Below are 56,031 nucleotides of genomic sequence, written 5' to 3'. Positions count from 1 at the left end.
TGATCAGGACCAGCAGCCGGGGGTCGTCGGCCAGGGCGCGCGCCATGACGACCTTCTGCTGGTTGCCGCCGGACAGGGCGGAGACGGGCAGCTCCGGTCCGGGGGTCTTGATGGCCAGGTTCTCGATCATGCCCTCGGCCAGCCGGTCGCGCCGTCCGCGGCTGAGGAAGCCGTTCTTGCCGAGCCGCCTGGGCACGGACAGGGTCGCGTTGTCGGCGATCGACATGTCCGGCACGAAGCCCTGGTGGTGCCGGTCCTGCGGCACGAACCCGGCGCCGGCCGCGAGCGCGGCGGGCACACTGCCCGGCCGGGGCCGGCGCCCGGCGATCTCCAGCTCCCCGGTCGCCGCGGCCCGCAGTCCTACGACGGTCTCGGCCACCTCCGTACGCCCGCTGGCGGCGGCGCCCGCCAAGCCGACGATCTCCCCGGCTCCCACCCGGAAAGTGACGTCGGTGTAGGTGTCGTCGCTGCCCAGGCCCTGCACGGTCAGCGCGGGCACGGTGCTCTCGTCCAGGCTGCCGGTGCGCTCCTGGCGCCGGTCCGACGCGGCCTCACCGGTCATGGCGGCGACCAGCTCGGTGCGGGGCAGTTCCGCGACCGGCGCGGTCACGATGTGCGCCGCGTCGCGGAACACCGTCACCACGTCGCAGATCTCGTAGACCTCCTGTAGGTGATGACTGATGAACAGGAAGGTCACGCCCTGGCGTTGCAGGTCGCGGATGCGGTCGAAGAGCCGGTTGATCGCCGCCGCGTCGAGCTGCGCGGTGGGCTCGTCGAGGATGATGAACCGGGCCCCGAAGGACAGTGCCCGGGCGATCTCGACGAACTGCCGCTGCTCGACGCTGAGGTCGCCGGCCGGTGACTGCGGGTCGACGTCCACCGACCAGGCCGACAGCAGCTCCTGGGCCCGGCGGCGTACGCCGGTCCAGCTGATGAGCCGGTGGGGGCCGTGGTGGTGCCGGTTCAGGAAGAGGTTCTCGGCGACGGTCAGCGTGGGGATGATCGTCGACTTCTGGTAGACGCAGGCGACGCGCCGGCGCCAGGCGTCGCGGTCACTGAGCCGCGGTGCGGGGTCGCCGCCGAAGGTGACCGTCCCCTCGTCGGGGGCGTGCAGGCCCGTCAGGACGGACACGAGGGTCGACTTGCCGGCTCCGTTGCGGCCGACGAGTGCGTGGGTCTCGCCGGGCCGGATGGTGATCCGGGCGCCGTTCAGGGCCACCGTCGGGCCGAATCGTTTGACTATGCCCGTCGCCTCGACGACGGGCGGGGCCGCGGGGGCCCGCCCGTCGTCCGCCGGGGCGGGCGCGGGGGTGACAGTACGCTCCCCGTCACTCATCTCAACCGCCTTGTTCTGGATAGCCGTTGGGTCCCTGACCGGGCAGGTCAGCCGAGGTGGTTGCCCCACAGCGACGTGTCGTCGCTCTTGACGCTGGGAACGCCGCCGTAGGTCCCGCCGTCGGCGGTGACCAGGGGAGCGGAGAGCTGGTCCTCCAGCAGACCGTCACGGACCTGGATGATCGTGCTGTCGTGGTCCGTCTTGCCCGGCTTGAACGTCTTCCCGTCGATCGCGGCCTTGAGGTAGTACAGGGCGTACTTGGCGTACAGGTCGGCGGGCTGGGAGACGGTGGCGTCGATCTTGCCCGCGGCGATGTCCTTGAGCTCCTCGGGGATGCCGTCGTTGGACACGATGAAGACGTGCTTCTTGTCCTTCGGATCCACCAGCAGGCCCTTCTGCTTGAGCACCTGCAGCGTGCCGGACAGGCCGAAGCTGGACTCCATGTAGACGCCCTTGATGTCCGGGTTGGCGGTGAGGTCCGTCTGCAGTTTCTGCGCGGCGACCGCGCCGTCCCAGTTCGTGGCCTCGCCGAACACCTTGATGCCGGGGTAGTTCTTCTTCATGCAGTCGTTGAATGCCTCGGTGCGGTCACGGCCGTTGATCGAGTCGAGGCCGCCCTCCAGCATGACGACCTTGCCCTTGCCGCCGAGCTTCGTGCCGAGGAGCTGGCAGGCCTTCTCGCCGTAGGCGCGGTTGTCGGCCCGCACCACCATGAACACCTTGCCGGTGTCGGGGCGGGTGTCGACGGTGACGACGGGGATCTTCTTCGCCTCCAGCTGGGCCAGGGTCGGCGCGATGGCGGCGGTGTCCTGCGGCGCCATCGCGATGCCCTTGACGCCCTGGCTGATGAACGTCTGCGCGTTGGCGGTGAGCTTGGCGACGTCGTTCTGGGAGTTCGTGGTCTTCAGGGACAGGCCGAGCTGCTTCGCGAAGTCGGGCGTGTACTTGATGTAGGAGTTCCAGAAGTCGGTGTCGGACCGTGGATAGTCGACGCCCACGAGCGGCTTGTCGCTCGACGAGGCGGAGGTGCCGGAGCCGCTGCTGCACGCGCTGAGCAGCGTCAGCGCACAGACGACGGACGCGGTGGAGCCGAGTGCGGTTCTGAGTCTCATGGGTACTTCCTCGCGCTGGTCCCGTAGGCGGAGTTGTTACGCCGATGCGACGGTTGGGTGTCGCAACTGGAGAGATGGGATGTTTATAGGGTGGTCGCGAGGGGGTTGTCTAGAGGTCGGAAGAAGACCCTGGAGAATTCCGTCAGAACGCGCGACTGGAGGCCTGTGTCATGGGATGTCGATGGCAGATCCATCCCATCAATGTTGTGAACCTGTGATGGGATGTCTCTTGCGCCCGGATCGCTCGATGGCCGCGCCGGTGCGTGGCTGCGACCCCGTCAGAGGGAGTCCATGGGCCCGGGACTCGGCCGGCACATGTGAGGGCCTTCGATCACGACGGTGAACCGCTGCCATGCGGACCGCTCCCGCTCGTGCCCGCACGGCCGGGGCCGTGAGCGGACTCGGCCAACGAGAGTGCACGACGCGCGGCTCATGGTTCAAGCGCCCCGCCGACCGGCCGAGTCCGCGACGAGGGCGGAACGCTCCGGCGAATGCCAGGGGTCCCGGGCCCGCGGCCCGGCCGCCGCCGTGACCGGTCCGTACGGGCTCGGCCGCGCCCGGGCCGGCCCCGCACCGGACGGCAACCCACCAGGACTGACGAGCAGTTCGCCTGGAGCGGCGGGATTCAGAGCCAGCCGCGGCGAGCGGCCTGCCAGGCGAGCTGCATCCGCGTGTCGGCGCCGGCGAGCGTCATCATGTGCTGGATGTGGCGCTGCACGGTGCGCCTGCTCAGCCCCATCTGACTCGCGATGGCCTTGTCGGCGACACCCGCCACGAGCAGCGAGAGCAGCCGGCGGTCGGTCTCGGTCAGCGGGTCGGCATCGACGACCCCGTCGCTGCCCTCCACTCCGCCGGACGCGCTGACGTTCAGCGGGACCGCGGTCTCCCAGTAGCGCTCGAAGAGCGAGATGAGCGCCTCCAGCAGGCTGCTGCCCCGCACCAGCGCGGCCGTCGCCACATGGGGACTGCCCTGGGGCCCACCGGGGACCAGCGGGCAGATGGCGATGGCGCGGTCGGCCACGGCCAGGCGCAGCGGCAGGTGCGGGACCGACCGGGCCACCTCACCGGCGCGCACACCTTCCACGACGTTGTCGACGGCGCCCTCGTCGTCGAAGAAGGCCTGCTCGTACAACACGCGGTAGCGCACCCCGCGGGCGAGGGCGTCGTACTCGGCGCGGTTGCTGCCCGAGGGCATCGCCACATACTGCGCCTTGCAGAACCAGAGCATCTCGTGGCGCGCGTTGTCCTGCATCTGCCGCAGGTGCTGGCGCAGCGCCTCCGCTCCGGTGATGACCTCGATCAGCTGGCCGGGGTCGTGCCTGCGGCGCGTACTGCGGTAGCTGTCGAGGAGGTCGGTGACGGCGGTACGGGCCTTGTCGAGCGCGTCGGCGTTGCGCTGCAACCGCGGCAGCAGCGCCACGTCGGGCGGTACGGCGGCGTAGTGCAGCGGATCGCGGTCGGTGGGGCTGGCGAGGCCCTTGCCGCGCAGGGCCGCGAGGACGGCCTCGGCGGAGTCGAGCGGGAGCCCGGTCCGGTCGGCGACCTCCTGGGCCGACGCGGTGGCGGTCCCGACCAGGAGCCGGTAGACCGTCTCCTCGGTCGCCGTGAGACCTGCCGCCTCCAGCATGCCGTGCCCCTCCCTCGCCGAGGCCGGCTCCGAGAAGCGGAACGGCCCGTTGAAGTTTGCACCGCGAGCCACCACCGGGCAAGCAAACGGCGGGTGCCCGGGCTTCCGCCCGGGCACCCGCCGTCGTTCAGCCGTTCCGCGGGGCCGCCGTCACCGCCCCGAGGAGGGGCCGCGGTGCAGGTAGGCGCGGTCGACCGTCTGCCGCACGGTGTTGCCCGCGGCGTCCACCGCGGTCACCCGCAGGCTGACGTACGCGTCCCCGTGCACCCCCGACGGCCGTTCGACCGCGGCGGTGAACCGCGTGCCGCCGTGCCGCGCGGTGCGGGCGGTGTGCGCGGTGTGCCAGGTACGGCCGTCGTCGTACGACGCCTCGACCTTGACCGTAACCCCGCGGGGGGCGGCCAGGCCGTCCGGCATCCGTACGTTCAGACCCAGCGTGTGCGACCGGCGCGGACCCACCGCGTTGCGGAGGTCCACCGGCGCGCTGTAGTCGACCTGGAGCAGCGGCAGCAGCGTGGCCGTCGCCGCGGTGTCCGAGGTGAACGTCCAGGACGTCCTGGTGCCGGTGCCGAACTGCCAGTCGGCGGAGGTACGGGCGGTGGTGAGGTCGAGCCGGTAGCCGGCCTTGCCCGCGGGCACCTCGAATCCGCCCCAGGCCCCGGTGCCGGACTGCGCCACGAGCCGGCCGTTGCGGTACACCTCGGCGTGGGCCACGTCGCTCGGGTCGCCCACCGCGGACACCGCGGCACCCGAGCCAACACCTCCACCCAGCGAGCTGGCCTCCGCGAACGACCAGTGGCCGGACTGGGAGTCGGTGAATTCCGGGATGTACAGGGACAAGGTGTCGCCGTTGCGCACCGAGCCGGGCCAGCCCGTCACACCGTGCGGGATCGACGGGCGCACCGGCCCCGCGAACCACTTCTCCGCGGCGTGCTGTCCGGGCCGGTAGGTGCGGGCGGCGTCCTGCATGCCGACGCCCAGCTCGAGGTCGCGGTCCATGACGGTGTCGTGGTGCACGGTGTGGCTCCACAACGTGTCACCGGCCGTCACGTACTCGGTGCGCTGCTGTCCCACCGGCACGTCACGGGTGTACTGGTTCCAGGCGAACTCCTGGTAGGGGCGCCAGCCGAAACGCTGCTCGCTCCCCCAGGCCGAGGCGCCGGTGCGGGTGTAGGCGGCCTTCACCACCGCGCTGTTGCGTTCGCTGACCGTGTACACCAGCTTCTCGGGAACACGCTGCTGGGACACCTGCATCACGTCGTACAGGTAGGGGCTCTTCACCGTGCCGGAGAAGTCCACCGTGGTGGTGTGCTCACCGGCGCGCTTCAGCAGGTCGGTGCCCTCCGTCGCGCCGGCGCGCATGATCGGGAGCGCGAGGCGGTCGCCCTCCGGCTGCCAGCGCGTCCAGGGGAAGAAGCCCTCGGGCATGACGAGCATCAGCGCCTTGGCCCCGGCGTCCGCGGCGGCCTTCGCCAGCTCGGCGTCGTTGCCGAAGTCGTAGCGGACGACAGCGAGCTTCCCGCGCACATGGGCGGCCTTGAGGTCCGCGGCGGTGCCCGCTCCGGCGTCCACCGCGGTCAGCCGGACGCCCTTGTCGTCGAAGACCGGAGAGGTCGGCAGGTAGTACGGGACGAAGGGCGCCGAGGTGCCGGACACCTTCGCCCGCAACTGCGGGGCCGTCATCTGCCAGCGCGAGGCGAACTCGAAGGTGCCGTCGGTGACCTGCGCGGTCGGGCTGACGTAGATGCGCTTGGCGACGTCGAAGAACATCACGCCCTGGATCAGGCCGTGGCCCTCGATGCGCCGGTACGTCTGGTAGCTGAGGATCCCCCGCTGCTCGGCGGGCTCGGGCGTGCGGATCCGCACCTGGGTGACCTTGGAGGCGTCCAGCGTCACCGTGGTGTCCTTGGAGACCTTCACCTGCGGGTTGATCACCTCGACCAGTTCCTGGCCGTCCGAGGCGTTGTCCAAAGTGCTGAAGTCGACCTGGTAGGTGCCCTCCTCGACGACGGCGACCGCGGGGTCGGCGCTGGTGTACGAGACGAAGCCGTCCTGGCCCCAGATCGTCGGCAGCCAGCCCGGCAGCACCTTGCCCGCGCGGTCGCGGGCGATCACGGTGAGCCTGTGCTGCGGCGCGTGCACGACCAGGGAGAGCGTGGTGTGGGCGAGGACGGTGCCGTCCGCGCCGGTCGCGGTGGCGTAGCCGTAGTAGGCGCCGCGCTTGGCGTCCTTCGGGTCGGTGCTCAGCGGCACGTCGGCGGAGGCGCCGGGGGCGAGGTGGACGGTGTTCGCGCCGGGCGTGACGACACCGGCCGTCAGGGCCACGCCGTCGGAGTTGGCCAGGGCCACGCTCAGCTTCAGGTCCACTGCCTTGTCACCGGTGTTGCTGTAGTGCAGGGTCGCCGACTGCTGCTTGTCGCCGCCCAGCTGGACGGCGGGCAGCAGCACGCTGCCGGTGGCCGTGACCGCGCCCATGGCCGCGGCGACGTCGATCCGGCCGCCGCCCTGCTCGGTCACCTTCGTGCCCGGCACGGTGTGGGCGGTGCTGATCAGCGCGTCCTTCAACTGCTGGCCGGTCCAGCCGGGGTGCTGCTGGGCGATCAGCGCGACGGCACCCGCCACGTGCGGGGTCGCCATCGAGGTGCCGGACGCCGCCGTGTAGTTCGCGTCGACCGGGTCGCCCATCGTGGTGCCGGACGCGCGCGCGGCGACGATGCCGACGCCGGGGGCGGTCACGTCGGGCTTGACGGCCTTGTCGCCGAGGCGCGGACCGCGGCTGGAGAAGGAGGCGAGGGAGTCGTCGCGGTCCACAGCGCCCACCGTCAGCGCGGCGTCGGCCGCACCGGGCGAACCGATCGTGGAGTCCCCGTTCTCGCCCGCGTTGCCCGCCGCGACGACGAAGAGGGTGTCGCCAGAAGCGGACAGCGTGTCGAGGGCCTGGCTCATCGGGTCGGTGCCGTCGGTCGGCTCGTCGGAGCCGAGGCTCATGTTGACGACCTTGGCGTGCTCGGCGGCCGCCCACTCCATGCCGTCGATGACCTGCGACTCCGAGCCGTAGCCGTCGTCGCCGAGCACCTTGCCGATCAGCAGCTCCGCCTTCGGCGCCACACCCTTGCGGGAACCGGAGGACGCCGCGCCCGTACCGCCGACGATCGACGCCACGTGCGTGCCGTGCCCGAAGTGGTCCACGGTGTTCCCGCTGCCCGAGAAGTCCTTCGACTCCGCGATCCGGCCCACCAGATCGGGGTGGGCGGCGTCCACACCGGTGTCCAGCACGGCCACCTTCACGCCCTGGCCCTCGTACCCGGCCTTCCACGCCGCAGGCGCGTTGATCTGCGCCGTGCTGCGGTCCAGCACCGGTGCGACCCGGCCGTCCAGCCACACCCGCGGGGTCGCGGCGGCGCGGGCGGTGCCCTCGGCGTCGCCCGGGTTCAAGGCCTTCCAGAAGGCGCCGAGGTCGTCGTCCGCGACGCGCAGCGACCGCGCGCCGATACTGGCGAGGGTCCGCACCGGGGCCGATGCCTCGTTGAACGCGGCGACCCGGTCCGCGACGGCGGCCGCGGCCTTCTCGCTCTTCGCGGTCGTCCGGGCCACGCCGCCGCGCGGGGAGGCGGAGACGATCAGCGGCAGCGCGGAGGTGCCGGCCTCGTCGTAGCCCTGGGCGATCAGGGTGGAGACGTCGAACAGACGCCGGTCCAGCGTCCCGGCGGAGACCAGGTCCGCGGCGTCCGACGGCAGCACCGTCAGGTCGCCGCCGTCCTCCTGGTACGTGCGGAAGACGATGCCCGCACGGCCGGGTCCCGGCTCGACCGAGGCGGCGCGGCGGCCGTCTGCCCCCGGCGATACCGTCACGCGGTCGCCGGTCACCAGGCGTACGGTCACGGGCGGCGCGCCCTGGCCGTCGGCGGGTCGCGCCGCGGTGTCCTGGGGCGTCCGGGCGGAGGCGGCCGGTACGCCTCCGGCGGCCAGCAGCAATCCTGTCGATATCGCCGCCGTCAGGCGGATCCATGCCATCAGCCAAGCACCTCTCGTACAGCTGGGAGTCACGCGATGTCCGACAGAATCTGCTGTGGCGGTGAGCATGTCACTGGCCTCCGGTGTCACACCTGCGACATGTCTCAACGGCGCCACGGGGTGCGGCCGTGGCCCCCGCAAGGTGTCAGCGCGGCATTCCGCCGTGGGAGCGGGCGCTCAGGCCGCCGCGCCGACTCCGCCCGCAGCGCACGGACACCGTGATGGGTACGGGACTTGACCGCCCCGCGCCGAACGCCCGGCTGTGCGGCGACGTCCTCGCCCGCCTGACCCATGACGTGGACGCGGACCACCGCTTCGCGGTGCGCGGGGGGCGAGCGCGCGCAGGGCGCCGACCAGGACGGAGCGGTCTTCGACGGCGCCGGTGGTGGACGAACCCCACCAGCGGGTGATGACCGTAGGTTTTCTTCCATGTCGCAGCGGCGTCTTCATTGTCCGAGTACGCGATCACCAGCACCCCGTCGAGGTCGACAGTCACCGACCCGACCGCATCAGGCGCTTTCCGGTCGGCCAACCGCCAGACGTTTTCGCGCACTTCGGCCCGTGCGGCGAGGATGGCCTGCAGGGCTTTCTCGCCAGAGCCGGCGAGGGCGTCGACCAGACGCGAGACCGTCGGGTCGGAGGCGACCGCGCCGAACACGGCCGGCTCGGCCCGCAGCATGCCGACATCGGCCAGGCAGTCCCCGCCCAACGCGATCGCCAGTGCGACGTCCAGGATGTTCTACATCCCCTCCGGCAGCTACTGGGCGGTGACCTTCTTCAGCACCGGCTCGCTCAGCATGGTGCTCGCACTGCTGCATACGCTCTCCCCGGAGCTGCTCGCCCTACGCATCCAGGAGACCGTTCTGGGGGCCGGGTGCGGGATTCTGGCAGCCGCGCCGGTCGTCCCCACGAGTGTCCACACGGTCGCCGAAATGCGTCTGACGGAGTTGCTTGCCATTCTCGACCACCTCGCGCACTGCGCGCCGAAGGCCGGTGCCCCGAAGCCCGCACCCGATGCACCTGATCTCGATCAGGCGCTGGAAGCCTTCCGCAAGGCCTGCCGCCCTCTGGTGCACCCGCTCAATCCCCGACGCGCCGACCGCGCCCGGGTCCGCCGCGTACTCGAACGCGTGGAAGCCAGCTCCTTCCACGCGCGAAGCCTCGTCACCAAGACCGGACGTGCACGAGACGCAGCAGCGTGGCCCGCGCCTCAGCACTCGTCAACAACTCGGCAGGACCGAACGAACCAAGCCATCTTGCCCTCGCGGCCCTGTACTCCCTGCCCATGCACCGCCCGACCTGACAGCTGATAGCAGCCACAACCCGTGCACGTAGCCCTACCTGTCCGGGCATTCGCGTACGGGTTCCCCCGCGCCGCCGCTCAGGATTTTGTGAACCTGTGCGCTTCCTCGCGAGCGGCCCAGAAAATCCGCAGGCAGGAACAGGGCCACGAATACGCCGCCGCGCAGGCACTCCGGCCCGCACCGCTTCTGCGGACGGTTGCCGCGTGTTGCCGCTCAGCCGTGACGCTACCCGGGCGACAGGGGCGCGAAGATGGCTGTCGCCCGGAAACACCCGTCGGTTCGAAGCCTGACATGTGCGGTCTCTTCGATTTCGAGTGACCGCGATCTGCTGCGAGGAGCGCTATTTCTCAGTGCCGCACTTGCAGCGCCGAGGTGGGCTCGCACCGGCCGGGAAGCCGGTGGAGCGCCCGGGGCGGTTGTTCTCCGGTGGGCCGTGATGGTGTTCCGGCTCGGTTGGCCGAGCCGACTCATGTCAGCGGCGCCGCTGGTCGGCCCGCAGCTCGAAGTCTCCGTAGCTGTTGTCGACCGGGTTGACCGTGACGCCCGGGGCGCCGATCTCGTCGATGGCGTCGAGGATGTCGGAGGGGAGGGTGATGTCGGCGGCGGGCAGGAACGCCTCCAGCTGTTCCATGGTGCGCGGTCCGATGATCGCGGAGGTGACGCCGGGGTGGTTGATGACGAAGGCGACGGCGAGTTCGATCAGGGGGAGGCCGGCCTTGTCCGCCAGGGCGGCGAGCTGTTCTACGGCGTCGAGCTTGCGCTGGTTGGCGGGGGTGCTCATATCGAAGCGGGCCTGGGGGCGGGCGGCCGAGGCCGGTCCCTCGGTGGCGTTCTTGCGGTAGCGGCCGGAGAGCCAGCCGCCGGCGAGTGGGCTGTAGGTGAGGGTGCCCATGCCGTGCCGGCGCACGGTGGGCAGCACGTCCTCCTCGATGCCGCGCACGAGGATCGAGTACGGCGGCTGCTCGGTGACGAAGCGCTCCAGATGCCGCTCACGCGAGGTCCACTGAGCCTCGACGATCTGCGAGCCGGAGTAGGACGAGGAGCCGAGGTAGCGGACCTTGCCCTGGCGGACCAGGTCGGTGAGGGCGCCGAGGGTCTCGGCGACGTCCGTGTCGGGGCTGGGGCGGTGGACCTGGTAGAGGTCGATGTGGTCGGTGCCGAGCCGCCGCAGGGAGTTCTCGACCGCGCGGATGATCCAGCGGCGCGAACCGCCCCGCTGGTTGGGGTCGTCCTGGTCCATCGGCATGAAGAACTTGGTGGCCAGGAAGACGTCCTCGCGACGGCCCTTCAGCGCCTTGCCGACGATCTCCTCCGAGACGCCGGCGGAGTAGACGTCCGCGGTGTCGACGAAATTGATACCCGCGTCGAGAGCGCGGTGGATAATCCGGATCGAGTCGGCCTCGTCCTCGTTGCCCCAAGGTCCGAACATCATCGCACCCAGGCACAGCGGGCTGACCTGGACGCCGGTACGGCCCAGCGGTCGGTACTGCATGGAGTGGTTCTCCCTCGTTCGTGCGGGGGTCAGTCGTTGCCGGAGGGCACGACCGTGCCGGTGGCCGTCCAGCTCGCGAGCAGGTCCAGGGCCTGCTGCTCCGGGGAGTCCGGCTCGGGTGTGTAGAAGTTGAGGCGCAGGCCGGGGTCGGAGGGCAGTTCCATCGCCTCGTAGGGCAGGGCGAGGTCGCCGACGAGCGGGTGGTGAAGGTTTTTCGCGCCGGATCGGTGGAACTTCACGTCGTGCTGTGCCCACCTGCGGGCGAAGTCGCTGCTGCGGGTGGTCAGTTCGCCGATCAGGTCGGTGAGGGCCTTGTCGTGCGGCGCGCGGCCCGTCTCGGTGCGCAGGAAGGCGACGGCATCGTCGGCGCCCTTGTCCCAGTCGACCCAGAAGTCCTGGCTGGCGGGGTCGAGGAACAGAAAGCGGGCGCTGTTGACCGGTCCGCGCTGCGCGAACAGCGGTGAGTCGAACAGAGGCGCGTACAGCGCTCGTCCCAGGGCGTTGGCGGCCATGATGTCGAAGCGGGCGTTGCGGACGAACGCCGGCACGCCGGTCATCGAGTCGAGCAGCCGCAGAATCGTCGGCCGGACGCGCGAGGAGGTCACCGCCGGCCGGCGGCCGGACGGGCTGGCGGCCCGGGCCAGATCGTAGAGGTGGGTGCGTTCGGCCTCGTTGAGCTGCAGGGCGTGTGCGAGGGCTTCGAGGACCGAGTCCGATGCGCCGGCGAGGTTGCCGCGCTCCAGGCGGACGTAGTAGTCCACGCTCATGCCTGCCAGCAGGGCGACCTCTTCGCGCCGCAGCCCCGCGACGCGGCGGTTTCCGCCGTAGACCGGCAGCCCGGCCTGCTCGGGGGTGATCCTGGCCCGCCGGGTGCTGAGGAACTCCCGCACCTCGGCGGCCACGTCCTTCTTGGTGTGGTCGGTCATGCTCATTTCCTGGTGTCTTCGGCTGTCGCGCCCTCGGTGGACAGCTCCCGGCGTGAGCCGTCACGGAGGAAGCTCATCTCGAGCGTCGCCCGAACGCCGGCTGGCACATCGGTCCGGGAACGGGGGCCCGGCTCGGGCGGGGCCGGTCGCGTCGACCGCCGGACCGGACCTGACGTCGAGTACGGGGCACGGCGGACTCCTCTCGAGATACCTGCGCGGTGTGCCGGCTCATCCACGGTAGGTCGGCCTGGAGGGGCCTGCGAGGTACTGCCAGTACCTGGAAGAGCAGTGACTCCCACTGCCCCTCGAGGTGCCGTTACCTGGGAGAAGCCAGCAACTGGTGGCCCCGGAATCGGGCCGCACTCCCGATCGACACGAGGAAGACCGTGCACATAGCAGCCACCCACGACACCGGCGATGCCCCCGCCGGGCCAGTCGCCGACTCGGGCCGCCCGGGGGTGCCGAGCGGCGACAGGACCACCGCACCGCGCCGACAGGCACACCTGGAGCGTCGGTCCTCCCACGGCCCGGCGCACTCGACACTGATCCTCGCGATCATCTGCGTCAGTTACTTCATGGTCATCCTGGACAACTCGATCGTGTTCACCGGGCTGCCGCAGATCCGCTCCGACATGGGCTTCTCCGAGACGGGCCTGTCGTGGATCACCAACGCCTACGTACTGGTCTTCGGCGGGTTGCTGCTCCTGGGAGCGCGCGCCGGTGATCTCTTCGGCCACCGCAAGGTCTTCCTGTACTCGCTGGTGGTTTTCTCGCTGGCCTCGCTGCTGGTGGGCGCCGTCCAGAGCGCCTGGTGGCTGATCGCGGCCCGGGCGCTGCAGGGCGTCGGCGCCGCCGTTCTGGCTCCATCCGCGCTCTCCCTGCTCACGCGCAGCTTCGCGGAGGGCGAGGCCCGCAACCGGGCGATGGCCGCCTACAGCGCTGTCGCCGGTCTCGGCGCGGCGTTCGGGCTGGTCGTGGGAGGTTTGGTCGCGGACCTCATCTCGTGGCGGGCGGGGTTCTTCCTGAACGTGCCCATCGGCATCGTGATGATGGTGCTGGCGGTGCGCTTCCTGCCCGAGACCGAGCGTCGCGGCGGCCGGTTCGACGTGGCCGGGGCGCTGCTGGCAACCGTGGGCTCGACCGCGCTGGTCTGGGGCATCGTGAACGCCGCCGACCACGGCTGGACGGCACCGGCCACGCTGCTCCCCCTCGCGGCGGGCGTAGCGATGCTGGTGGTGTTCGTCTCGGTGGAGCGGCGGGCCGCGCAGCCGATCGTGCCGCTGCGGCTGTTCGCGAGCCGCGAGCGGTCCGGTGCCTACGTCACCCGGATGCTCTACATGGGCGCGATGATGGGCTTCTTCTTCTTCACCGCGCAGTTCGTGCAGAGCGTCTACGGCTGGACGCCTTTGCAGGCGGGCCTGGCCTTCCTGCCGATGACGCTGGTCAACTTCGTCTTCGCGGTCCGCGTGCCCCGGCTGCTGGAGCGGTTCGGCAGGCCCCGGGTCCTGGCCGCGGGGGTCGCGCTGACGACCGTGGGCATGGCCTGGCTGAGCCGCCTGGACCTGTACACCCCCTACCTGACCGGTGTGGCCCTGCCGATGGTGATCATCGGCGCCGGCCAGGGCCTGGCACTGGCCCCGATGACCTCAAGCGGCGTCGACGGCGTCGCACGTGAGGACGCGGGGGCCGGCTCGGGCCTGGTCAACACCGTGCACCAGATCGGCAGCGCACTGGCCCTGAGCATTCTGACGGCCGTGGCCGCCACCGTCTCCACCGGTCACGCGGCCGCCGACATCGCGGCCCGCTCCGGCACCGCGCTGACGGGCTCCGCCGTCCTGCTCGCGCTGGCCGTCGCCGCCGTCCTCACCCTGATCGTGCCCGCACGGGCGTCCCGCAAGTAAAGGACTACGTGATGCAGACCCTCACTCTCAACAACGGCGTCCAGATGCCCGCTCTCGGCCTCGGCGTCTTCCAGACCCCGCCCCAGGAGACGATCGCCGCGGTCACGGCCGCGCTGGAGCTCGGCTACCGGCACATCGACACCGCCGCCGCCTACGGCAACGAGCGGGAAGTCGGCCAGGCCCTGCAGACCTCCGGCGTCCCGCGCGAGGAGATCTTCGTCGAGACCAAGATCTGGATCAGCGACTACGGCTATGACGAGACCCTGCACGGCTTCGACAAAAGCGCTGCCAAGCTGGGCGTCGACCAGATCGACCTGCTCATCCTGCACCAGGCCCTGCCGTCGGACTTCGACAAGACCCTCGCGGCCTACCGCGCCCTGGAAAAGCTCCTGGCCGACGGGAAGGTCCGCGCGATCGGCGTCAGCAACTTCATGGTCGACCACCTCACCACACTCCTGGACACCACTTCCGTCGTTCCGGCCGTCAACCAGCTTGAGATCCACCCCTACTTCCAGCAGCGCGCCGTCCTCGACTTCGACACCGCCCACGGCATCCTCAACCAGGCGTGGTCCCCCATCGGCGGCATCACCTTCTACCCCGGCTACGGCGACCACCGCACAAGCGTCCTCGAAGACCCGGCCGTCACCCAGATCGCCGAGGCCCACGGCAAGAGCCCCGCCCAGGTGCTGCTGCGCTGGGGCATCCAGCAGGGCCGCTCCGTCATCCCCAAGTCCACCAAGCGCCACCGCATCGCCGAGAACATCGACGTCTTCGACTTCGACCTCACCGCCGACGAGCTGGCCGCCCTGGACGCGCTGGAGACCGGCCGGCGCGGCGGGCCCGAGCCGGAGAACGTCACCCTCGCCGCCTACGGCCGCGCCATCCCCGAAGCCTGACCTTCACCCCGTACGATCTGCAAAGGGAACCACAGTGCCCACCACCGTCCACGCCTTCGGGGCCCCCGAGGCCGGTAAGCCCCTCGCCCCCGTCACCATCGAGCGCCGCGACGTCGGCCCCCACGACGTCCGGATCGACATCCTGTACTGCGGGATCTGCCACTCCGACATGAACTTCGTCGATGGCTCCTTCGACCCGCTCCCGGTCAGCCCGCTCGTCCCCGGCCACGAGATCGTCGGCCGCGTCACCGAAACCGGCTCCGACGTCAGCCGGTACCAGGCCGGCGACCTGGTCGGCATCGGCTGCATGGTCAACTCCTGCCGAGAGTGCGACAACTGCCGGGCGGGCCAGGAGCAGTACTGTCTGAAGGGCCACACCCTCGTCTTCGGCAGCCCCGACCCCGCCGAGCCCGGCGCCCACACCCAGGGCGGCTACTCCGAGGCGATCGTCGCCCCCGACGACTTCGTGGTCCGCGTGCCCGAGGCCCTCGACCCTGCCGCCGCCGCGCCGCTGCTGTGCGCGGGCATCACCGTCTACGCCCCGCTCAAGCGGTTCGGCGCCGGATCGGGCACCAAGGTCGCGGTCGTCGGCCTCGGCGGGCTGGGCCACCTCGGCGTGAAGATGGCCAAGGCTATGGGCGCCGACGTGACCGTGCTGTCCCAGTCGGAAAGTAAGCGCGAAGCCGCCGCGACCCTCGGCGCCGACCACTACGCCGTGACCGGCGACGGGACTGCGTTCACCGAGCTGGCCAACACCTTCGACATCATCCTCAACACCGTCAGCGCCCCGGTGTCCCTGCCCGACTACCTCGGCATGCTGCGCCTGCACGGCACGATGGTGAACGTCGGCGTGACGACGGAGCCGATGCCCGTGGACGTCTTCACGCTCTGCCAGAACGGCCGCTCCTTCGTGGGGTCGCTGTTCGGTGGGATCGCCGAGACCCAGGAGATGCTCGACTTCGCCGCCGAGCACCAGGTCACGGCCGACATCGAGCTGATTGGCTCGCAGGACATCAACACCGCATACGAGCGCATCCACGCCTCCGACGTCCGGTACCGGTTCGTGGTCGACGGCTCGACCTTCACCGGCCTGAGGGCGTGACATGCCTGATACGTCTCGGCGCATGACGGCGGCAGGGTGGCCGAGGCTTCTCGGCCGGCGTCCAACAGATGCTTGCAGTCCCCGTCCATGGAAGGTGAGAACCATGACCACCTGGAACGACTCCGACCTGACCAGCATCGGCGCGGCGGAAGAACTGGACCTGGAATCCGAACGCGGCGACGGTACTCTCCGCGCCCCGGTGACCATGTGGGTCGTACGCGCCGGTGACCGGCTCTACGTCCGCTCCGTCAAAGGCGTCGACGGCCCCTGGTACCGCGGCACCCGCTCCCGTCACCGAGGACGTGTGGCGGCCGGCGGCGTCCGGGCCGACGTCACCTTTCACGACGCCGACCCCGGCGAGTACGCCGCCGTGGACGCGGCCTACCGGGCTAAGTACGGCCGCTACACCAGCATCGTCGAGCACGTCCTGACCGACCGGGCCCGCGCCGCCACCCTGTGTCTTGATCCGCGCTGACCCAGCCGACAGTCCGCGCGTGCTGGCAGCCGGCCGTCACTCCAGCTCACAGAGTTACTGAAAGCCACGAAAGGCAAGTTTTTCCATGCGTGCCACCTTCATGTACGGGCCCGGAGACGTTCGGGTCGAGAACGTCCCCGACCCGAAGATCGTCGATTCCACGGACGCGGTCGTCCGCATCACCTTGGCCTGCGTGTGCGGCTCCGACCTGCACCCCTACCATTCGATGGACAAGACCGACGAGGGCACCCCGATGGGGCACGAGTTCCTCGGCGTTGTCGAGGAGACCGGTTCCGAGGTCCGCGGCCTCCAGCGCGGCGACTTCGTCGTTTCCCCGTTCGCCTTCGCCGACAACACCTGTGCGATCTGCCGGGACGGCTTTCACACCGCCTGCCCGCACGGCGGCTGGTACGGCGCCAGCGGTGTCGGAGGCGCTCAGGCCGAGGCCGTCCGGGTGCCGCAGGCCGACGGCACGCTGGTGAAGATCCCCACTGACGTCGACGCCGCGCTGCTGCCCTCGCTGCTCGCCCTGAGCGACGTCTACCTCACCGGCTACCACGCCGCCCACATGGGCCGCGTCGAGCCGGGCAAGACCGTCACCGTGATCGGCGACGGCGCCGTAGGACTGTCCGCGGTGCTCGCCTCCCGCCGTATGGGTGCGGAGAAGATCATCCTCATGGGGCGGCACACCTCCCGCACCGACCTCGGCCGCGAGTGGGGCGCCACGGACGTCGTCGCCGAGCGCGGCGAGGAGGGCATCGCCAAGGTGATGGAGCTGACCGGCGGCGAGGGCTCCCACGTCGTGCTGGAGGCCGTCGGGCTGATGCCGGCCTACGGGCAGGCGTACGGCATCGTCCGCCCCGGCGGGATCATCTCCCGCGTCGGCGTCCCGCAGTACGAAGAGGCACCGGTCGGGTTCGGGTCACTGTTCGGGAAGAACGCCCAGCTGGCCGGCGGCCCTGCCCCGGTGCGCGCCTATCTGGAGCCCGCTATCGCCGATGTGCTGGCCGGCCGCATCGACCCGGGCAAGGTGTTCGACGCCGAGGTCGCGCTGGACCAGGTCGCCGACGCCTACAAGGCCATGGACGAGCGTAGCCGCCTGAAGGTACTGGTGCGCCCGTGACCACCCGCAAGCCCAACGCAGCGGCCACGGCCGCGCACGAGCGGCTCTTTCCCGGCCACGTCTCCACCCTGGCGGTCACCGATCCGGAGCTGATCGAGTACTTCGACAACTTCGCCTTCGACGCAGTCCTCCAGCACACCGGCGAGGTCGACGAACGCACCCGGCTGATGACGCAGCTTGCCGCGATGATCGCCGTCGGCGCGGTGGCCGAGTACCGGGTGATGCTCGGTGCCGCACTCACCGTCGGCGTCACCCCGGTGGAGGCGAAGGAGATCGTCTACCAGGCGGTTCCGTAGGCCGGAATGGCCCGTGTCTTCGACTTCCTGCACGTCACCAACGACGTCCTGAGGGAACGCGGCATCGCCCTGCCGCTGGAGGGCCAGTCCACCACCAGCCCGGAGACGCGGATGGATCAGGGCCTGGCGGTGCAGAAGCAGATCGTCGGCGACGCGGCCGTGGACGCGATGTACGCGAACGCCCCCGTAGACGAGCAGCACATCCAGCGCTTCCTGAGCGGCAACTGTTTCGGCGATCACTACACCCGCACCGGCATCGACGTGCCCGTCCGCGAGATGCTCGCCGCGCTCGGCGGCGCGGACGCCCAAGTCAGGGGACACGTCTCCGGCGCCCTCAGTGCGTGTTTCTGAACCCGCGTCGCAGTTGATCAGCGATGGGTTAGCGTCAGGTCCGCCGGGTCGTGATCGCGGCGGTGGTTGTTCCGGGGAGGGGACGAGTGGTGCAGACGGTGTTTGATGAGTCCGAGCGACGGGCGTGGGCGGGGCAGGCCGATGCCTATGCTGCGAGTTTTGCCAAACTCTGTGCGTATCCGGTGTCTGGGCTCCTCGACGCTGCCGGGGTCAGGGAGGGTGTTCGGGTCCTCGATGTCGGGACGGGCACTGGCAGCGCCGCCGCAGTTGCATGTGAGCGGGGAGCGAAGGTGACGGCGGTGGATGCCGAACCCGGCATGGTCGCCCGGGCCGCGCTGGCGGCTCCGGAAGCTGACGTGCGGCTTGCCGCTCTGCCTCGCCTGCCGTTCGCCGACGACGAGTTCGATGCCGTGGTCGGCAACTTCGTTCTCAACCATGTCGGACGACCTCGGGAAGCCCTGAGGGAGTTGCGCCGGGTGACGCGGCCGGGCGGGCGGATAGCCGTCACCATCTGGGCGGCTCCCGCGGCCGCCGGGCAGGCCCTGCTGGGCAGGGCTGTCCAGGCGGCAGGCGTCACCCGTCCAGCTCACCTGCCCGCTCTTGCTCCCGAAGACGACTTCCTCCGTACTGAACAGGGGTTCGCCGCGTTGCTCGGTGAGGCGGGTCTGACGGACGTCGTCTGCGACACCTTGACCTGGGACCACCAGACGACGCTTGAGGAGTGGTGGAGCGGACCGGCCGCCGGAGTGGCGACGATCGGCCAGATCGTGACGAGTCAGGACCCGGTGGTCATTGCCGAGATCAAAAACCACTTCGAGTCGTTGTGCGCGGAGTTTGCCGGTCCGGGCGGTGTACTCGTGTTGCCTCACGCAGCCCTGATGGCGCATGGCCAGGTTTGACGTTGCCCTGCCCAAGGGGATGGGCTGAGGCTTCCTTCGTCCAGCTGACCTTCGCCGGTCAGCCGCCGGCAGCGGGCTGTTTCCTCGGCCGGCTGGGCGTCGCGCCTTTCCGCGCGAGGCGCCTGGTCATGAGGGTGATGGCCGCCCAGGTGCTCAAGGTTTCGGAGTGTTGGATGAGCCGTTCGTAGTCCCTCGCGTGGCGGCGGGCGTGCATCATCCAGGCGAGCGACCTCTCGACGATCCAGCGACGGGGCAGCACGACGAAGCCGGAGGCGTCCTTGGGGCGGCTGACCGGCTTGATCGTGAGGTTGAGGTGCTGTTTCGCCCAGTCGACGAGCTTCCCGGCGTAAGCCGAGCCGGCCCACACGATCGTGATCTCGGGGTGCATCAGGCGCAGACGGAACAGCACCTCCTTCGCCGCTGCGGCGTCATGCAGGCCGGCGGGGGTGACCATGACCATGAGGGGCAGGCCGCGGGTGTCGACGACCAGGTGGCGCTTTCGGCCGTTGATTTTCTTGCCCGCGTCGTAGCCGCGGGTGGCCTTGGAGACCGTCTCAGCGGCTTTCACACTCTGGGAGTCGATCACGATGGCCACCGCTCGGGGCCTTTGCCCATGTCGCGGCGGATCCGCCCCGCCAACTGGTCACGGATCTGGCCGACGATTCCGGCCGCCGCCCAGCGGGCCATGAACCCCCAGACCGTGCGCCAGGGCGGGAAATCCGCAGGTAGGGCCCGCCACTTGCAGCCGGTGTCCACGACGTAGCGGATCGCGTCGACGATCTCGCGGCGGGGATGCTTTTCCGGCCGGCCGCCCTTGCTGGTCTCGCAGGCCGGGGTGGGCAGCAGCCCTTCGAGCAGGGCCCATTCCGCGTTTGTGGTGTCCGAGGGGTAGCGGCGTCGGCGCATGACGAGTGCCTTCGAACGAGCACGGCGGGCCGCCCGCAGGGCGGTCCCGCCGCAGGGTCAGGAGCTGTTGATTGGGAGGAAGGTCGGGGCTGCTTGGAGAGGTTCTTTGTGGGGGTTGGGGTGGTGTGCGGGGGGTGTTCGGGCTGTCGTGCTGTTCGCCGGGCAGTGCGGTCTATCTGGTTTCGTTGGTCGTGGGGTCGTACTGGCCGGGGTCCGCTGTCGCGTGGTGTATGCCTCGTTGGACTTGGCGGTGAAGTTCCTTGGGCGGATCAGTGTGGACACGGGTATGGTGCGGGCGGTCGGCACGGTGGTCGGCGGGAGTCGTCAAGGTGTCCGGTGCGTGGGAGGTGATCGGCACTGGCGTCTGTCGGTGTGGGACGTGCTCGCCGTGGTTCATGTCCTGGGGCAGTCGTTCACGGGGTGCGGTCGGCGTGGCGGAGGACGGGGCGCAGGGTTTCGATGACGGCGGGGTCGTCGACGGTGGAGGGGGTGGGTTCGTCGTGGCCGTCGGCGATGCCGCGCATGGTCTTGCGCAGGATTTTGCCTGAGCGGGTTTTTGGCAGGGCGGCCACGACCGTGACGTCGTTGAGGGGGGCGACGGGGCCGATGCGTGTCCGTACGAGCTGGACGAGTTCGGCCTCGGCCTGGCCCGGTTCTCGGTTGCTGCCTGTCTTGAGGACGACGAAGCCGCGCGGGATCTGTGCCTTGAGTGCGTCGGCGACGCCGATGACGGCGCATTCGGCGACGTCGGGGTGGGCGGCCAGGGCCTCTTCCATGGTGTCGGTGGACAGCCGGTGTCCGGCGACGTTGATGACGTCGTCGGTGCGGCCCATGACGAAGACGTAGCCGTCGTCGTCGGTGTGGCCGTTGTCGCCGGTGAGGTGGTAGCCGTCGTGGGCGGAGAGGTGGGTGGCGACGTAGCGGTCGTCGTCGTTCCAGAGGGTGGGGAGCGTGCCGGGCGGCAGGGGGAGCTTCACCATGATCGCGCCGTCGACGCCCGCGGGTACCGGCTCGCCCGAGGTGTCGAGGACGCGGATGTGCCAGCCCGGCAGCGGGCGGGTGGGGGACCCGGGCTTGGGGGGAGCGGCTTCGATGCCGACCGGGTTGGCGACGATGGGCCGGCCGGTCTCGGTCTGCCACCAGTGGTCGATCACCGGGATGCCCAGGAGGGTGCTCGCCCAGTGGTGGGTCTCGGGGGCGAGGCGCTCGCCGGCGAGGAACAGGTGGCGCAGGCCGCTCAGGTCGTGATCCGCAGTGAGCGTTCCCTTCGGGTCCTCCTTGCGGGTGGCCGGGAATGCGGTGGGCGCCGTGAACATGGTCTTGACCCGGTGGTCGGCGGCGACGCGCCAGAACTGGCCCGCGTCGGGGGTGCCGACCGGCTTGCCCTCGTAGAGGACCGTGGTGGCTCCGGCCGGCAGGGGCCCGTAGACGATGTAGGAGTGCCCGACGATCCAGCCGGCGTCGGTGCCGGTGAACATGGTCTCGCCGGGGCCCGCGTCGTAGACGGCGCCCATCGACCACTGGAGCGCGACCGTGTAGCCGCCGCAGTCACGCACGACTCCCTTGGGTTTTCCGGTCGTTCCGGACGTGTAGAGGATGTAGAGGGGATCGGTGGCGGCGACGGGAAGGCAGTCGGCCGGCGTTGCGGCCGCGACCGCGTCGGCCCAGTCGAGACCGTCGGGCCCCGACTCGGCCCGCTCCTGCGGGCGTTGCAGGAGCACGCACGTGTCGGGCTTGTGGGCCGCGAGTTCGATCGCCTGGTCGAGAAGGGGCTTGTACGCGATGACCCGCTTGCCCTCGATGCCGCAGGAGGCGGAGACCACGGCCTTGGGGGCCGCGTCGTCGATGCGCAGGGCGGGTTCGCGCGGGGCGAACCCGCCGAAGACGACCGAGTGCACTGCGCCGATGCGTGCACAGGCCAGCATCGCGACGGCGGCTTCGGGGACCATCGGCATGTAGATGACGACGCGGTCGCCGTGTCCCACGCCGAGCCCCGCCAGTGCTCCGGCGAAGGCCGCCACCTCGTCTCTCAACTGCGTGTAGGTGTAGGTGCGCCGGGTGCCGGTCACGGGGGAGTCGTAGACGAGTGCGGGCTGTTCACCCCGGCCGGCCTCGACGTGCCGGTCGAGTGCGTTGAAACAGACGTTGAGCCGTCCGTCGGGAAACCAGCGGTAGAAGGGCGCGCCCGAGGAGTCCAGGGCGCGGTGCGGAGTGGCATCCCAGTCGATGCCTTCCGCCGCCTTCAGCCAGAAGCTCTCCGGGTCCTCGGTACTGGCGCGGAAGACATCCTCGTACGTTCCCATCGCGCACTCCTTTGTGGCATCGGGACGGTGGTGTGGTTGCGTGCGGGACGGTGTCGGACACACGTACCGCATGGCGCCCGGTGTGGTCGAGCAGGATGCCGGTGACCGGTGGGCCGGTCACCGGCATCGCGGTGGTGCGGCGGCCTGGCGGGCAGGCCTGACGTCGGGCGCGGCTTTCGCTCACGCGCCGAGGTGCTTGCGCAGCCACTGGCCCATCTGCCCGATGGCCTGGTCCGCCTCGGGTACGCGGCCCGCGCCCAGGACGAACGAGTGCTGCCCTTCGGGCATCGCGTGGGTCTCGGTGGTGACTTTGAAGTCCGCGAGGCGGCGGCCGAGCTGCGCACCGTCGTCGGCGAGGGTCTCGTACTCGCCGTAGTAGACGAGCGTGGGCGGCAGGCCGGTCAGGTCGGCGTTCACGAGGCTGATCTCGGGGGATGTGAAGTCCGCGGCGGGGTCCTGCAGCCAGGCGCCCCTGAAGAGCTCCAGTGTGCCCCGGCTGAGCATCTTGTCGTTCGTCTCGTTGGCGTCCACTGCCGGGTTCTGGAGCGTGAGGTCGGTCCAGGGGGAGACGCTGACGATCGCGCCGGGCGTGGTCTCGCCGTTGGCGAGCAGGCGCAGCGGCAGCATCACCGCCAGGGTGCCGCCGATCGAGTGGCCGGTGCTGCCGATGTTCTGCGGCTGGTAGCCCTGCGCGAGCAGCCAGCGGTAGGCGGTCTCGGCGTCGTCGAGCTGAGCCGGATAGGGGTGTTCGGGTGCCAGGCGGAAGTCCACGACCAGGGAGCGGGCGCCGGCCGCCTTCGCGATGTGTCCCGCGGCCTTGCGGTCGGAGTGCATGGAGGCGGTGACGGATTTGCCGAAGTGGAAGTGGAGCAGCGCGCGGTCGGGGTCGGCACCCTCCGGGATGGCCCACAGGGCGGGGACGCCGTTCGCGTCGGCTTCGGCGTAGGTGACGCCTTCCGGCTCGCTCGACGCCTTGTGGTTGGAGTCGACGATGTCGCGGATGACGGCCAGGTCGAGGCCGGGTGTCGACGGCTTCGCGCTCACGCTCGCGAGGAACTCCGCGAACAGGTGTGCCTGGGGGCTTGCTCCCATGGTGGTGCTCCTTCTCGGGCGCGTGCCGTGCCCAGTTCCCCTGCGGCAGCCGGGCCGATGTGCCGGTCATGACGCCACTGGCTGGGTATAGAAAAGTAAACTCAGATCTGGGGTCGGCCTCATGGAGGCGAGGAGGCCCTTCAGGGCATCGGAGAGGGGCCCCCTCTCGACCGGGGGGACGTCCTGCGGCGCAATCGCCCCGGGCCCTGGAGGCCGGGGGTGAGACGTGGTCCGCTCTGATCCCGTGCGAGGTCGTGCAGTCGGTGAGGTGCTCGGTCACAGGGCGGCTGCTGGAGGGAACGCCGATGACGGGAGCGGGATCGAGACCGGGACGGGCGCAGGGCGAGCAGCCGTGTCGCGGTGATGAGTCCGACCTGGAGCCTGGGGTACCGGCGGCGAACGCGTCCCAGGGCGGGGGGCGAAGGCGGTGCCGCAGCCCCGCTGTGGCCGCCGGTAAGCCCGTCGGGCCGCTCCGCGCCTTGTGCAAGGATCTTGAGGTGCCTGGTGCCTGCCCCTCAGGCCCGCGGCGCCGGCAGCGGGTCAAGGAACGTGATGGCCGTGACAGCCGGGTCCGCGGGGACGAGATGACGAGCCGTGCCTGATACCGCTGCGGCCGGGATTCTCGCCGACATCCACCGGGGCGTCGGCCGCATCCTGCTGAACCGGCCCGGGGCGCTCAGCGCCCTGACCGCAGACATGGTCTCCGCCGTCGACCGTGCGCTCGCCTCATGGGAGCACGCACCGCTGTCCGCCGTGGTGCTCGCCAGTACCGGCACGAAGGCGTTCTGCGCCGGTGGGGACATCCGCACGATCCGCGAGCACAGCCTCGCCGGCGATGCCGAGGCCGGTGAGCGGTTCTTCGCCTCCGAGTACCGGCTCAGTGCCCGGATCGCCGCGTATTCCGTGCCGGTCGTGTCGCTCATCGACGGCCGGTGCGTGGGCGGCGGTCTGGGGCTGTCGGTCCACGGTGGCTTCCGTGTCGTCACCGAACGCGCGGTGCTGGCGATGCCCGAGACCGGGACCGGGTTCTTCCCGGACGTCGGGGCCGGCTGCTTCCTGCCGGGGCTGCCCGGCGCGATCGGCATGTACCCGGGGCTGACCGGGCAGAGGACCGACGCGGCCGACGCCCTGTACGCGGGGCTGGCCACGCATTTCGTTCCCGCGGACCTGCTGGACACGGCGGGGGACGCCCTGGCCGACAGCCCCGATGGGCCGGTGGACGTCGTCCTGAACCGTCTCGCCGGCCGTTCCCCGGTGGCGCAGAGCAGGCTGGCGGAGGTTCGCGGGGACGTGGACCGGGCTTTCGGCGCGTCGGCCCTCGGCGGGATCGGCAAACGCCTGCGTCGCCTCGACACCCCTTGGGCGGCAGCCGCGTTGGGCGCCCTGGAGTCCGCCTCGCCGCAGAGCCTGGAGATCACCCACGCCCTGCCGGCTTGAGGCGGACAGCGCACGTTGCGCGAGTGCCTGGAGGCCGAACTCGCCTCACGTGCACGGCCATCCGCACGCCGGACTTCCTGGAGGGCGTCCGGGCCGCCCTGGTCGACAAGGACCGCACTCCCATCTGGCAACGTGCGTCGCCGGGCGGACGGACGCTGCCGTCCTGAACACGTCCGCCGTGAGCAGGACATCGCCTTGCGCGAGGGGAGGGGCAGACGGGCCGCGCGTCTGCGAAACGGGAACGTATGGCCTCGCGGACTGTTGCGGCAGATGTTCGACCGGGCCGGGAGCCATGCGGCAGCCATACTGTCCATGACGGCCGGTCTGCCGCTGATGGGAGCGGTCTGGCCGCGTCCGTACAGAGCCGGATCTCATCGACCACGGCGGCAGCGTGCCACCGTTGTCGCGGTTGCGCGCGTTCTGGACCGGGTGGTGGCGAGGAACGATCTGCCGGGATGTGGGGCGGCAGGGCACACTTCGCGCGGGCATCCGAAGCCGCGCGCCGCGCTGTGCCGCGGGCATACGGCGTGCCGAATGACCCGGACCCCTGCAACTGCAGCTCTCCGCGACATGGTTGCGATGTGGACCGCCAACGGGGTCGTCCTGTGATGACGGTGCCGGAACGGAGGGGCTGTTGCCGGCCGCGTCTCAGTCGTTGTCGGGAACCATGGAGACCACGATCTTGCCGGCCTTGGTGCGGCCCTGCTCGGCATATGCCATCGCCTCGAGCGTCTGGTCGAAGGGGAAGGTGCTGTCGATGACCGGGCGGAGCTTCCCGCTGTCGTAGAGGGCGCCGAGTTTGCGCAGCTGGGAGCCGTTGGCCTCCATGAAGAAGAACTCGTAGCGCACGCCCAGCGCCTTGGCCCGCTTGCGGATCTTGCGGCTGAGGGTGTTCATGACCAGGCCCAGGAAGGAGGGGGCGCCGAGCTGCTTGGCGAAGGCGGCGTCGGGTGGGCCGACGACACTGATGGCCAGGCCGCCGGGCTTCAGCACGGTCAGCGACTTCTCGAGGTTCGCCCCGCCCACGGAGTCCAGCACCAGGTCGTAGCCGGAGAGCACCTTGGAGAAGTCCTCCTTGGTGTAGTCGACGACGAGGTCGGCGCCGAGGTTCTCGACCAGCTCCCCGGTCTCGGTGTTCGCGGTGGTCGCCACCGTGGCGCCGAGGTGCTTGGCGAGCTGGATGACCGTCGACCCGAGGCCGCCGGCTCCGGCGTGGACGAGCACTTTCTGCCCCGGCTTCACGTGGGCGCGCTCGACGAGGATCTGCCAGGCGGTCAGGGCCACCAGCGGCACCGCGGCTGCCTCCTCCGGGGAGAGAGAGGCCGGCTTGGGGGCGACATCGTCCGCGTCGATCGCGATGAACTCCGCGAAGCCCCCCACCCGCAGGTCGCGCGGACGGGCGTAGACCTCGTCGCCGACCTCGAAGCCGCGTACGGCGGAACCGACCCTCGTCACCACGCCCGCCACGTCGTGGCCGAGCACGAACGGAAGCTTGTACTTCAGCAGCTGCTTGAACTCCCCGTTGCGGACCATCTTGTCCAGCGGGTTGATGCCGGCGGCGCTCACTCTGACCAGGACGTCGCGGTCTCCGACGGTGGGCTCGGGTACCTCTGCGGCGCGTACGCCGTCCTTGCCGTACTTCTCGACGACGAACGCCTTCATGCCGGCGGCCTTCCTGTGCGGGTGTCCGGGTGGTCGATGCGATTCATCCGGCAGGTCCCCCTGCGCGCCCGTTTCCCGTGCGGCCGGGTTGATGTGCCGACCGTGACGCTACTTGCTGAGTATGGAAAAGTAAACTCAGGTGAGGTTAGAATCAGCCCATGGATGCAACGACCGAAGCTCTGCAGGACGCCGGCGTGGACCCCCGGCTCGACCGGGACGCGTCGAACTGCTCGATCGCCCGGACCCTTGAGGTCGTGGGCGAGAAGTGGACGATCCTGATCCTGCGCGAGGTCTATTACGGCTCGTCCCGTTTCAGCGAGTTCGAACGCGTCCTCGGCTGTCCCCGCAACCTCCTCGCGGCGCGGCTTCGGATGCTCGTCGAGGAAGGGATCCTGGCCACCGAGGCCTACAAGGAGCCGGGCTCGCGGAGCCGGCCGAAGTACGTGATCACCCCCAAGGGTGTGGATCTGGTCCCGGCCGTGATGGGGCTCCTGCAGTGGGGCGACCGCTACCGCGCCGACCCGGAGGGCCCGGCCATGCTGTCCAGGCACCGTGGATGCGGCGCGCACGTCGACGCCCAGATCCGCTGCGACCGGGGCCACGCCGTACAGCCGGAGGACATCGAGAGCATCCCCGGCCCCGCCTTCCGCCTCAGGCCCGCCGAGTGAACTGAGCGCGGTGGTGCCAGGAGCTCGTGATGGGCTCAGTCTGCCGGGGTGTCCTCACTGCGTCTGGCCCGGGCCTGGTGGAGGCGGACCTTCGTGCGGTTGCCGCAGCGGGACATGGAGCACCAGCGGCGGTTGCGGGCGGGGGAGCGGTCCACGAAGCGCAGGGCGCATTCGTCCGCGCCGCAGACACGTACCCGCCGGATCTCGGCGGACAGGAGCAGATCGACGGCGTCCTGGGCGATCAGCGCCAGCGCGGCTGAGGCGTCGGCGGCGATGCTCGCGGTTCCGGCGCTCTCCAGGCGCCCGTCCGTGACGGCGATCTGCAAGGCGGGTCGAGGAGCCTTTGCTGCTGATCGGTTGAGCACGGTGATGTCGCCGGACAAGGGCAGCCGGTTGTCGGCGACCGCGAGTACGGCCCGGTCGACCGTCTCGCGCAGTCGTCGGCCCGACGCCAGGACGGCGGCATCGCCGGGGTCCGGGATGCCCGGTGTGAGCAGGCCGGCCTGCCGAAGCCAGAGGACCAGGTCGTCCGGGTTCCGGAGAGTCTCCTCCGGCGCGGTCCGCCACCGGTAGCGGAGGGTGTTGGTGAAGTCCAGGCAGACCCGCCCGCCGTCCCAGATCCACATGCCGTCCGTTGCCACTCCTCCATTCTGCACGTTAGCTTAACCGTCTAAGACGGTTAGCCGTGCCGGGAGGCGCATTGATGGGACAGCCGGCAGTGACGACCGGAGTGACGCAGGTGGACGGGGTCCGCCTGCACTGCGTCCGAGCGGGATCCGGCCCCCTGCTCGTGCTGCTCCACGGCTGGCCGCAGACCTCCGACTGCTGGCGGCCGGTGCTGGCGGATCTCGCGGCCGACCACACGGTCGTGGCGCCCGACCTGCGCGGCTACGGCCTGAGTGACAAACCCGCGGCCGGTTACGACAAGCGGCGGATGGCTGCCGACATCGCCGGTCTCGTCGAGGCGCTCGGCTTCGAGAAGGCCGCGGTCGTGGGGCACGACCGCGGCGCCCGTGTGGCGCACCGTTGGGCGCTGGATCGCCCCGAGCAGGTGGAGCGGCTGGCCGTACTCGACATCGTGCCCACCCGGGAGATGTTCCGCCGCTTGGATGCCTCCCTCGCCTCCGGGTACTGGCACTGGCTGTTCCAGATGCAACCCGACCTGCCGGAGCGCCTCGTGGGACGCGACATCCGCGGATATCTCGAGTACTTCTTCGAGCGCTGGACCTACAACCGCCACGGCCTGACACCCGAAGCGGTCGACGCCTACGTCCGGGCGTTCTCCCGTCCGGGTGCCCTGCGCGCGAGTTTCGACGACTACCGCGCCATGGAGCAGGACGTCGCCCTCGACGACATCGACGCCGCCGAGGGCCGGCGCCTCACCATGCCGGTACTGGCGCTGTGGGGTTCCGTGGGGCTGCCCTCCCGCCTGCCGACGCTGGAAATCTGGCGCGAGTACGCGGACGACGTCACCGGTGCCGAGATCCCCGAGTGCGGCCATTTCATCCCGGAGGAGCAGCCGACAGCGCTGCTGGCGCATCTGCGGCCTTTCCTGGCTGACGGAAGGGCTGTTTAGCCCGGGCCTTTCAGGAAGCCTGCCCGCGGTTCATGATCGGAAATGAGGAAGGTGTGCTATCTGGGATGATCTGGGCTGTCGAAGGCCCTGATCGTTCGCCATGGAAGGAGCACCTGCCGAGTGAGGGCTACCGGGTCGCGTCCGAAGACCATCGTGAGTGCTGACGGGCGTGGCGTGGTCGGTCACGCCGGTGCCCGGCTGCTCGCCGACGCCGCCGAAGGGACCGGCCTGACCGCAGCGTGTGGTGATGCCCTGGCCGGGTTGCGGCAGCGCCGCGGTGTGCATGACCCCGGCCGGGTCGCCATATTCGTTAAGGAATGGCGGTGGTGGGCGACGCCCCGGGACGAGCGGGTCCGCGGGGGCGAGGCCTTGGCCGCCAGGCCCCGGCTGTTGGACGCGTACCGCCGGTTCCCCGCCCTCGATCCGCAACTATCGCAGCACCTGATGCCCACCGGCTGGCCCCGTGAACAGGCCCGGCGCTTGTTCGAGCACGGCTACGACGGGCTGGGTGAGCACGGCTACGACGGGCTGGGTGAGCGCGCCGAAGAGCGGGTTCGCGAGATCCTCACCGCGGCGGGGCTCGACGTGCCCGCCGGCCTCGGGCACCACACCGTCGCGCAGCTGAGCACAGTCTCATGGCAGGCCGAATGACCCGCACGGGCGGGAGACGGCTACCCCGGAGGCGGTGTCCGCGGTGGGGAAGACGTGCCGGGTGGGCACGATGTCCAGGACGGCGGCGCGCCTGACCCGGGCGGGGTGATCGAGGCACATCCGGTGCAGGACGCGGGCACCGCGGTCGTGTCCGACCGCGGCGAAGGTGTGGAAGCCGAGGCTCGCTGTCACCGCGACATGGTCCGCGGCCATGGCACGTTTGCTGTGCTCGGTATGGTCGGCGCCGGCGACCGGTTTCGCGGAGCCGCCGTAGCCCGCAGCTCCGTCAGCACGACGGTGTGGCGCTGCGCCAGGATGGGGGCGATCTGATGCCACATCACTGAGTCTGCGGACAGCCGTGCAGCAGCAGGCCCGGTGGCCCGGTGCCGGCCGTCCGGCCGGTGATCCAGATCGCGTCGATGTCCACCTCGATCGGTGCGAACCCTGCGAGCAGCTGTGCCATGTCGCCCACTCCCGCCTCGGTCGGGTGCGCAGCGGACGCGGCGTACCCCACGCTCCGCGATTTCACTGCTCTCACGCTGCGGTCGACGTCACGGTTTGCCCCTGTGTGCGACGCCATGACCGACCTGGCACCAGCCCGGGGCGGTGGTGGTGCCCACCGCCAGGCTCCGGCGCCGGGCGAAACGCGGACGCCCCTGCTCCGGTCGGCGCTCTGTCGCAGGTCTTCAGCGCCGAGCAGGGTGAGGGCGCTCTGGATGCCCTGTTCCAGGACGGCATCCGCGGGTTGCTGGTCCATAAGGGCACGGGAGAGTTGCAGCGTCCTGGCCATCAGTGCGTAGATGCTGAACGCCTGCTCGCGCGCCGGCCGCGGGTCGTGCGGCACCACTCGGGCGGCGTCGTCGATGGCGGTGAGCACCTTGTCGGTGTACGCGCGTCTGGTCGCGTCCGCGCAGCGGGCGATCTCGTCGAGCAGGGCGGCCGACGGGCAGCCGTGTTCAGGGCTGTCGCGGTGCCGTACCGAGAGATGAGGCACGCAGGATCTGCTCGACCACGGGATGGTCGGGCGGCGCCGCCCTCAGCGTCTCGCCCTGCTCGCGGAGCTGGCCGGCGACCGCGGAAGCGACCAGGTCGTCCTTGGAGCCGAAAGGGGGGTAGAACGCACCGTTGGTCAGTCCCGCATCCGCCATGAGCGCGGCGATCCCGAACCGTCGATGCCGTCGGCCTTGAACCGGCGGCCGGCTGCCTCGATGATCCGCCGCCGCGGTCGCCTGCTTGCGGTCTCGTCCGTATCGCACCTGCACATTCCTGCACTCGTCCGACCGGCGGCTGGCCGCCGCCTCCGAGCACATTGAACGTGCGATCATAATTTAATTTCTCCCAGCCCGTTGCCCCGCACGCCCTCCCGGCCTATGGTCGTACGATCGTAATGCAAATGCCCGGGGGGCCGACGATGACAGCGACACGGCCGGTGGCCCTCGTGACGGGTGCGTCCCCGGGGTCCCGCCCTGACAGGCCGTAGCCGGCACCTCACCGAGAGGGTCGCTGCCCAGCTCAAGGTGATTCTTCGCTGGGGAAATCAAGCACCGATGGACCTCTCCTTGATCCGGCGTCCCGTTCTGGTCGCGAACGGCGAGGACGACCGCATGCTTCCGACACGGGCATCGTTCGACTTCGCGCATCGCCTGCCGGACGCCTCACTTCGGGTCTGCCCCGATGCCGGCCATGGCGGCGTCTTCCCGCACCACGAGCAGTTCGTGCCGCATGTTCTGGAGCTTCTTCGATGAGCTCCCCCACCGGAGGTATCGGAAAGATGAGTCTGAAGAAGATGGTTCTTGGTTCCGCGGGCCTCGGGATCGCCGTGATCGGGTTGATCTATCTCTTGGCTCCCCACCTCCTGCTCGACATCTACGGGGTCGGCATCCAGTCGCCGTCGGAGGCGAACATTTTCAGGAGCGGTTCCGGGTCACTGTTCGTAGCCGTGGCGATCCTGTTCTGCCTGGGAGCCTCCGATCCGCGTTACACCAGGACTTCGCTCATCACGCTGTTCACCTTCATGAGCGGCCTGGCTGTGGGGCGCGTGGTCGGCATCGTGGCGGATGGGTGGCCCCATCCGCTGCTGATTGCCGTTCTTGTCGTCGAGGCTTCCTACGCCGGCGCTGCGGCCTATGTGTTGCGGGTGGAGGACTCCTCCCCGCAGCTGAGGGAGACCGCCTGACAGCCAACGCCCCCGTGCGGCAGGGCGCACTGCAACAGCTGGCCGGGCATAGATCACCGCTGCGTGGCGCTGAAGCTGCCGTCGGGAAGCCGCCGTTCGAGATGGTGGGCGATACGGTCGCCTCCACCGTTTCCCTGCTGCGGGAGGTGGCGGATGCCGCCGCCGGCGTGTTGATGAACAGATCGTTCGATCGGGAGTGCGTCCGCCCCTCGCGGGGGCGGGCCGTCCCAGCGGAAAGGAAGCCGTCCATGGACGAGCAGGGTGAGCGCTTCGACGTCGTCGTACTCGGCGCGGGCCCCGGCGGGTACGTAGCCGCCATCCGGGCCGCCCAACTGGGCAAGAGCGTCGCGGTCGTCGAGGAGAAGTACTGGGGCGGCGTCTGCCTGAACGTGGGCTGTATCCCCACCAAGGCCCTGCTGCGCAACGCCGAGCTCGCGCACATCTTCACGCGCGAGGCGAAGACCTTCGGCATCGAGGTCGAGGGTGAGGTCTCCTTCGACTACGGGGAGGCCTTCCGCCGCAGCCGGAAGGTCGCGGACGGCCGGGTCAGGGGCGTCCACTACCTGATGAAGAAGAACAAGATCACGGAGATCAGCGGTCGCGGCACGTTCCTCGACCCGCACACGCTCCACGTGGCCGACCACGACGGCAACACCCGCACCATCGGCTTCGATCACTGCATCATCGCCGCCGGGGCGAGCCCCAAACTGCTGCCCGGCACCCGCCGCACGTCGCGCGTGGTGACGTTCGAGGAGCAGATCCTCGCCGAGGACCTGCCGCAGTCGATCGTGATCGCCGGTGCCGGCGCGATCGGCGTCGAGTTCGCGTATGTCCTGCACAACTACGGTGTGCAGGTCACGATCGTGGAGTTCCTGGACCGGATCGCCCCGCTGGAGGACGTCGAGGTCTCCGCTGAACTCGCCAAGCAGTACCGGAAGTTGGGGATCCAGGTGCTGACCTCGACGCGTGTCGAGTCGATCGACGAGTCGGGCGCGCAGGTCCGGGTCACGGTCACCGGCAAGGACGGCGCGCAGCAGGTCCTGGAGGCGGACAAGGTGTTGCAGGCGATCGGCTTCGCGCCGAACGTCACCGGCTACGGCCTGGAGAACACCGGCGTGCGGGTCACCGAGCGCGGCGCGATCGATGTCGACGGCCGTTGCCGCACCTCGGTTCCGCACATCTACGCCATCGGCGACGTCACCGCGAAGCTGATGCTCGCGCATGCCGCCGAGGCGATGGGAGTGGTCGCCGCCGAGACGATCGCGGACGCGGAGACCATGGAGCTCGACTACGTGATGATCCCGCGGTCCACCTTCTGCCAGCCGCAGATCGCCAGCTTCGGCTACACCGAGGCGCAGGCGCGGGAGAAGGGCTTCGACGTCCAGGTCGCCAAGTTCCCGTTCACCGCGAACGCCAAGGCCCATGGCCTGGGCGGCGCGAGCGGGTTCGTGAAGCTGATCAGCGACGCCAAGTACGGCGAGCTCCTCGGCGGTCACCTCATCGGACCCGACGTCACCGAACTCCTGCCCGAGCTGACCCTGGCCCAGCAGTGGGACCTCACGGTCCACGAAGTCGCCCGCAACGTCCATGCCCACCCCACCCTCGGTGAAGCGGTCAAGGAAGCCGTCCACGGCCTGGCCGGCCACATGATCAACATGTAGGGGGATGCTCGCCGCAGCGGCAACAGGGCCCGTTGGGGCTCGGACGGCTTCGCGCCCTCGAGCTTCCGAGGGCCCTGATCCTTTGGTGCGGGGCGATCCGGGGCGGGGGTTCTCGGAGGCATTTGAGAAGCTCAGCGCCGAGATGTCCTTGGTTCAGGCGTCTACAAGAACGCGGGCCGTCAGTGTCGCCCCCGGCGTGACCACAAGCAGGTCGGTATCCGCGGCTTGCCCGGTTGGTGCGCTCTTGCAGCCGTTGCGGCACTCACGCGCCTCGATGCCTGGTGGCCGATGCCGCGGCCTGGCTCAGAACAGCAGTACGGGCGCCCCCGTACACCGCCCGCTTCGAAGAGCTGGTGCGCCTCTGCCGCCTGTTCGGGTGGAAACGCCGCCGCGACGCGGAGCGTGAGGGTGCCGGACTCGGCCTGGTCACGCAGTTCCGTCAGGGCTGCCGTGTCCCGGACGCGGCCGTTCACGAACAGGCCGTTCACGAAGAAGGGGAGCCAGCGCACACCACGGTCCGCGGCCCCGGTGAACCCCCTGCACGGTCACGATGCCTCCGCCGTCGCACACGCCTGCGGCCACCGCTGCGCTCATCACCCCGGCGTCGATGATCCCGTCCGCCCCCGCGGGGCGCAGTTCACGGACCCCTTCGGCGAATTGGTCCCCGCGCGGGAACACCTGATCGGGACCCAGGCCGGTGGCGAGGTCACGGTCCTTCTTTGCCGCGTCGGCGATCACCGTCAGCCCGGCGGCCTTGGCCAACTGCACCGCGTAACCGCCGACCGCACCGGCCGCGCCGGGCACCGCGACCGTCGCCCCGGGCGACAGTTCAAGAGCCTCCGGCGTCATCCGCGCGGTCAGCGCGTTCATCAGCAGGGTCGACGCCGCCGTCGGGTCGGCCCCCTTCGGCGCGCGGACCACCGAGTCCGCTTGTGCCACCACGTACTCGGCCTGCGCGCCCCGCGCCAGTTTCGGCTCCAGCAGGGCGATCACCTCGGCGCCGACCGCCAGTTCCGCGCGTACTCCCTCATCGACCTCATCGATCACTCCGGCCGCGTCCTCACCGACGGCCTCGTGCCGGTCACGATCGGGCCCGGCCGACTCCGCGAGGAACTCATCGCGACGATGACCCGCGCCACTTGGAGCCAGGCCGCTTCTCGAGTCGACCTGCTCTCGGCCTTGCACGACACGGCTCGCCAGGAGCCGGAACTGTGCGGCCTCGTTAGGCAGCGCTATGTCGGCTCCCTGCACCAGGCCGTCGAGGGCGTGCTGGCGCACGCGGTGGAGCGCGGCGATCTGCCCCCGCGCCAGGCCGATCCGTCAGTCCACGAAACCCGGACCCGCCGGCTGGTCCTCGCGGCAGACGGCGCCCGCGACGTCGTGCCTGGGCGTAGGGGGGAGGGGGCCGCGTGCAGGCTCCGGGTGTCGAGTGGACGCCTCTTCCCGTAGGGGTGTCGCGCCGCAGGTGAGGGGTTGGCGCGGCGTGGGCGGTGCGGCGCGCGCTCCGCAGTGTCTGTGTGTACGCCGGTCAGTGCGCCGTCCTGGTGTCCCCTTCGTGTTCGATGCCCAGGAGCGCGAGGGCGTTGTGGATGCCCTGATCGAGGACTTGGTCGGCGAGCTGCGGGTCGGCGAGGGCCCGCGAGAGCTGGAGTGTGCCGGCCATCATGGCGTAGGAGCTGAGTGCCATGGGGCGGACCGAGAGCGGGTCGCCCGGCGCCAGGCGGGCGGCGATGCCGTCGGCGACCGCCAGTACGCCCTCGGTGTAAGCCTGCTTGGTCGGGTGTGTGCAGCGCCCTATCTCGTCGAGCAGGGCGGCGGAGGGGCAGCCGACGTCACGGCTGTCACGGTGCCAGGGGGACAGGTACCAGCGCACGATCTGTTCGAGGCCGGCGCGGCCCGGTTGTGCGTGCGCGACGATGCTCGCGTTCTGGGCCTGCAGCTGGTCGGCGATCGTGGTGGCCACCAGGTCGTCCTTGGACGTGAAGTGGGTGTAGAAGGCGCCGTTGGTCAGCCCGGCGTCCTTCATGAGCGCCGTGATGCCCGAGCCGTCGATGCCGTCCTCCTTGAAGCGGCGGCCCGCCGTCTCGATGATCCTCCGCCTGGTGGCCTGCTTGTGCTCTTTCCTGTATCGCACCGCACACTCCTCTGCGCGCCGGGTGGGCCGCTCGCCCTCCGTCGGCTCCTCCAATGTATTGTATTGTGAACGTAATTCAATGACCCCGGATTCCGGTGCCCCCGCGGCCGGTGCGAGGCCGCCGCCCCCGGCCCCCGCCGCGCCGGACCGCTTGCGCCGCCGGCCCGCAGGCGGTTCCGCGGCCGGGCTGCGGGCTCCGCTCACCACGGGAACCCCCTTGCGTGCCCGAGTCGCCCCTGCTTAGTATTATGAGCGTAATTTAATTGCCCTGCGGCTCGGCGCGGCGGATTTCCGGGGTGATCGGAGCGAGCCGGTGACCGAGTGATCCGAGCAGGCCGCCGGCCTGATCCACAGCCCCTGGCTCGCCGCATGGGGCGCCGGCCGAGGGCAGCGACCCCGCAGACCCGGCATGTCTTGGTGTGCTGCGTGAGCAGACCCGCCGCGAGACATGACAGGCACCCGCCCACAAGAGAAGGACGTCATGAGCACCTATCTGGCAGACAAGGCCGAGAACCTCACCGTGGAGGGGCCCTCCGCGACCTTCACCTACCGGCGCATGGGTCCGCAGGGCGGGGTCCCGCTGGTCCTGCTGCAGCGTTTCCGGGCGACCATCGACTGGTGGGACCCGGAGTTCCTGGACTACCTGGCCTCCGGCCACGACGTGATCGTGTTCGACAACGTCGGCGTCGGCTACACCGCCGGCGAGCCGCGCGACTCCCTCGACGGATTCGCCGAGGGCGCCGCCGAGTTCATCGAGGCCCTCGGCCTCGCGCGGGCCGACGTGCTCGGCTGGTCCCTGGGGGGTTTTGTGGCCCAGCGCCTGGCCGCGCGTCGACCGGAGCTGGTACGCAAGATCATCGTGGCGGGCAGCGGCCCGACCGGCTGGGTGCCCGGTGCGCCGGAGGCGAGCGAGAAGGTCCTGGGCATCATGGCCAAGCCCGACGCCGACCAGGAGGACATGCTGTACCTGTTCTACCCGGAGACGGACGCGGCCCGCGCCTCAGGGCACGAGCACTTCGCCCACGTCGCGCCCCGGCTCGCCGCCGGTGGCCCCGCGGTCACCGAGACAGCGGCGCAGGGCATGCTCGCCGCGATCGGCCAGCTCCTGGCAGCCCCCTTCGACGAGGTACGGGCCGAACTGGAGTCCATCAAGCACCCCGTCCTGTACGCCAACGGCCTGCACGACGTGATGGTCCCCGCCCACGCGTCCTACGTCGCCGTCCAGCACCTGGCCGACGCCACCCTCCTCCTCTACGGCGACGCCGGCCACGCCTTCCTCTTCCAGCACGCCGATGCCTTCACCAGGCAGGTGGCCGACTTCCTCGCCGCCTGAAGACGCCGGCCGCGCCGCCGATCCCGAAACCTCGGGCGACGGCCGGTCAGCCGTCGTGCAAGGGCCGCCTCACAGCCGTGAGGCGGCCCTTGCACGGCTCCGGCCGTCATCACCGTCGAGCCCGGGCAGCCGGTGCGTACCGGCGACGTGACCTCGTAGCGCTCCCCGACACGACAGGCGGCACGTTACTGGTCGTCCGCCCGCCGTCACCCCGCGCCTGTCCTGCGGACAGGGGTCCGCGGGTCTGCTCCCGTCGCCGGCGGTGTCCGGCGACCTGGACTTTCGGCGGCACGCAATGTTGTCCCGGTGCCGGGTCTCGCGAAGAGACCGTGAAGCGTCCCGTCCCGCGCGCTCACAGTGAAACGCTCACACGCACCGGGCATCACCGCGTTGCCGGGCCCGTCCAGAGGATGCCGTAGCGCTCGCTCCGTGGTCGACGGTGAAGGCGGCGGCGCGGAGGTCCTCGATGCGTGAGCTGCTGCCGAGCAGGGGATCGAACTCACCCGGTCCGACGACGCGGCGTCCCGAGCGGCGACGACGGTGCAGTCACCGGCGAGAACGAGGATCATCACCTCGACCCGTTCGCCCGGCTCGACGCCGACCCGGGTGAAGGCCTTCACTTCGCGATCGGTCCACGTCACGCTCGTGACGCGGTCGCGGGCATACGCCTGCACAGTCTCCCGTGCCCGACGGCGGCCGTCCTGGTCAGCGTCACCGTGGCCCGCAGCGTCCCCGTGGAGGTGACAACGGATTCTGGATCGTCGGGTCCGAGTCGTGCGCCGCCGTGCAGCTGAGGCCCTCGCCGAAGGCGAACAGCGGATCCTGTGTCAGGTCGGCGCACCTGTAGCCGTGCTGCCCCCGGCCCTGGTGGGTAGTGGACCGGCAGCCGCCCGCTCGGCCCGGTGCGCCCGAGCAGGAGCTCGGCGACCGCCCGACCGCCTGCATCCCCCGGGTGAAGGCCTGGACGGTGGCGTCGGCGCCGAGTGCCCGGGCGGGCAGGGTCGAGGGCTTGCCCTGGACCAGGACGACGAAGGGCCGGTCGAGCTTCCAAAGGGCGTCGAGGAGTGCGATCTGACGTCCCATGAGCTTCAGCGTCGCCATGGAGCGGCCTTCCCCGGTCAGGCCGACGGTGTTGCCGACGAGCGCCGCAAGCGCTGCACCGGGTCCGCTGCGGGTGCAGGCGGGAGGTGCGCCGTACCGGTGGCGGGGGGTTCGGGGCTGAGGCGGGCGTCGCGTCGTGGTCCACGGTGTGCACTCCGGCCCAGTCCTCGTCCTGACATCCGGGGCGCAGCCAGGCGTCGTCCTCACGCCGGGCATCGAAGTCCGGAAACCGTCGTACAGATCGTCGGCTGTCCCCGGTCCGGGGCCGGACGGCCACGACTTGCCGGTCACGACCGGCCTCTCGTGGCCGCCGGCGCAGGTGAGCCGCTCCTGCCCTGGTGGTTCGCTGTGCTGGTGCACCCCCGACGCCCGGGGAACCCGTGATTCCGCCGCTGTGCATTCCGTTCGGCCTGGCCACTTGCACCCTGATAGAATTATGGTCATACTTCAATGGTCGACGGGTTGTTCAGGGACCTGATCCAAGGGGTTTCCCGCTTCCTGGGCCTCCTCTGACCGCCGACCCCGGGCTGCAGCCGCAGCCGGGAGACCCGGGAACCGCTCTGCGCCCACCTGCGAGGAAGCAGAGGCCGGCGCACGGCGGCGGTAATCCTCACATCGAAGGGCACGACCGTGAACGCACGCGATATACGAGGCGACGTGGTGACGTCGTACAAGAACGCGCAGACCCGCACCGTCACCGCCGACGGAGTGACCTTCGCCTACCGCGACCTCGGCCCCCGGACCGGCATGCCGGTCATCTTCATCACCCACCTCGCCGCGGTCCTGGACAACTGGGACCCCCGGGTCGTCGACGGCATCGCTGCCAAGCACCGGGTGATCACGTTCGACAACAGGGGCGTGGGCGCCTCCACCGGCGTGACGCCGAAGACCATCGAGGAGATGGCCAAGGACGCCGTCACCTTCATCCGCGCGCTGGGCTTCGAGCAGGTCGACGTCCTCAGCTTCTCGATGGGCGCCATGATCGCCCAGGTGATCGCCGAGACCGATCCGCAGCTCATCCGCAGGCTGATCCTCGCGGGCACCGGTCCGGCCGGCGGCGAGGGCATCAAGAACGTGACCCGGATCTCCCACTACGACACCCTCCGGGCGCTGCTCACCCTTCAGGACCCGAAGCAGTTCCTCTTCTTCACCCGCACCGCGAACGGGCGCCGGGCCGGCAGGCAGTTCCTGGCCCGCCTGAAGGAACGCACCGAGGACCGGGACAAGGCGATCCGCCTCACCTCCTACTTCTCCCAGCTCAAGGCCATCCACCGCTGGGGGCTGGCAAGGCCGCAGGATCTCTCCCGCATCCAGCAGCCCGTGCTCGTCGCCAACGGCGACAACGACAGGATGGTTCCGACGCCGAACTCGTACGACATGGCCAGGCGACTGCCGAACTCCGAGCTGGTGATCTACCCCGACGGCGGACACGGCGGCATCTTCCAGTACCACGAGCAGTTCGTGCCGACGGCTCTCGAGTTCTTCGGCCGGCCGTAGGGCCGCGGTGCGGTGTGCGTACGGGGCCAAGGGCGCTGACGAGAGCCGTGACGCCCGCCGGGCGTCACGGCTCTCGTCACGTGTTCGACGTAACTGACCTGCTCGCCTCTCGGCCCTGCGGCGCCGAGGCGGTTGTCGTGCAGGACGGCGATGCGGAGACCGGCCGGCGTCCCGTCCGGGCGCCAGGACCCAGGCCCAGGACCTGCACTGCCGCTACGGCGTATGTCGAACGGGCGCAGAGTCAGCCGCCGTACGAGCGCAGGACCCCCGCGCCGGCCGCTCCCGAGATCGCAGTTGCCCCGGGGGCCACCCGCTCACGCGGCACCGGCGTCCCGGCCCGTGCCAGGTCATCCAGCCGGTGCTGACGTGCATCGCGCGATGGCGAGGGCGTTCTCGATTCCCTGCTCGAGGACCTCGTCGGAGAGCTTTCGGTCGGAGAGCGCGCGGGACAGCTGCAGCGTTCCCACCGCCAGGGTGAAGAGCCCGACGGCCTGACCGCGGGCGGACTGCGGATCCTCGGGTGCCAGGCGGGCGGCGAACTCGTCCACGATGGCTTTGGCACCGTGGGTGTAGGCGTCCTTGGTGGCGTCACCGCAGCGGCCGATCTCGTCCAGCAGGGCGGCGTTCGGACAACCGTTGCCGGGGTTGTCCCGGTGCTCGGGCGACAGATACGAGCGGATGAGATCCTCAAGGCCCTCGCGGCCGGGCCGCAGTGTGCCGAACTGCTCCACCTGCGCGCGCAGCTGCTCGGCGACGACGTGAGCGACGAGGTCGTCCTTGGACTCGAAGTGGGCGTAGAAGGCCCCGTTGGTGAGTCCGGCGTCCGACATCAGCGTGGAGATGCCGGAGCCGTCGATGCCGTCCTGCTTGAACCGGTGGCCGGCCCGCTCGATGATCCGCTGCCGCGTCACCTGCTTGTGTTCCTTGGTGTAACGCGCCACAGGGTTCCTCCCCGACGTTGCCGGACCATTGCCTTGTATCTCATCCTAATCTATGGTCTGACGCACGTAATATTACGGTCGGCAGGTGATTGTTGGCCGAGCTGTCGCCCAGCAGACGGCAGGCCCGGCTCGACCGCCCCCACCCGCAGAACCAGGAGAGCAATGATGCTCAGCCCGAGCCGCAACGTGTCACGACTGCTGACGGACACCGCGTCCCGACACCCCGAGCGCACCGCGATCGTCTTCGGTGACGACCACATCACGTACGCCGCCCTCGACGCCGCCGCCAACCGTGTCGCGAACCTGCTCGTCTCGCGCGGGATCCAGCCGGGCGACAAGGTCGCACTGTCCTGCCCCAACCTCCCGCACTTCTCCGCCGTCTACTTCGGCATCCTCAAAGCCGGCGCCGCTGTCGTGCCGCTGAACGTGCTGCTCAAGGCCCGCGAGGTCGCCTACCACCTCGCCGACTCGAACGCGAAGGCGTACTTCGCGTTCGAGGGCACGCCGGAACTGCCGATCGGGCAGGCCGCGTGGGAGGGGTTCCGGGCGACCGAGGGCTGCACCGAGTTCTTCCCGATCGAGAGCGGCGGCGCGGCCCCGGCCGGGGGCGGGAGCCGGACACCGGAGTCCTACCAGGCGGTCGTCGCCGAGCAGCCCGTGACGTTCCGGACACTCGAGCGCGACGAGGACGACACCGCGGTGGTCCTCTACACCTCCGGCACGACCGGCCATCCCAAGGGCGCGGAGCTGCGCCACCGCAACGTGTACGACAACGCGCTCGTCGGCCGCGACCTGTTCGCCGCGGATCCCGGGCGCCCCGACACCTACTTGTGTGCGCTGCCGCTGTTCCACGCCTTCGGCCAGACCGTCGTGCAGAACGGCGCCTTCGCGTTCGGCGGCACGATCGTGATGCAGCCGAGGTTCGAGGCGCAGGCGGCCCTGCGCCTCATGCTCGACCACGACGTGACGTTTTTCGCCGGGGTCCCGACCATGTACTGGGGTCTGCTCGCGGCGCTCGACGAGAGGGTCGACGTCGCCCGCCTGGCGGCGAACCTTCGTGTGGCCGCGGCCGGCGGCGCGGCGCTGCCCGCCGAGATCCACAAGCAGTTCAAGGACCGCTTCGGCGTCACGATCCTCGAAGGCTACGGACTGTCCGAGACCTCGCCGGTCGCGTCCTTCTCCCGTTTCGGCGAGGAGCCCCGCGTCGGTTCGATCGGTGTGCCCATTCCGGGCGTGGAGATGAAACTCATCCGCGATGACTGGTCGGATGCCGAGGGAGGCCCCGAGGAGATCGGGGAGATCGCGATCAGGGGGCACAACGTCATGAAGGGCTACTACAAGCGGCCCGGCTCGACGGCCGAGGCGGTCAAAGAGGGCTGGTTCCGCTCCGGCGACCTCGCCCGCAGGGACGAGGACGGCTTCTACTACATCGTCGACCGGTCCAAGGACATGATCATCCGGGGTGGCTTCAACGTCTATCCGCGTGAGATCGAGGAGGTCCTCATGGAGCACCCCTCGGTCTCCCTGGTCGCCGTGATCGGCGTACCGCACGAGTCCCACGGCGAGGAGATCAAGGCCGTCGTGGTGAAGGAGGCAGGCAGCGGCACGACCGAGGACGAGCTCGTGGCCTGGGCGAAGGAACGGCTCGCCGGGTACAAGTACCCGCGCGTCATCCAGTTCGTCGACGAACTGCCCCTGACCTCCACCGGCAAGATCCTCAAGCGCCACCTTTCCTGAGCAGGCTGGCTCGGCCAGGGCGGCCGAGCCGGGTGGCAGAACCAGGCGGCCGAACCCGGGGCGTGTCCGGATGCGATGGCATCGCGCACGGACCCAGCTCGGGGAGATCACCCGGTATCCGGTGCAGCGCTCACGCGGCTGCGTGGGCCTGTGGCGTCAGAGCATCGCGTTGTCGTTGGCGGAGGCCTCCGGCACGTTCCGTCCGGCGCGCCAGTGCTCGACGGTCTTCTGGTCCCGCACCCGGAAGAGGCCGACGACCGCCCGCCCGCGAGTGTCCGGCGCCGCGGTGCAGTGGCTGTGGTGCTCCGAGCCCACGTACGCATCGACGGCGGTCAGGTCTTTGCGGAACGGCAGCTGGTCGACGTAGGCGGTGACCAGCTGCTTGTTGTACGAGGTGAGCCACCGTTGTCCCGGCGACGAGGTCTGCGGATGGCTGAGCGTGGCGAACACGACTTCGCTGTCGGTGGCGGTCGGCACCTCCTGGAGGACGTCCTCGTGCTCGGCGATCCTCCCGTCCTGGAAGTGCCAAGATCCCGAAGACGGTGAGGCTGCCGACATGGCCGGCCTCGTCGAAGGGCTCGGCTTCGAGGAGGCCGCGGTGGTGGGTCACGACCGAGGCGCCCGCGTGGCACACAGGCGCAGTACATCGAGCACCCGCTTCCCGACGCCACCGCAGCCGGAACGGCCACCGCCCCCCAGCGGTACAGCCCTGGTGTCCGCACGACCGCCGCTGAGCACTCCTTGAGGTGCCCTGTGGGGCCGTCGTCCGGCTGCGGCGCCGTTGCGGCTGGTCGCGCCCAAGCGGCGGAACCGCATATGTCACAGCCCCGCGCCCCTTGAAGGCGTTGGCGAACCGTAGTCGACTTCGCCCAGCCTGCTTAGCGGCCTGACCGCCCGTCGAGCTTGCCGAGGATCGCGTGCACCACGCGATCCCGTGCCAGACGCCCGTCGATCACCGCGTTGATCACTCCTCGCAGCACGGACAGCGGGGCCCAGAGGGCCGGCCGGACCAGGGGGGGGTGAACGGTGTTCGATGGCCTGCACGACGGCTTCGGCGGCCTGGTCCGGCTGCAGGCGCTTGAGCAGCGGCCGCGGCGAGGTCCTGGCCAGCATCTCAGTGATCGCAGGATCCGCGTCGACGCCGTTTCTGATCATGTCCGTCTGGATCAGGGAGAAGCAGGCAGTGGTGGCGGAGGCGCCGTGGGGGGGGCGAGTTCCACGCGCAGTCCGCGCCCGAGCTGCTCGACCGCGGCCTTGCTCATGGCGCAGGGAATGGCCCCGATGCCGTTGAGGAAGGCGAAGACCGAACCGATCAGGACGGCCTGGCCCTGGTTGGCGATGATCTGCTCCATCGCCGCGTTGACGGTGTTGACGACGCCGTTGATGTTCACGGCCAGCACCTTGTCGATCGCGGGTGCGGGCGTGGCACGAAGTGTGGAGCCCTGCCCCATGATGCCGGCGTTCGCGATCGCGATGTCGACCCGCCCGAACCGCTCACACAGGTGGGCCACGGCATCATCGAGCGCGTTGCGGTCGCAGACGTCCGCGGTAAAGCCGACGACGTTGGACGACGAGATGCGGGCTGCGATCTCCGGCGTGTCCGGACGCAGATCCACGATGCCGACCCGTGCGCCGCGGGAGAGGCGGATTCGGGCGGTGGCGCTGCCGAGTCCGCCGGTGCCGCCGGTGATGAGGACGACCTTGTCGGCGAGTTCGTATGGAGTCATGCGGATGCCTCGTCTTCAGTCGTGGGAGGGGGCCGGGTCCCCGTCCGGTGCGGCGAGTGCGGATTCAAAGCCGCGGGGCGGGACCTCGTGGTCACTCGACGGCATACCGCTCGCGTCGCGAGCGCATGTTCACTGCTGCCTGGCTGTGCCGTGCGTACGCCGAGGCGCCCGAGGAAGGCGATTGCCTCGGGCGCCGGGCGCTTGGGTCAGGCTGCGTAGGTGGGGTAGTCGGTGTAGCCGGCCGCGCCACCGCCGTAGAAGGTGGCGGGGTCGGGGGTGTTCAGGGGTGCGCCGGCACGTACGCGCTCGACCAGGTCGGGGTTGGCGAGGGCCATGGAGCCCACGGTGATGACGTCGGCGATGCCGCTGTCGATGTCCTTGGCGCGGGTGGCGATGTCGGTGCCGGCGCGGTTGAGGAGCAGCGTGGTCGGCCACAGCTCGCGCAGCGTGCGCAGGAGTTCCTCGTCGCCGCCGTGGGCGAGGTGCAGGTAGGCGAGGTCGAGGGGGGCGAGGGCGCGTACGAGGTGCGGGTAGAGACAGCTGCCAGGTTGTTCCGCGAGCGCGGCTATGACGCTGTCGGCGTGGCGGAACTGATGGCAGCCGCCGGGTTCACCCATGGCGGGTTCTACAAGCTTCCGCTCCAAGGCCGACCTGATGGCCGAAGCGTCCGCGAGCGGGCTCTCACGGACCGCGGCACGGACAGAAGGCCTGGATCCCGCCGAGTTCGTCGAGAGCTACGTCTCCCGGGAGCATCGCGACGGGCGCGGCGACGGCTGCACCATCGCGGCCCTCAGCGGCGATGCCGCACGTCAGCCGGCGGACATCAAAACAGAGTTCGCAGCCGGGATCGAGAACCTGCTGACGGCCCTTCAGGCCCCAAGCGACACGCCGGGGGATGCGGACCAACGCGCGGCCCGCACCATGGTGATCGACATGCTCGCCCATTCGGTCGGAGCGATCATGCTGTCGCGGGCATGCCCGGACGATTCTCCGCTGGCGGACGAAATCCTTGATGTCTGCCGCAAGGAGATTCTCGCCTCGCTGGCGCACGGCAGCAGCGATCAGCCGGCAGCACTGGGCCCAGAAGCCTGACCGCAGCCGACCGACGCAGGGCCGACCACCCGAGAGTCAGACACTGACGCAAAAGCCTGCGATTTCGAGCCGTTGGTACGGCATTGCAGCAGAAGCCCCCTCAAAGGATGGTCTGCGCCGCTGCCGAGAGCTGTTCATGTGCCGTCGGCGAAGTCACGGCACCGGACGCGAGAACGGTCGGTCCACTTGCACGTGACGACGGTGGGGCATTGGCCGTCGCGTTTTCCGTGTTCGGACCCCGGTGGGTGCGGCGGGGCCCTCCGGCCGGGAGAGCCGGCGGCCGGGCTGCCGTTGAGACGTGCCCGGCCGCCGTGGGAACCCTGATGGGTGGGGGATGGAAGCTGCCCGGGGTGTTGCGGCGCCTACGGGCGCCCTGCGGGGCGCTGCGGTCGGTCGTGGGTGATCAGAGGGCTTCGCTGACCCGGCCGATGTACTCGCCCAGCTGGTACTCGACGTCGAGGCCCTTTTCGGCGGCCAGTGCGCCGAGCCCGACCGCACGCGCGGCGAATCCCGGCTGCGTCAGGGTGCCCGCGAACTCGCCGAAGGAGGCGACCAGGTGGGCGTCCGGCGGCAGTGTCGCCCGGTTGACCTGGGACTTGGCGGTCGCCAGTGCCTGCCGGTCGAAGGAGGCGAGGCGGGCGACGGTCGCGTCGACGAAGGCGTCGAGTTCCGCGTCGGACAGGGTGCGGGTGACCCATCCCCAGCGTTCGGCCAGGTCGGCGTCGTAGTCGGCACTGCCGAGGATGGCCTCGAGCGCCCGGTCGCGGCCGATCGAACGGGGCAGTCGCTCGGCTCCCCCTCCGCCGGGGACGAGGCCGAGGCCGACCTCGGGCTGGCCGAAGAACGCCTTCTCGCGGCTGGCGTAGCGCAGGTCGCAGGCCAGGGCCAGCTCGTTGCCGGCGCCGCGGGTACGGCCCCGGATGGCCGCGATGCTGACGAACGGAGCCTTGCTCAGCCGCAGGACCATGTCGGTCCACACCGGGTTGTCGTCCTCGTGCTCGGGCGTGGGGAGATCGGCGGCCGCGGTGGCGTCGAAGTGGTTGATGAAGAAGTCGGGAAGTTCGCTGGCGAAGACGACGACCTGGATGTCCGGGTCGTTCTCCAGCTCCGAGACGATCTTGTGCAGCGTCACGATGGACTCGGGGATCACCAGGTTCACGGGGGGATTCGAGAACGTGATCCTGGCGGTCCGCGGGGTCGTCCGCTCCAGGCGGATCGTGCTGGGCTGGCTCATGGCGTGGTTTCCATTTCCTGAGGGGTTGGGCTTGCGTGACCGTGATCGCGTCCGGCGACCACGGAGCTGTTGCGCCTGGTGGGGTGCGGGTGTCGCCGACCTGTCACTCGGAGCTGCATCGGCTGGGCCGGCCCCGCCTGCACTTGTGCGGCATGGTGTGGGCTCCGTTCGCGCTGATGGCGAACCATCGCCCGTTCCCCCATTTACATTACGGCCGTAATGTAATAGGCCCGGAAACGCTCAGCAGGCAAGACCCGACACGCGGGGGAACCGTCGGCGGTCGTGTTGCACGTATGGCCGACCGGCGAACCGTAGATGCTGTGCCGTGGCGTTCCCCTGGCGGACGTGCCTGGCGGTTGGCCCGTGGGGGTGGGTGCTCCTCAGGGGAGCTGCGGGTAGAGCACCGAGACGCCCCCGGACAGTGCTGCCTGTGCCTGGCGGGCGGCGTTGTCGGCGAGGATCTCGTAGGCGCCGGCGGCGATGCCGTCCACAGCGATGCGCGCGATGTCGGCCGGGTCGGACTTGGCCGCGTCGACGGTACGGACCATGTCGGTGTCCATGTAGCCCACATGCAGACCGGCCACGCGGATGCCCTGGTCGGCCAGTTGCACGCGCAGGGTGTTGGTGAGCGACCACTCCGCGGACTTGGCGGCGCAGTAGGCGCCGAACTCCGGGAAACTGACCCAGGACAGGCCGGACAGGACGTTCAGCATGGCCCCGCCGCCGTTGGCCGCGATCTGGGGTGCGAAGGCGCGGGCCACCGTCAGGGTGCCGAGGTAGTGGGTGTTCATCTCCAGGCGGATGTCGTCCAGGTCGGCGGTGAGCAGGTCGGCGCCGGTGGAGGAGCCCGCGTTGTTGACCAGGATGGTCACGTCGCCGGTGGCCGCGGCGGCGGCCGCGACGGAAGCGGGGTCGGTGATGTCGAGTGCGATCGGCTTGGCGCCGGGCAGGTCGACCTGGTCGGGATTGCGGGCGCCGGCATAGACGGTGGCGCCGCGGCTGAGCAGTTCGGCGGCGAGGGCCCGGCCGAAGCCCCGGTTCGCTCCGGTGACAAGGGCGGTGCTGGCGGAGAGGTCCATGAAGGTTCCCAGTGAAGTGAAGAGGAGATGACCAGAGCACGGATGGCGTGGCCCGATGCGGCCCAGGTCCATTAAATTACGATCGTAATAGTAAGCGGGCTGAGTCAGTGATCGCAACCGATCCGCCTGGTGTGACAAATCCGTTGATGATCACTAGAGGCCGCGACGTGTTGATCTGGGGTTCTAGTGATCGTTTCAGGATGTCCTTCTGTAGTGTGTTGTGCCTCTGGGCTGGGGCTTCCGTAGGGCTTTGAATGCTGCAGGGCTTCTGAGGTGCAAGTTCAGTGATCGGCTCGGGATGTAGTGATCGGCGTGGGACTTTCCTTGTAGTGCGTAGTTCGGGTGGAGGGGGTTTGTGCTGGTCACCACGAGGAGACAGACGGCCAGGGCGAGCGCGGCGGGCACCGTGCGCTCGAGGACGGTCACCGCAGCGATGACAGTGATGACGACTGCCGCCGTCCGGTGACGTCACGTCGGAGGAGTGCTACCCCGACGCTCTCGCGGAGGCCGAACAGGCCCGGGCCGACGATGCGTTCGCCCTGGAAGCGCGGCACGACGACCAGCGTGAAGACCCTCTGCTGATCGCCCTCGGCAACGCCCGCGCCGCCCGCGAGGCCGCGACCGCGAGATCCGCCCTTCTTGCCTACGGACGGGAGTTCCACGGAGACCGCCCCTACAAGCTCGAACTCCTCGCCAGGGTCGGCGGCATGACACCCTCCGGCATGCGCACTGCCTACACGAGCAGCGAGATCCAGACCGTCGCCGCCAGGTCGGCCGCGCCCCCGACGGCTGCCGCCCCCGCCCCCAGGCCGCCCCGGAGCCCGCATGACCGGCCGCACCGAGACGCCCCGTCGACCTCGATGACGATGCGCGACCGGTCCGGTGTCAGGTCCCTCTGTGGGCAGCCGCTGCGCCTCGCCGTATACCCGGCTCCGGGGTCCCGGCCCTTACGCGGTCGGCCCCGGGGCCGCGACGAGACAACGGCTGTACTTTTCCGGGCAAATCCTGAACAGAGGCTCGGACGGTCCTTTCTGACGGTTCAATAGTTATGCGACTGCCTGCCCGGGTAGTGCCGCACGCTCTCCCACGCCTCGGTCACGGCCGGCGTGTGAAGCCGTTTCCGCTGCCAGACCGGCATCCGGAACGGGTGCGCGGTGCTCCGAGCGGGAACAGACGGCCGACCGCCTCCGGCATCGTGTCGTTCTTGTCGGACTCCTGCCTGCCATCCAGGCCTGGGGCCGCAGCCGCGTACTCCCGTACCCGCTGCCGCCCCCGCCGCCTTTGCTGCGGAGCCGGCTGGAAGGACCTCGATGGCACAGATCTTCAGCCCGCCACCCGCCGACGACCCGTACGGGCTCCTGGATCGCCTGCAGCCGATTCAGCCCCCTACCGGCCAGGCTCGCACCGCGCTCGTCAAGCAGTTCAAGGGCGACCCGCTCGGCGAGCTCGTCGCCGCCACCGCCCTCGGCCCCGAGGCGGCCAAGCATATACGCGCCAAGTTCCCCAAGACGCTGCCCAGCGGGGACAGGGCCGAGCTGCGGATGTTCCAGTCGAGCCCCCTCGCTGGCGCTCTCGTTCTGCAGCCGCGCTTGGCCGATGCCGAGGCATCCCCCGCCGACCCGCTCTACGACCAGCTCATCGAGGCGATCCAGAGCGGTGACACCCTGCCGGACCTGGACGACCTCGTCATCAGCGCCGGCAGGTTCGGCAGTGAGGACGGCTGGCTCGTCCTCGATGTCGACAGTCAGGACAGACTCGAAGTCGCCGTCCGCCGCATCACTGACCAGACCCAGGAGCGCAACGACAAACGCTTTATGGTCGCCACCGAGGGCATCTCGGACCGCATCATCATGGTCCCCCTCGTGATCCGGCATGACGGCAAGGAGACCCGACGCTTCCTCACCGTGGACGGCATCTCGCGCACCACTGCCGCCTTCGCCATCCTGGGCCTTGATCCCGCCGTATGCGCGGTCATGACCCAGGACAGTGTCGGCGACCTCATCCGTGAGAAAGCCCGTGAAGTCAACGGGGAATTGCGCGACCTGCGCGAAGAGTCGACCCGTCTCCGTGCTCAGCCCGAGGGAGCCCGCGGTGAGGGCGAGGCCGGCTTCGCCACGCGCGTCGGTGAGACCGCTGCCCGCTGGCGCGCCCTGCAGTGCGATGTCGAGCTCTGGAGCCCGGCCCCTGATGTGGACGTCCACCGCTTCGTGATGGAGGTCGTCAGCCTGATCCACCACCAGCAGCAGGCCCACTCCCACACCTCCAAGCGCCGCACCATCCACGAGGCTGTGCTGTCCGACTTGACACAGGCCGCACCACAGTCCCTCATCGAGCGCCAGCGCCAGCAGGATCGTGGCCCGCTCCGCAGCGGATGGGACTACCTTGACTGGGCCTACCAGGCCATCGCCGATCTGATCGATCCCACATGGCGCCCGCACATCGCCGCGACCCTGCGCCGTGAACTGAAGATCAGCCGGTGCCACGCCAAGCAGTTCAGCGAGCTGGTCGGAGCCGTCATCAGCCGCCCCCTGCAGTCCCTCGACCGCAAGCACTGGAAGGGAAACGAGCACCAGCAGTCCCGACTTGAGATCGGACAGCGCGCGTGGACCCGCGACGCTATCCCCAAGCACGTATGGAACCGAAAGGACCGCCTGCCGGACTACCGGGTGACGAAGGAGCAGCTGAAAGAATCCGCGGAGGCCGTCAGCAAGGCAGCAGCCGCCGCGCCCCAGGGGCTCGTGAACGACGACAAGCGAATCGAGACCGACGACGCGACGCTCGGCAACCACATCGCATTCCTCCTCGTGGTCGGTGCCATCGCCACGACGTTCACGGGGGCACTGCGCACGGACACAGGATCCGGCCGCCAGACCGAGGACCTGCCGGAGCAGGACATCCCGGCCGCCTTCACCACGGCCCCGGTGTCGGTCGTCCTGGAGATGATGCACGCCTCACCGTGGGGCCCCGCCCAGCTGGAAGAGAACATCACGGCGTTCGTGACCTCGTTCGATGAACGCCGACGTGCCAACCCGCGTCGGATCTCCCCACAGGCCCCGTACAGCCCGCTGGAGGACTTGGAGGCCGACAGCGCGTACATCCGCACCTTCGCGGCCAGCATCGAGAAGGGGCAGGCGGAGAAGCGGGAACAGAAGAGGCTGCAGGAGCGCGCCAAGCAGGCGAACCCGGTGGCCGAGGCGCTGGAGGTCTTGCCCGGCCATCTGCGGGCCGCCGAGACGTCCGTCCAGACACTGCACAGGGCGAGCCTTTCCAAGATCACATGCTCCGCGGAGCTGATGGCCGCGCTCCACGAGCAGGCGGACACAGTGGCCTTCCGACTGAAGGGCCTGAAGATGAATTTGCAGGAACGGGAGCAGAAGGAGGCGGACGCCAACCTCAGCCGACCCGAGGAACGGGGCGAAGGGGACACCCTGTGACGACGCTTCCCCCAGGGATCGCTCCACTGCTGCCAGGCACACTCCTGCGTAGGTCCTACGACCTGGCCGCAGACGCCCTGGGAGACCGGCTGCTGCGCCGGCAACCGGCCAAGATCGCCCTGTGGGCACTACCCGACTACGCGGGCGACGAGTACAAGGCGGTCTACCTCCTCGGTTCGGGAACGTTCGATCTGCTCTACACGGGGTCCACGGGCCGCGGTCCCGGCACCGTCCGGGCGCGCGTCGACGAGCATCGCCGGGACCCCCGCCAAGCCGTGGTCACCTGGGTACTCGTGCTTCCCGTACAGCGCGACGCCGATGCTGAACAGGCCGAAGGAGAGATCGGTCGTTTGCTGGGCAGACCGCCGCTCTCCCGGCGGCTCCCGCGGTCACACCGCACAGGCTGAGCAGTCCGGCCGCCCACGAGCTGACCGAAGACCCGTGTGGCAAATCTGCTAGTGCTTTGACCAGGATGCTTCGCCGGGTTGAGGCTCGTGGCGGTTGGATGGGCGGTGGCTTCCGTTGATCTGACCGTTGGGGGTGTGGTGGCTGAGCCTGTCCGTGTGCGCAGGTTGACCGAGCAGGAGGGGCAGAAGCTGCAGCAGATCGTGCGCCGGGGCAGCACCAGCTCGGTGCGTTACCGGCGCGCGATGATGCTGCTCGCTTCGGCCGGCGGGAACCGGGTGCCGGTGATCGCCCAGCTGGTGCTGGCCGACGAGGACACCGTCCGCGACGTGATCCACCGGTTCAACGAGATCGGCCTGGCCGCTCTGGACCCTCAATGGGCGGGAGGCCGTCCCCGCCTTCTCAGCCCTGACGACGAGGACTTCGTCGTCCAGACGGCCACCACCCGCCCGACCAAACTCGGCCAGCCCTTCACCCGCTGGTCGATCCGCAAACTCGCCGCCTGCTTACGGAAAGTCCACGGCCGCGTGATCCGGATCGGCCGCGAGGCGTTAAGGTGCCTGCTCGCCCGCCGCGGCGTCACCTTCCAGCGCACCAAGACCTGGAAGGAGTCACCGGACCCCGACCGCGACACCAAGCTCGACCGCATCGAGCACGTCCTGGAACGCTTCCTGGACCGGGTGTTCGCGTTCGACGAGTTCGGGCGTGCGCCACGAGGCGCTGAGGAATCGTGCGAGAGGAGGAGCCCGCCGCTGGTCATCGCAGTGACTGGTTGAAGCTGGAGGCAGGGCCACCTCCACTCGCGCGGAGCCGACGCCGGCATCACCGTCGACGACGCCAAGACCTTCGGGACACTTCCGCTTGCGTGGAGCCGACTCGCCGGAGCTGTTGGCCGTCACCGATCCCGCCGGGCCACCTCCGCTCGCGCGGAGCAGACACGGGCTCCGGGCAGGGGATGCGGAAACACGGCGGGACACCTCCGCTCGCACGGAGCTGTCGTCGGCATTATGCTCCGGGCACTCGACCAGCCCGGAACACCTCTGCCGGCACGGAGCCGACCTCCAGCCGCACGAGATCCACCGGGCGATGGCCGGGACACCTCCGCTCGCGCGGAGCCGACCGCAGACCGACAGCGTCCCCGGGCCAGCGGCGCGGTACACCCCCGCTCGCGCGGAGCCGACTTCGACGTCATCTCGACGATGGTCGACGACACCGAGACACCTCCGTTCGCGCGGAGCCGACAACATCAACGGGGCCAGCGCCTTCGGCGGCACCGGGACACCTTCGCTCGCGCGAAGCCGACGACCTCGTCAACGTCGTCACCGGCCGCCCCTGCGGGACACCTCCGCTCCCGCGGAGGTGTCCCGTGCTTTTGCAGCTCGGCCGCTTGCTCGGCCGCGTCCGCTCCGTGCCCGCGGAGGTGTCCCGGCGGGCGGCGGGGACCTGCACGACGCGAAGGGTGTCCGCTCCGCGTCCGCGGAGGTGTCCCGGGACTCACGCAGGCAGTGATCTTCGGTGCGGGGTCTGCTCCGCGCCTGCGGAGGTGTTCCAACCAGGGCCTCAGCGAGACCGCGATCTCCAACGTCCGCTCCGCGCCCGGAGGTGTCCCGGTCGGCGTGGACGAGCGCCTGGCCGACAAGGAGTCCGCTCCGTGCTCGCGGAGGTGTCCCGAGAAACCGACGCCGACAGCGCCGGCCAGCGCCGTCCGCTCCGCGCCCGCGGAGGTGTCCCGCACCGCGACATCGACCTGTTCCGGGCGTCGGCGTCCGCTCCGCGCCCGCGGAGGTGTCCCGTCCTCCAGCTCGAACGTGTGCTTCGCCAGGCTGTCCGCTCCGCGCCCGCGGAGGTGTCCCGGTGCCCAACGGTGACGGGGGTTCGTCAACCAGTCCGCTCCGCGCCCGCGGAGGTGTCCCGACCGGCTACAGCGCCGCCCTGGAGGCGGCGAAGCCCGCTCCGCGCCTGCGGAGGTGTCCCGGCCTCGGGGTCACAGAGGACCTCCTGATCCACGTCCGCTCCGCGCCTGCGGAGGTGTTCCGGCACCGGACTGGCAGCGCCCCGTCGACCAGGCGCCCGCGGAGATGAGCTGACCCTGACCGTCCGGCTGTAGCAGCCGCCCGCGCGGGAATGGCCGGCCGCCTGCCTGTGTTGTGGAGGGTGTGGTTGTGGAGGGGACAGTGTCCCCGGGCCTCACCTATTGCCCATGAGGACGATCGTTCGGCTGAAGCCTCATGGAGCCTTTCGCCGCGTAGGCGACCGCCCTTCACGACCACACACGCCGTCGGCCCGCCCCGAACACGGGACGGGCCACAGCCATGTCCGGCCTCCGTCTACCAGCGCATGCCGAGCGCATCCAGCGCCGTACGCCGCTCCGGGCTTAGCTTCGCGACCCGGCGGCGGGTGTTGTCGAGCCATGCCCCGAGCTTCACGGCCGCCTGCCCGCTGTCCCCATCACCGTCCCCGGTGATCTCAACGTGTTGCCGGGGCACCTGGAGATGCCCCTCCCGCGCGTGGAACTGCCGGGCGGCAGCGAGGTTCGCAGCCCACCGGGCGTCCTGTGACCGGGGCGCACCCGCAACCGGCGCCCCGCCCTCGGCCGCGGGCTCGATCCCCACCGACTCCAGGAGCCACTGCTGCGCGGGCATGAGCCTGTCCCAACCGGCCCGCTGGCCGGCCACCCACACACCGAGGTCCTCGCCCTGGACGATGAGTTCACCAGGCCCGACCGGAAGCGCGCCTCCAGCCTTTACATGAGCGAGCACGAGCCGCAGGCTGCGCTGCCATCCGATCTCCCACACCGGGCACCACCCCGGGTCCACGTCGGCCAGAGCCTCCATACGCCCCGGTGACAGCTCCCCAGCGTAGGAGACGCCCGTTTCCCCGGCCGCCCGCCGTTCGGCGTTCTCAGCCGCCCTGCGGGCCGCAGCACGGGCGTTCTTGACCCAGACACCAATGGGGAAGTTGTCGCCGCCCCACACCGCCGTGGTCGGCGGGAGCAGATGCCCGTGCACCGCGGCGTACGATCGGGCGACGGCGAGGCCGGCCTCCCACGCGGACGCCTGCACCGACCACACCATCCCCAACGCCTCCAGCTGCTCCACGCGCGAGGCCTCCAGCGTCCCAGCCGCGTAGTACCGCCTATGATCGGCCACCCACACCCCCAGCGGATGCCCGCCGACCGCGCCCCAGTCCTCCGGCGTGACGTACGTGTACGGCACCCGCAGCTTCGTACTGCCGGTCTCGCGCAGCCACCGGGTGGCGGCTTCGATCCCGCGCCGCCAGTACGCGGCCTCGGGGTCGATGACCCGCAGCCGGACGAACTGCGCGAGGGCGGCCGGGTCGCGTTCCTCGCTGAACCTGAGCACCCCGGCCGCCGCCGCACCGACCCGGACGACGTCCTCCTCCTGGCCGCCGTCCTCGCCGTCGTAGTCGTTGCCCTGGTCCTGGCCGCCGCCGTCCTCACCCGTCGCCGGACGGGCGTTGCGGACCCGAGGGTCGGCAAGCGCCTCGATCGTGTCCGAGTCGTGCGCCCGGAGCGCCCCGAGGATCTTCGCGAGGGTCCCGTACGCATCTGAGGTGAGCAGTTCGTTCGCGTCCTCGCCTTCCCCGAGGAATACCGGAACGATCAGAGTGGCGAGTTTCCCGACCCCCGGCCGCATCCGCAGAGCACGTCCGACCATCTGCACGATATCCACCATCGAGCCACGCGCATCCGCGAAAAGCACCGCGTCACATTCGGCCGTGTCGACGCCCTCACCCAGAACACGCACCGACGAAAGGACACGCAGTTCCGCGCGCACATTCCGGCCCTCAAAACCGCCACCCCCGAGGAAATCGGACGCGAATTCCTCCAGCACACGGTGGCGGTGCGCAGGTGCGTGCTCGCCGTACAGCCACTGCGCCCACACCTGCTCGACCGGCGGGAACGTCTCGGGGTCGTCCTCGGCGAGCCGGGCCGCCGTCACCGGCACGGCGGCCGCCATCGCCTCCGCCTCACCGACCCGGCTGTGGAAGGACAGCACCCGCCGGAAGCGCTCCTCAACTGCCGCCCGCATGAGGCCGGTCTGCACGGCCGCCAGCCGCGCCCCACGGACCGCGTCGGAGCCGGTCGCCTCCGTGGTGAGCGCGGCGTAGAGGTCGGGGTCACGGATGTCCAGGCACAGCACCTGATACGGCGCCACCAAACCGAGCCGGATCGCCTCGGACAGCTTCAGCTTGTACGACACCGGCCCGAAAACCTCGGAGTCCTCATCCATGGAGGCGACCAGCCGCGGGCGGTCTCCGTCGGCCTCCCACACCCGCGCCGTCGCGGTCATGTACAGCCGCCGCACCGCCGGGACTTGGGCCTGATCGTGCACGGCCGCCCACGGCTTCCCGGCGTCACCGCTGACCCGGTGGGCCTCGTCCACGACCATCAGGTCCCACACCGGCAAACCCGCAGCATGAGCCCGCTGAAGCGTCCCCATACCCACCGACGCATAGGTCGCGAACACCGTGACCGTCTCACCGCCGGCCGTCCACGCGATCAGCTCATCCGGGTCCGTCGTGCACGGCACACCCTGACTGTCCGCACCCCGCAGCGAACACACCCCGATCATCGCCCCGCGACGCCCGCCCGCACGCCACGCGGCAGCCATCTGCAACAGCAGATCCAACGTCGGCACCAACACCAGCACCCGGCGCGCCGAAAGACGATTCGCCGATTCCACCCCGATCAGGGTTTTACCGGATCCTGTAGCGGCGATGACCTGAGTCCGCAGCCCCTCGGACGGGATTCCCTTTCCCGGCCGCTCCGAGAGATTCCGGAGCACCGAATCCACCGCCTCAACCTGATGCGGACGCAATTCCATGTGAGCCACAAGACCTCGCATTCTCAGAGTTCGGGGAGGGTGTATGGAGTCAGCCCAGAACTGATCCCGGCTCGAAAATGACGCTACGCCAGAGACGAGACTCATAGGGCATATTGAGTTCGAATCACCTTCGCCCCAGCGAGGGAGCGCAACCATGTCATCATCCCAGAATCAAGCTCAAAGAAGAAGTGACGCACCAGATTTTTCCGGAACCGGAACTGATCCTCAAAGTTGACGGATCGTCACATCAGGTCCGCCGTTCGCGATACCCCACTGCCCCCTGTGGCTGCCGCCCCTTCCTGACTGCGGAGCAGTCAGGTCCCGGGCCAGCGCGGAGCGTTGGTCCGGCAGGGCGGGCACGGAGTGCCTGCCCGGTCCCGGACGGAGTCCGGGACCCCCTCCGGCGGAGCCGGAGGGGCCGGCGCGTAGCGCCGGTAAGCGTCGCGTAGCGACGCCGCGTCGCGTCTGCGGAGCAGACCGCGCG

Annotated in this window: 50 protein-coding genes, 4 pseudogenes and 1 CRISPR repeat array (1 of these 55 only partly in view); of the genes and pseudogenes, 26 read left to right on the top strand and 28 right to left on the bottom strand. The window is 70.0% G+C overall.

The window, feature by feature from the left end; all coding sequences use genetic code 11:
- The 5 genes and pseudogenes from ACFY6U_RS05655 to ACFY6U_RS05635 form a co-directional block, all read right to left on the bottom strand.
- Positions 1–1,336: the 5' portion of a sugar ABC transporter ATP-binding protein gene (locus ACFY6U_RS05655; RefSeq protein WP_390035258.1), read on the bottom strand. The gene continues 230 nt to the left of window position 1, outside the view; only the first 1,336 of its 1,566 coding nucleotides appear in the window; the start codon lies at positions 1,334–1,336; the stop codon falls past the left edge of the window.
- Between the two features lie 47 nt (positions 1,337–1,383).
- On the bottom strand, positions 1,384–2,448 hold the full coding sequence (locus tag ACFY6U_RS05650; RefSeq protein WP_390035257.1) for a sugar ABC transporter substrate-binding protein: 1,065 nt from the start codon (positions 2,446–2,448) through the stop codon (positions 1,384–1,386).
- Between the two features lie 625 nt (positions 2,449–3,073).
- Entirely contained in the window at positions 3,074–4,075 is a 1,002-nt protein-coding gene (locus ACFY6U_RS05645; RefSeq protein ID WP_390035256.1) for a helix-turn-helix domain-containing protein, read from the bottom strand.
- A 150-nt stretch (positions 4,076–4,225) separates the two neighbouring features.
- Positions 4,226–8,089 (bottom strand): S8 family serine peptidase, encoded by a 3,864-nt coding sequence (locus tag ACFY6U_RS05640; protein ID WP_390035255.1) that lies wholly within the window; start codon positions 8,087–8,089, stop codon positions 4,226–4,228.
- 382 nt (positions 8,090–8,471) lie between these two features.
- A pseudogene (locus tag ACFY6U_RS05635) lies at positions 8,472–8,825 on the bottom strand (transposase); the annotation flags it as partial.
- Here ACFY6U_RS05635 and ACFY6U_RS05630 point away from each other — a divergent pair.
- Complete coding sequence (locus ACFY6U_RS05630) at positions 8,824–9,399, top strand: hypothetical protein (RefSeq protein ID WP_390035254.1); 576 nt, start codon at positions 8,824–8,826, stop codon at positions 9,397–9,399. The pseudogene ACFY6U_RS05635 and the gene ACFY6U_RS05630 sit on opposite strands and share 2 nt — an antisense overlap.
- A gap of 466 nt (positions 9,400–9,865) precedes the next feature.
- On the opposite strand, the gene ACFY6U_RS05625 is transcribed toward ACFY6U_RS05630, so the two are convergent.
- Entirely contained in the window at positions 9,866–10,885 is a 1,020-nt protein-coding gene (locus tag ACFY6U_RS05625; RefSeq protein ID WP_390035253.1) for an aldo/keto reductase, read from the bottom strand.
- Positions 10,886–10,914: 29 nt separating this feature from the next.
- On the bottom strand, positions 10,915–11,811 hold the full coding sequence (locus tag ACFY6U_RS05620; RefSeq protein WP_390035252.1) for a helix-turn-helix transcriptional regulator: 897 nt from the start codon (positions 11,809–11,811) through the stop codon (positions 10,915–10,917).
- 386 nt (positions 11,812–12,197) lie between these two features.
- On the opposite strand from ACFY6U_RS05620, the gene ACFY6U_RS05615 reads away from it, so the two are divergent.
- The 8 genes from ACFY6U_RS05615 (at position 12,198) to ACFY6U_RS05580 (ending at position 18,854) form a co-directional block, all read left to right on the top strand.
- Positions 12,198–13,712 carry an MFS transporter gene (locus ACFY6U_RS05615; protein ID WP_390035251.1) on the top strand — a complete coding sequence of 505 codons (1,515 nt, stop codon included), beginning with the start codon at positions 12,198–12,200 and terminating at the stop codon, positions 13,710–13,712.
- Between the two features lie 11 nt (positions 13,713–13,723).
- Complete coding sequence (locus ACFY6U_RS05610; RefSeq protein ID WP_390035250.1) at positions 13,724–14,608, top strand: aldo/keto reductase; 885 nt, start codon at positions 13,724–13,726, stop codon at positions 14,606–14,608.
- A 34-nt stretch (positions 14,609–14,642) separates the two neighbouring features.
- Positions 14,643–15,710, top strand: coding sequence for an NAD(P)-dependent alcohol dehydrogenase (locus ACFY6U_RS05605; RefSeq protein ID WP_390035249.1), 1,068 nt, complete (start codon positions 14,643–14,645; stop codon positions 15,708–15,710).
- Positions 15,711–15,813: 103 nt separating this feature from the next.
- Positions 15,814–16,185 (top strand): DUF2255 family protein, encoded by a 372-nt coding sequence (locus ACFY6U_RS05600; RefSeq protein ID WP_390035248.1) that lies wholly within the window; start codon positions 15,814–15,816, stop codon positions 16,183–16,185.
- Between the two features lie 85 nt (positions 16,186–16,270).
- Positions 16,271–17,308 (top strand): alcohol dehydrogenase catalytic domain-containing protein, encoded by a 1,038-nt coding sequence (locus ACFY6U_RS05595; RefSeq protein ID WP_390035247.1) that lies wholly within the window; start codon positions 16,271–16,273, stop codon positions 17,306–17,308.
- On the top strand, positions 17,305–17,604 hold the full coding sequence (locus ACFY6U_RS05590; protein WP_390035246.1) for a carboxymuconolactone decarboxylase family protein: 300 nt from the start codon (positions 17,305–17,307) through the stop codon (positions 17,602–17,604). The genes ACFY6U_RS05595 and ACFY6U_RS05590 overlap by 4 nt, the downstream gene beginning before the upstream one ends.
- A 6-nt stretch (positions 17,605–17,610) precedes the next feature.
- A complete protein-coding gene (locus tag ACFY6U_RS05585) occupies positions 17,611–17,955 on the top strand; it encodes a hypothetical protein (protein WP_390035245.1) in 345 nt (114 codons plus the stop codon).
- Positions 17,956–18,041: 86 nt separating this feature from the next.
- On the top strand, positions 18,042–18,854 hold the full coding sequence (locus ACFY6U_RS05580) for a class I SAM-dependent methyltransferase (RefSeq protein ID WP_390035244.1): 813 nt from the start codon (positions 18,042–18,044) through the stop codon (positions 18,852–18,854).
- 97 nt (positions 18,855–18,951) lie between these two features.
- Here ACFY6U_RS05580 and ACFY6U_RS05575 read toward each other — a convergent pair.
- From ACFY6U_RS05575 to ACFY6U_RS05565, 3 genes and pseudogenes are all read right to left on the bottom strand, one after another.
- A pseudogene (locus tag ACFY6U_RS05575) lies at positions 18,952–19,760 on the bottom strand (IS5 family transposase); the annotation flags it as partial.
- Positions 19,761–20,173: 413 nt separating this feature from the next.
- On the bottom strand, positions 20,174–22,063 hold the full coding sequence (locus ACFY6U_RS05570) for an AMP-binding protein (RefSeq protein WP_390035243.1): 1,890 nt from the start codon (positions 22,061–22,063) through the stop codon (positions 20,174–20,176).
- A gap of 180 nt (positions 22,064–22,243) precedes the next feature.
- A complete protein-coding gene (locus ACFY6U_RS05565; RefSeq protein ID WP_390035242.1) occupies positions 22,244–23,155 on the bottom strand; it encodes an alpha/beta hydrolase in 912 nt (303 codons plus the stop codon).
- Positions 23,156–23,749: 594 nt separating this feature from the next.
- Between ACFY6U_RS05565 and ACFY6U_RS05560 the strand changes: the two genes are divergently transcribed.
- Positions 23,750–24,592: an enoyl-CoA hydratase/isomerase family protein gene (locus ACFY6U_RS05560; protein WP_390035241.1), complete on the top strand. Its 843-nt coding sequence runs from the start codon at positions 23,750–23,752 to the stop codon at positions 24,590–24,592.
- A 23-nt stretch (positions 24,593–24,615) separates the two neighbouring features.
- Positions 24,616–24,759 carry an enoyl-CoA hydratase/isomerase family protein gene (locus ACFY6U_RS05555; RefSeq protein WP_390035240.1) on the top strand — a complete coding sequence of 48 codons (144 nt, stop codon included), beginning with the start codon at positions 24,616–24,618 and terminating at the stop codon, positions 24,757–24,759.
- Between the two features lie 481 nt (positions 24,760–25,240).
- On the opposite strand, the gene ACFY6U_RS05550 is transcribed toward ACFY6U_RS05555, so the two are convergent.
- Positions 25,241–26,254, bottom strand: coding sequence for an NADP-dependent oxidoreductase (locus ACFY6U_RS05550; RefSeq protein WP_390035239.1), 1,014 nt, complete (start codon positions 26,252–26,254; stop codon positions 25,241–25,243).
- Between the two features lie 158 nt (positions 26,255–26,412).
- Between ACFY6U_RS05550 and ACFY6U_RS05545 the strand changes: the two genes are divergently transcribed.
- Positions 26,413–26,922 (top strand): winged helix-turn-helix transcriptional regulator, encoded by a 510-nt coding sequence (locus ACFY6U_RS05545; protein ID WP_390035238.1) that lies wholly within the window; start codon positions 26,413–26,415, stop codon positions 26,920–26,922.
- 35 nt (positions 26,923–26,957) lie between these two features.
- On the opposite strand, the gene ACFY6U_RS05540 is transcribed toward ACFY6U_RS05545, so the two are convergent.
- Positions 26,958–27,563 carry a CGNR zinc finger domain-containing protein gene (locus ACFY6U_RS05540; RefSeq protein ID WP_390035237.1) on the bottom strand — a complete coding sequence of 202 codons (606 nt, stop codon included), beginning with the start codon at positions 27,561–27,563 and terminating at the stop codon, positions 26,958–26,960.
- A 62-nt stretch (positions 27,564–27,625) separates the two neighbouring features.
- Here ACFY6U_RS05540 and ACFY6U_RS05535 point away from each other — a divergent pair, with 62 nt between their 5' ends.
- From ACFY6U_RS05535 to ACFY6U_RS05525, 3 genes and pseudogenes are all read left to right on the top strand, one after another.
- Positions 27,626–28,498: an alpha/beta fold hydrolase gene (locus ACFY6U_RS05535; RefSeq protein ID WP_390035236.1), complete on the top strand. Its 873-nt coding sequence runs from the start codon at positions 27,626–27,628 to the stop codon at positions 28,496–28,498.
- Between the two features lie 90 nt (positions 28,499–28,588).
- Positions 28,589–28,810, top strand: a pseudogene (locus tag ACFY6U_RS05530) (IS1380 family transposase); the annotation flags it as partial.
- Positions 28,802–29,149 (top strand): PaaX family transcriptional regulator C-terminal domain-containing protein, encoded by a 348-nt coding sequence (locus ACFY6U_RS05525; protein WP_390036506.1) that lies wholly within the window; start codon positions 28,802–28,804, stop codon positions 29,147–29,149. The pseudogene ACFY6U_RS05530 and the gene ACFY6U_RS05525, both read left to right, overlap by 9 nt.
- Here ACFY6U_RS05525 and ACFY6U_RS05520 read toward each other — a convergent pair.
- From ACFY6U_RS05520 to ACFY6U_RS05510, 3 genes are read right to left on the bottom strand one after another with little or no spacing between them, the layout of a single operon-like run.
- Entirely contained in the window at positions 29,132–29,485 is a 354-nt protein-coding gene (locus ACFY6U_RS05520) for an alpha/beta fold hydrolase (RefSeq protein WP_390035235.1), read from the bottom strand. The two genes, ACFY6U_RS05525 and ACFY6U_RS05520, sit on opposite strands and share 18 nt — an antisense overlap.
- Position 29,486: 1 nt before the next feature.
- A complete protein-coding gene (locus tag ACFY6U_RS05515) occupies positions 29,487–30,143 on the bottom strand; it encodes a hypothetical protein (RefSeq protein WP_390035234.1) in 657 nt (218 codons plus the stop codon).
- Positions 30,106–30,297: a hypothetical protein gene (locus ACFY6U_RS05510; RefSeq protein WP_390035233.1), complete on the bottom strand. Its 192-nt coding sequence runs from the start codon at positions 30,295–30,297 to the stop codon at positions 30,106–30,108. Before ACFY6U_RS05510 ends, ACFY6U_RS05515 begins: the two co-directional genes overlap by 38 nt.
- A gap of 399 nt (positions 30,298–30,696) precedes the next feature.
- Here ACFY6U_RS05510 and ACFY6U_RS05505 point away from each other — a divergent pair, with 399 nt between their 5' ends.
- The 3 genes from ACFY6U_RS05505 (at position 30,697) to lpdA (ending at position 32,986) form a co-directional block, all read left to right on the top strand.
- On the top strand, positions 30,697–30,894 hold the full coding sequence (locus ACFY6U_RS05505) for an alpha/beta fold hydrolase (RefSeq protein WP_390035232.1): 198 nt from the start codon (positions 30,697–30,699) through the stop codon (positions 30,892–30,894).
- A gap of 26 nt (positions 30,895–30,920) precedes the next feature.
- The gene (locus ACFY6U_RS05500; RefSeq protein WP_390035231.1) at positions 30,921–31,325 is read left to right on the top strand and encodes a DUF4345 domain-containing protein; all 405 of its coding nucleotides are present in this window, start codon (positions 30,921–30,923) and stop codon (positions 31,323–31,325) included.
- 248 nt (positions 31,326–31,573) lie between these two features.
- A complete protein-coding gene (gene lpdA, locus ACFY6U_RS05495; RefSeq protein WP_390035230.1) occupies positions 31,574–32,986 on the top strand; it encodes a dihydrolipoyl dehydrogenase in 1,413 nt (470 codons plus the stop codon).
- Between the two features lie 179 nt (positions 32,987–33,165).
- Here lpdA and ACFY6U_RS05490 read toward each other — a convergent pair whose 3' ends face one another.
- Positions 33,166–33,459, bottom strand: a complete 294-nt coding sequence (locus tag ACFY6U_RS05490) for a zinc-binding dehydrogenase (protein ID WP_390035229.1) — start codon at positions 33,457–33,459, stop codon at positions 33,166–33,168.
- A complete protein-coding gene (locus tag ACFY6U_RS05485; RefSeq protein ID WP_390036504.1) occupies positions 33,413–33,835 on the bottom strand; it encodes a zinc-binding dehydrogenase in 423 nt (140 codons plus the stop codon). The genes ACFY6U_RS05490 and ACFY6U_RS05485 overlap by 47 nt, the downstream gene beginning before the upstream one ends.
- A gap of 276 nt (positions 33,836–34,111) precedes the next feature.
- Here ACFY6U_RS05485 and ACFY6U_RS05480 point away from each other — a divergent pair, with 276 nt between their 5' ends.
- Positions 34,112–34,435, top strand: a complete 324-nt coding sequence (locus tag ACFY6U_RS05480) for a hypothetical protein (protein WP_390036502.1) — start codon at positions 34,112–34,114, stop codon at positions 34,433–34,435.
- A 79-nt stretch (positions 34,436–34,514) separates the two neighbouring features.
- Here ACFY6U_RS05480 and ACFY6U_RS05475 read toward each other — a convergent pair whose 3' ends face one another.
- The gene (locus ACFY6U_RS05475) at positions 34,515–35,120 is read right to left on the bottom strand and encodes a TetR/AcrR family transcriptional regulator (RefSeq protein ID WP_390035228.1); all 606 of its coding nucleotides are present in this window, start codon (positions 35,118–35,120) and stop codon (positions 34,515–34,517) included.
- A gap of 481 nt (positions 35,121–35,601) precedes the next feature.
- Here ACFY6U_RS05475 and ACFY6U_RS05470 point away from each other — a divergent pair, with 481 nt between their 5' ends.
- A complete protein-coding gene (locus tag ACFY6U_RS05470; protein WP_390035227.1) occupies positions 35,602–36,453 on the top strand; it encodes an alpha/beta fold hydrolase in 852 nt (283 codons plus the stop codon).
- A gap of 206 nt (positions 36,454–36,659) precedes the next feature.
- Here ACFY6U_RS05470 and ACFY6U_RS05465 read toward each other — a convergent pair whose 3' ends face one another.
- Together ACFY6U_RS05465 and ACFY6U_RS05460 are read right to left on the bottom strand one after the other, a co-directional pair.
- Positions 36,660–37,127 (bottom strand): fibronectin type III-like domain-contianing protein, encoded by a 468-nt coding sequence (locus ACFY6U_RS05465; protein ID WP_390035226.1) that lies wholly within the window; start codon positions 37,125–37,127, stop codon positions 36,660–36,662.
- Between the two features lie 37 nt (positions 37,128–37,164).
- Positions 37,165–37,536, bottom strand: a complete 372-nt coding sequence (locus ACFY6U_RS05460; RefSeq protein ID WP_390035225.1) for a hypothetical protein — start codon at positions 37,534–37,536, stop codon at positions 37,165–37,167.
- Positions 37,537–38,184: 648 nt separating this feature from the next.
- Here ACFY6U_RS05460 and ACFY6U_RS05455 point away from each other — a divergent pair.
- Positions 38,185–39,051: an alpha/beta fold hydrolase gene (locus ACFY6U_RS05455; RefSeq protein WP_390035224.1), complete on the top strand. Its 867-nt coding sequence runs from the start codon at positions 38,185–38,187 to the stop codon at positions 39,049–39,051.
- A gap of 347 nt (positions 39,052–39,398) precedes the next feature.
- Here ACFY6U_RS05455 and ACFY6U_RS05450 read toward each other — a convergent pair whose 3' ends face one another.
- Positions 39,399–39,992 carry a TetR/AcrR family transcriptional regulator gene (locus tag ACFY6U_RS05450; protein WP_390035223.1) on the bottom strand — a complete coding sequence of 198 codons (594 nt, stop codon included), beginning with the start codon at positions 39,990–39,992 and terminating at the stop codon, positions 39,399–39,401.
- A 162-nt stretch (positions 39,993–40,154) separates the two neighbouring features.
- On the opposite strand from ACFY6U_RS05450, the gene ACFY6U_RS05445 reads away from it, so the two are divergent.
- Positions 40,155–41,729 carry a long-chain fatty acid--CoA ligase gene (locus ACFY6U_RS05445; RefSeq protein WP_390035222.1) on the top strand — a complete coding sequence of 525 codons (1,575 nt, stop codon included), beginning with the start codon at positions 40,155–40,157 and terminating at the stop codon, positions 41,727–41,729.
- A gap of 156 nt (positions 41,730–41,885) precedes the next feature.
- Here ACFY6U_RS05445 and ACFY6U_RS05440 read toward each other — a convergent pair whose 3' ends face one another.
- The 3 genes from ACFY6U_RS05440 to ACFY6U_RS05430 all read right to left on the bottom strand — a co-directional run bounded on the left by ACFY6U_RS05440 (position 41,886) and on the right by ACFY6U_RS05430 (position 44,073).
- Complete coding sequence (locus tag ACFY6U_RS05440; RefSeq protein WP_390035221.1) at positions 41,886–42,287, bottom strand: hypothetical protein; 402 nt, start codon at positions 42,285–42,287, stop codon at positions 41,886–41,888.
- 608 nt (positions 42,288–42,895) lie between these two features.
- Complete coding sequence (locus ACFY6U_RS05435; RefSeq protein WP_390035220.1) at positions 42,896–43,456, bottom strand: SDR family NAD(P)-dependent oxidoreductase; 561 nt, start codon at positions 43,454–43,456, stop codon at positions 42,896–42,898.
- Between the two features lie 206 nt (positions 43,457–43,662).
- Complete coding sequence (locus ACFY6U_RS05430; RefSeq protein WP_390035219.1) at positions 43,663–44,073, bottom strand: hypothetical protein; 411 nt, start codon at positions 44,071–44,073, stop codon at positions 43,663–43,665.
- On the opposite strand from ACFY6U_RS05430, the gene ACFY6U_RS05425 reads away from it, so the two are divergent.
- A complete protein-coding gene (locus tag ACFY6U_RS05425) occupies positions 43,981–44,469 on the top strand; it encodes a helix-turn-helix domain-containing protein (RefSeq protein WP_390036500.1) in 489 nt (162 codons plus the stop codon). The two genes, ACFY6U_RS05430 and ACFY6U_RS05425, sit on opposite strands and share 93 nt — an antisense overlap.
- A 482-nt stretch (positions 44,470–44,951) precedes the next feature.
- On the opposite strand, the gene ACFY6U_RS05420 is transcribed toward ACFY6U_RS05425, so the two are convergent.
- The 3 genes from ACFY6U_RS05420 to ACFY6U_RS05410 all read right to left on the bottom strand — a co-directional run bounded on the left by ACFY6U_RS05420 (position 44,952) and on the right by ACFY6U_RS05410 (position 47,523).
- A complete protein-coding gene (locus ACFY6U_RS05420) occupies positions 44,952–45,782 on the bottom strand; it encodes an enoyl-CoA hydratase/isomerase family protein (RefSeq protein WP_390035218.1) in 831 nt (276 codons plus the stop codon).
- A 380-nt stretch (positions 45,783–46,162) separates the two neighbouring features.
- The gene (locus tag ACFY6U_RS05415; RefSeq protein ID WP_355493073.1) at positions 46,163–46,861 is read right to left on the bottom strand and encodes an SDR family oxidoreductase; all 699 of its coding nucleotides are present in this window, start codon (positions 46,859–46,861) and stop codon (positions 46,163–46,165) included.
- 422 nt (positions 46,862–47,283) lie between these two features.
- Positions 47,284–47,523, bottom strand: coding sequence for a hypothetical protein (locus ACFY6U_RS05410; protein WP_390035217.1), 240 nt, complete (start codon positions 47,521–47,523; stop codon positions 47,284–47,286).
- A 492-nt stretch (positions 47,524–48,015) separates the two neighbouring features.
- On the opposite strand from ACFY6U_RS05410, the gene ACFY6U_RS05405 reads away from it, so the two are divergent.
- The 3 genes and pseudogenes from ACFY6U_RS05405 to ACFY6U_RS05395 form a co-directional block, all read left to right on the top strand.
- On the top strand, positions 48,016–50,295 hold the full coding sequence (locus ACFY6U_RS05405; protein WP_390035216.1) for a hypothetical protein: 2,280 nt from the start codon (positions 48,016–48,018) through the stop codon (positions 50,293–50,295).
- Complete coding sequence (locus tag ACFY6U_RS05400; protein ID WP_390035215.1) at positions 50,292–50,702, top strand: hypothetical protein; 411 nt, start codon at positions 50,292–50,294, stop codon at positions 50,700–50,702. Before ACFY6U_RS05405 ends, ACFY6U_RS05400 begins: the two co-directional genes overlap by 4 nt.
- 138 nt (positions 50,703–50,840) lie before the next feature.
- Positions 50,841–51,404, top strand: a pseudogene (locus tag ACFY6U_RS05395) (transposase); the annotation flags it as partial.
- A gap of 634 nt (positions 51,405–52,038) precedes the next feature.
- Positions 52,039–52,736: direct repeats of the CRISPR family, unit length 29 nt; unit sequence GTCCGCTCCGCGCCCGCGGAGGTGTCCCG.
- A gap of 291 nt (positions 52,737–53,027) precedes the next feature.
- On the opposite strand, the gene ACFY6U_RS05390 reads toward ACFY6U_RS05395, so the two are convergent.
- Complete coding sequence (locus ACFY6U_RS05390) at positions 53,028–55,703, bottom strand: Helicase associated domain protein (protein WP_390035214.1); 2,676 nt, start codon at positions 55,701–55,703, stop codon at positions 53,028–53,030.
- Positions 55,704–56,031 lie beyond the last annotated feature (328 nt).

This window comes from Streptomyces sp. NPDC013157 (assembly GCF_042899865.1).
Classification (GTDB): Bacteria; Actinomycetota; Actinomycetes; order Streptomycetales; family Streptomycetaceae; genus Streptomyces.
This window is presented reverse-complemented; position numbering and strand designations above follow the sequence as displayed.

Coding starts and splice junctions, on each gene's coding strand:
- ACFY6U_RS05650 (WP_390035257.1), bottom strand. CDS start 2,448: ATGAGACTCAGAACCGCACTCGGCTCCACCGCGTCCGTCGTCTGTGCG.
- ACFY6U_RS05645 (WP_390035256.1), bottom strand. CDS start 4,075: ATGCTGGAGGCGGCAGGTCTCACGGCGACCGAGGAGACGGTCTACCGG.
- ACFY6U_RS05640 (WP_390035255.1), bottom strand. CDS start 8,089: ATGGCATGGATCCGCCTGACGGCGGCGATATCGACAGGATTGCTGCTG.
- ACFY6U_RS05630 (WP_390035254.1), top strand. CDS start 8,824: ATGTTCTACATCCCCTCCGGCAGCTACTGGGCGGTGACCTTCTTCAGC.
- ACFY6U_RS05625 (WP_390035253.1), bottom strand. CDS start 10,885: ATGCAGTACCGACCGCTGGGCCGTACCGGCGTCCAGGTCAGCCCGCTG.
- ACFY6U_RS05620 (WP_390035252.1), bottom strand. CDS start 11,811: ATGACCGACCACACCAAGAAGGACGTGGCCGCCGAGGTGCGGGAGTTC.
- ACFY6U_RS05610 (WP_390035250.1), top strand. CDS start 13,724: ATGCAGACCCTCACTCTCAACAACGGCGTCCAGATGCCCGCTCTCGGC.
- ACFY6U_RS05600 (WP_390035248.1), top strand. CDS start 15,814: ATGACCACCTGGAACGACTCCGACCTGACCAGCATCGGCGCGGCGGAA.
- ACFY6U_RS05595 (WP_390035247.1), top strand. CDS start 16,271: ATGCGTGCCACCTTCATGTACGGGCCCGGAGACGTTCGGGTCGAGAAC.
- ACFY6U_RS05585 (WP_390035245.1), top strand. CDS start 17,611: ATGGCCCGTGTCTTCGACTTCCTGCACGTCACCAACGACGTCCTGAGG.
- ACFY6U_RS05570 (WP_390035243.1), bottom strand. CDS start 22,063: ATGGGAACGTACGAGGATGTCTTCCGCGCCAGTACCGAGGACCCGGAG.
- ACFY6U_RS05565 (WP_390035242.1), bottom strand. CDS start 23,155: ATGGGAGCAAGCCCCCAGGCACACCTGTTCGCGGAGTTCCTCGCGAGC.
- ACFY6U_RS05550 (WP_390035239.1), bottom strand. CDS start 26,254: ATGAAGGCGTTCGTCGTCGAGAAGTACGGCAAGGACGGCGTACGCGCC.
- ACFY6U_RS05545 (WP_390035238.1), top strand. CDS start 26,413: ATGGATGCAACGACCGAAGCTCTGCAGGACGCCGGCGTGGACCCCCGG.
- ACFY6U_RS05535 (WP_390035236.1), top strand. CDS start 27,626: ATGGGACAGCCGGCAGTGACGACCGGAGTGACGCAGGTGGACGGGGTC.
- ACFY6U_RS05510 (WP_390035233.1), bottom strand. CDS start 30,297: ATGGCGGATGCGGGACTGACCAACGGTGCGTTCTACCCCCCTTTCGGC.
- ACFY6U_RS05505 (WP_390035232.1), top strand. CDS start 30,697: ATGGACCTCTCCTTGATCCGGCGTCCCGTTCTGGTCGCGAACGGCGAG.
- ACFY6U_RS05500 (WP_390035231.1), top strand. CDS start 30,921: ATGAGTCTGAAGAAGATGGTTCTTGGTTCCGCGGGCCTCGGGATCGCC.
- lpdA (WP_390035230.1), top strand. CDS start 31,574: ATGGACGAGCAGGGTGAGCGCTTCGACGTCGTCGTACTCGGCGCGGGC.
- ACFY6U_RS05485 (WP_390036504.1), bottom strand. CDS start 33,835: ATGACGCCGGAGGCTCTTGAACTGTCGCCCGGGGCGACGGTCGCGGTG.
- ACFY6U_RS05480 (WP_390036502.1), top strand. CDS start 34,112: ATGACCCGCGCCACTTGGAGCCAGGCCGCTTCTCGAGTCGACCTGCTC.
- ACFY6U_RS05470 (WP_390035227.1), top strand. CDS start 35,602: ATGAGCACCTATCTGGCAGACAAGGCCGAGAACCTCACCGTGGAGGGG.
- ACFY6U_RS05460 (WP_390035225.1), bottom strand. CDS start 37,536: ATGGGACGTCAGATCGCACTCCTCGACGCCCTTTGGAAGCTCGACCGG.
- ACFY6U_RS05445 (WP_390035222.1), top strand. CDS start 40,155: ATGATGCTCAGCCCGAGCCGCAACGTGTCACGACTGCTGACGGACACC.
- ACFY6U_RS05440 (WP_390035221.1), bottom strand. CDS start 42,287: ATGTCGGCAGCCTCACCGTCTTCGGGATCTTGGCACTTCCAGGACGGG.
- ACFY6U_RS05435 (WP_390035220.1), bottom strand. CDS start 43,456: ATGACTCCATACGAACTCGCCGACAAGGTCGTCCTCATCACCGGCGGC.
- ACFY6U_RS05430 (WP_390035219.1), bottom strand. CDS start 44,073: ATGGGTGAACCCGGCGGCTGCCATCAGTTCCGCCACGCCGACAGCGTC.
- ACFY6U_RS05420 (WP_390035218.1), bottom strand. CDS start 45,782: ATGAGCCAGCCCAGCACGATCCGCCTGGAGCGGACGACCCCGCGGACC.
- ACFY6U_RS05415 (WP_355493073.1), bottom strand. CDS start 46,861: ATGGACCTCTCCGCCAGCACCGCCCTTGTCACCGGAGCGAACCGGGGC.
- ACFY6U_RS05390 (WP_390035214.1), bottom strand. CDS start 55,703: ATGGTTGCGCTCCCTCGCTGGGGCGAAGGTGATTCGAACTCAATATGC.